The organism is Nonomuraea antri, from assembly GCF_013283785.1.
GTDB lineage: Bacteria > Actinomycetota > Actinomycetes > Streptosporangiales > Streptosporangiaceae > Nonomuraea > Nonomuraea antri.
Window position 1 is genome coordinate 1 of the sequence record NZ_JABCPZ010000024.1, and the last position, 57671, is coordinate 57671.

Below are 57671 nucleotides of genomic sequence, written 5' to 3' on the forward strand. Positions count from 1 at the left end.
ACCGAACCCTGACGCCGCCAGCCGCCCGCCCCCTCGACGACGAGCTGCCCGTCCTCCAGGAACGCGCACGACACGTCGGGCACGTCGTAGGTCCGGTGCAGCGCCTCGGACACCACGTGACAGGTGTGCTCGCGGAACAGGTAGACGTTGCCCCGGTCGGCGAAGGCCGCGTCGACCGCGTCCAGCTCCGCCGTCAGCCGGCCGAGCCGGGGCTCCTCGCGCAGGTCGGCCAGGGAACGCGGGTAGCCGAGGTCGGGCGCGGTGCCGGTGTAGCGGATGAACTGGTCACCGGAGAACAGGTAGGTGTGCCCATCCAGGTGCAGCGCGGCGTCCACCCGCCCGGTACGCAGCAGGTTGTTGCGCGTGCGGCCCCAGAAGGCGGCCACCGGCGCCGGGTAGCTGTCGTCGGCCCTGCTGTAATCGCCGTCGGAGTAACGCATGTACTTCTCGCCGGAGAAGACGTAGGTGCGGCCGTCGCGGCCCACGAATGCGGCGTCGACCGAGCCGAACGGCACGCTGTCCCAGTGCTCGGCCAGCTTCCGCGGCGCCGACCACCAGCGCCTTCGCGCGTCGAACTCGATGTATCTGTCGCCGCGGAACAGGTGGGTGCGCCCGTCCTGGGCGGTGAACACCGCGTCGACCTCCGTGCCGAACGAGTCGGGCAGGTTCCACCAGTCGCCGGGCAGCGGCTGCGGATAGCCCGCGTCCGGCTCGGTGTAGTCGCCGGTGGAGTAGCGCACGAACCGGCCGCCGCCGAACAGGTACGTCTCGCCGTCCAGCACGAACGCGGCGTTCACGCCGGTCAGCCCGCCCCAGTCGGGGGCGATCCGGCGCGGGTAGCCGAGGTCGACGCGCGAGTAGTCGGTGCCGGAGTAGCGCAGGTAGGTGTCGCCGCTGAACAGGTACGTGCGCCCGTCCAGGCCGACGAACGCGGCGTCGACCCGGCCGCTGGGGAACGCGGCGGGCATGTTCCCCCACCGCTGCACGGTCGGCACGATCCGGGTGTCACCGGTCAGCGAGACCGTGCGGCCGTCCTTGAACAGGTGCACCACGCCGTCGGCGGCGACGGCCGCCTCCAGGTCGCGCTCGAACTCCGCGGGCACGCCGGGGAACCTCGCCTCGATCGTCAGCGGGTAGCCGTCGTCGGCCTGCGCGTCCTCGTTCTCCAGCGACGCGGTGTGGCGGGCGACGCGGTCGCCGCGGAAGACGTACACGCCGGTGTCGTCGGCGTACGCGGCGTCGACCAGCCCGTCGAAGCCCTGCCCGTCGAAGCCGGGCGTGTCGTCGGGTCCGGGGGTCTCGTCGAGCTCGGGCTGCTCGTCCTGGGCGCCGCCGCGCCAGAAGCCCGCCTTGTCGGTGAAGGCGTGGTACTCGCCGTCCCTGCCGTAGAAGCCGGGGTCGCCGAACTCGGCCGCGGGCCGGGGGAAGCCCTCGTCCACCGCGCCGAAGTCCCCGGTGGAGTAACGCACGTACTGGTCGCCGCAGAACAGGTACGTCCGGCCGTCCTCGTCCACCAGCGCGGCGGTGATCTTCCCGCCGCCGGCGAAGTCGTCCCTGAACCGGCCCCACACCTGGTCGTGGGGCGCCCACCGGGAGCCGCCGGGCTCGCGCACGTACGCCCGCGGCCCGCTCACCAGCCAGTCGGTTCCCGCCGGGTGGCGGAAGGCGGCCTCCACCCTGGTCAGCCCCGGCGCGAGCGCGGACAGCGGCCCGTCGTGGGCGAGCCTGCCCTGGTGGAAGCGCCAGTAGCGCTCGCCGCGGAACACGTACACGTCGCCGTCCACGCTCTCCAGCACCGCGTCGATGCCGTCGGCCTGGGCCGGCAGCGCCAGCGGCTCGGGGTAGCGCGCGGCCAGCCGCAGGTCGCGGAAGGCCAGCGCGACGCGCCGCTCGTCCAGGCCCAGCTTCGCGGCGAGCCGGGCGAACGCCTTGATCCGCCGGTACGCCGTGGTCGGCGGCTCCAGCAACCCGGTCAGCGCCACGCCGGCCCCGGCGCAGATCGTGCTGACGACCGGGGCGGGCACGCCCAGCGCGTCCTGCGCCGCCGTCAGCAGCGCGGCCGTCCGCGCCTGCGCCCGCGCGGCGAGCGTCGCCTCGATCTCCGCGACCCCGGCCGCGGTCGCCGTCGCGACGGCGTTCAGCAGGCCGAAGACCTGCGCGCCGTAGTCCGCCGCGCCGTGCAGGTAGAACTCCACCACGCTGTTCGGCTCGGCGAAGAACGGCAGCCGGTCCTCCGGCACGGCCAGCGCCTCGTCCAGGTCACCGCCCTGGATCAGGGTGTCGAGCACGACCTGCGCGCCGTCCGGCCCCAGCCCGAGCGCGACCAGCGACTCCGGGTCGAGCCGGTACGGCCGCTGCTCCTCGGCGACGGCCCGCAGCCGCTCGTCGACGACCGGGTCGGACCACTCCAGCCCGCCGCCGTCGATGACCCGCCGCGCCACGGCCAGTTCGGCGATCTCGACGAACTCCTCGGGCGGGAAGACGCAGACCCGCGCCCACAGGTCGGCGACCTGCTGCCGCATGCTCGCCAGCACGTCCGCCTTGATCGGCTCGAACTCGGCGGCCAGCGCGAAGTCCGCCACGTCCAGCTCGGTGACCGCGTCCTTGTCGCGGTAGTGGCCGTCGCCGTCGATGTAGCCGTTGTACCTCAGGTTCTCCAGCAGCCCGGCCGGCGCGTCGTCCAGCTCGACGGGCAGGGGTTCCTTGAGATAGGCGTCGGCGGCGGCCTCGATCAGCGCGACGACGTCGGCGGCGACGTCGCCGAGATCGGCGTTGAGCTCGCCGATCGCCGCGTTCAGCACCACGCCCTCGGCGTCGATGTAGCCGTTGTAGACCAGGTTGTCGTACAGCTCGGCGCGCTGCGCGACCGTCAGCCCGGTCAGCCCCTCCAGGTGCGACGGGTAACACACCTCGCCCAGCCGGCCGAACAGGTCGGCCACCTGGTCGCGGTGCGGCGCGAAGTCCGTGGCCGTCTCCGACGGGACCTCGACCAGCTCGCCGTCCGCCGTGAGGTTGCCGCGCAGCACCAGGTTGGTGAAGATCTTGACGGCCAGCCGGTCGCCCAGGCCGAGCCCGGTGAAGTCGGCCGGGGTGATGCGGGCCATCCCGATCAGCGCGCCGTACGGCCCCGATTCGGCCAGCCCGTCCCAGATCGCCCGGGACGCGCGCTCGCCGAACCGGTCCGACACGAACATGTCAGGACCGTCCGCCGTCCGCGCCAGCGCCTCGCCCAGGGCGGCGGCTAACTCCGCCTCACCCTCGGCCGGCTCCGGCTCGCCCCCGGCCGGCGCACCCGGCGTCGCGTTGGGCATGGGGCCGCCGGCGAACGCGGCCAGGTCGGCGATCGACAGCCCGGCGTCGCGCAGCCACCGCACCACCAGCGGCAACGCCTGGGCCAGCCACAGCCCGGTGGCCACGTCGGGCGCGGCCAGGATCCGCCGGCAGTCGCCCATCGGGACCGGCGTCGACGGCACCGGGAAGGGCGCCGCGATCGAGCCGTCCAGCAGCCGCAGCAGGTCGAACAGCTCGTCCGCGGTGAGCCCGAGCACGCTCATCAGCCGCGCCGCCCGATGCAGCGCCGACGTCCCCGGCTCCCCGGGCACGACCTCGCCGAAGCGCACCCGCAGCCGCGCCAGCTCCGCCGCCCCGATCCCGAGGGCGTCGGCGAGCGTGACCCCGGCGAACGTGCCGACCTCCAGCGCGGCCGGCATCGGCGCGGCCAGGCTCACCGTGACGTCCATCGGCAGCCCGAGCGAGCGGCCGACGTGCACCGCCGCGGCCAGCACGGCCGGCGCCGCCGCGTCGAGCCGGTTGCCGCACAGGGTGCTCAGCACGAGGTCCAGGTCCGCGAACGACAGCCCGGCCCGCCTGGCGAGCCGGACGAACCGGTTGACCCGGTCCAGCCAGGCGAGCAGTTCCGCGCCGGCCGGCAGGCTCAGCCGCCCGCCGGCCACGGTGACGGCCGGGCCGCCCTGCCGCACGAACGCCGCGCCGAGCACCGCCGTCAGCTCGGCCTCCGACAACCCGGCCGCCAGGCACAGCCGCGCCGGGTCCGCCAGCACGTCCAGCTCCTCGCCGGGCTCGTGCCGTCCGACCTGGAAGGACGCCTTCAGCGCGGCCTCCTGCGCTCTGGCGGTCGTCACCGCGCCTGCCACCTCGGGGGACAGGCCCAGGAACAGCGCCGCCAGCTCGGCCGGGCGCGCCCCGAACAGCCGCGGGATCTCCTCCCTGCCGATGCCGTGCCGCTTCAGGAACGTTCCAAGCTCTTCGTAGGCGAGATCGAAGGGCTTGTCGAACGGGAAGGCCATGGTCTTCATGCGCTCGTACGGGTCGGGCCCCGCCAGCCGTTCGAGTATCTCCACCACGATGTCCAGGTAGGGCAGCTCGGTGGCGGTGTGCTCGGCGTCCAGCGGGATCTCCCTGATGTCGGGCCGCCGCTCGTGCAGCCGCGCGCCGCCCGCGTCCACCTCCTCGTCCAGCAGACGCAGCAGGTCGGCCAGGTACGCCGCCGGCGAGTTCACCGTCCTGGCCTCGTCTCCGGGCCGGAAGTCCAGTTCCCCGAACAGCAACTGGTAGTTGGGCAGGCTGTCGCCGACTCGCATGTGCGTGACCTCCGTATCGCGGGCGCACGCCATTCAGGGCAGGCGGAAACGCGCCGAATGGCGGGCGAAATCGTGGTGCGAGGTAAAGAAAAGGGTGAACCGTGCGAACGTCAGCAGCCAGGCCCCCCACAGCGCCGGCTCGAGCGCCACCCGGCCCCGCCACGGCAACGCACCCGGCGGGGACAGGCAGTAGCGCCAGAATGCATCGACTTCAAAGTCTGGTCAATGCGTGGCGGGCAGGTAACTTCGGGCGACGCGAGCCCGGCTCAGCCCGGCCCGCCAGGGCCGAGCTCGATCGGCCGTCCGCCCTGGATCCAGTACCAGGTCAGCGCTGCGGTCAGCCGGGCCGACAGCCCGGCGTCGCCCAGTCTCCTCGCCGCCTCCCACGCTCCGCGCAGGTTGGCCGTCTCGGCGTCGAGCCTTCTGATCCAGCCGTGGCGGGCCTGGCCGGTCCGGTAGTACTCGGCGCATTCGGCGAGCTGGGTGTAGAAGGTGACGTACCAGCGCAGGATCCGGTCGTGCTCGCCGGCTTCACGCAGGCGTTCGAGGCCGTAGGCGGCCACCGACTCCAGCAGCCGGTAACGATCACCCTGCCTGACCACCAGCGACCGGTCCACCAGGCGGGCCAGCAGGCCGGCGACGTCGGCCGGATCGAGGTCGGCGTCGGTGTCGTGGGCGGCGCCGACCAGCGTCTCCTCGCCGGGCGGCCCGCCGGGCAGCGGGGCGGGGTAGGCGCACACCCGCTCAGCGGCCAGGAGCGTGCAGCCGCCCGACTGCACGGCGAGACGGCGCAGCACGACGCGTTCGGCGTCGGTGAGCAGGCCCCAGCTCCAGTCGAGGGCCGAGCGCAGCGTCCGCTGCCGTTCCGGGCCGCTCCGCCGTCCCGTCGTCAGCAGCCGGAACCGGTCGTCGAGCCGGTCGGCGATGTCACGCAGGCTCATGGCGGCCGCCCTGGCTGCCGCCAGCTCCAGCGCGAGGGGGAGACCGTCGAGCCGGCGGCAGATCGACGCGACCGTCTCGCGCTGCCCGGCCTCCGGGGCGAAGTCGCCGCCGGCCGCCGTGGCCCGTTCGGTGAACAGCCGGATCGCCGCCTCCTCCGCGAGCGGCGGAACCTGGCGCACCACCTCGCCCGGTATGCCCAGCGGCTCTCTGCTGGTGGCCAGGATCCGCAGCTCGGCGCCGCCGCGCAGGAGCAGTTCGGCCTGCTTGGCCACCGGCTCGACGACGTGCTCGCAGCCGTCCAGGACGAGCAGCAGCCGGCGGTGGCCGAGCAGGGCGGCCAGCCGGTGGGCCGGGTCGTCCGGGTGGCCGCCGTCCCTGAGGTGGAGCGCGGCCGCGATGGCGTCGGTGACGGCCGACGGCGAATCGCCCACGCCGGACAGATCGACCAGTTGCGCGCCGTCGGGGAAGCCGGGGGCGAGCCGCCTGGCCACCTCCAGCGCCAGACGGGACTTGCCCACCCCGCCGGGCCCGGTGAGCGTGAGCAGCCGCGTCGCCGGCTGCAGCGCCGCGAGCTCCTCGACGGCGGATGACCGGCCGATGAGCGCGGTGAGCGGCTCGGGCAGGCGGGTGGCGCGCGGCGGCGGCGTGACCCGCACCTCACGCAGCTCCGGACGCTGTTCGAGTATCGCCTGGTGCAGCGCGGTCACCTCGGGGCCAGGGGTGAGGCCGAGCTCGTCGCGCATGCGCTCGCGCAGGCCGTGGTGCAGCGCCAGCGCCTCGGTCTGCCGCCCGCAGCGGTACAGCGCGCGCATCAGCGCGGCGTGGAAACGTTCCCTGGTCGGGTGCCGTTCCACCAGCTCGCTCAGCTCCGCGATCAGCGCGGCGTCCTCGCCGAGTTCCAGCCGGGCGAAGGCGAGATCCTCCAGCGCGGTCAGCCGCTGCTCCTCCAGCCGGGTGACCGCGCCGCGGGCGAACGGCTCGTCCGCCACGTCGGCGAAGGCCGGGCCGCGCCACAGGGCCAGGGCGTCGACCAGCAGCTCGGCCCGTTCCGCCGGGTCGTGGGCGCGGTGCGCCCGATCGGTCAGCGCGTGGAAGCGGCGCGCGTCGGTGTCGGCGTCGAGCGTGTAGCCGGGCGGGCGGGAGACGACCAGCTCGCGGCCGCCGGGCTCGCCGTCCTCCAGCGCCCTGCGCAACTGCGACACCTTCGCCCGCAACGCGCTGGTGGGACGGGCCGGCGACCGCGCGCCCCACAGGTCCTCGATCAGCCGCCCGGCCGAGACGACCTGCCCGGACGCGGCCAGCAGCCCGGCGAGGAGCACGCGCACCTTCAGCTCGGGCACCCGCACGTCGTGCCCGTCGTCGGTCCACACCGCGAGCGGCCCAAGAACGCCGAAGCGCATGTCTCCCACCCTAAACAGATCCGAAACAGACCAGAACACCGGCGCTCCACGCTGGTGCCCATGTCGACTCTTACCTCACCGCCTCGCGCCGGCGCCCGGGCGTGGCTCGGGTTGTCCGTGCTGGCGCTGGCCACGTTGCTGCTCGCCGTGGACAACACGGTGCTGGTGCTCGCGCTTCCCCATCTGGCCGCGGACCTGCGTCCCAGCGCGGTCGAACTGCTCTGGATCACCGACGCGTACGGCTTCATGATCGCCGGTTTCATGATCACCATGGGCTCGCTGGGCGACAGGATCGGCCGGCGCAGGCTGCTGCTGATCGGCTCGGCCGCGTTCGGCGTGGCCTCGGCCCTGGCCGCGTACTCGGTCACCACGGAGATGCTGATCGCCGCGCGCGTCCTGCTCGGCGTGGCCGGGGCCATGCTCGGGCCGTCCGCGCTGGCGCTGGTGACCACTTTGTTCACCGACGCCAGGCAGCGCGCCATGGCCATCGGCGTGTTCACCGCGTGCTTCATGGGCGGGGCCGCGCTCGGGCCGGTCATCGGCGGCATGCTGCTGGAGACGTTCTGGTGGGGCTCGGTGTTCCTGATGGGCGTGCCGGTCATGGCGCTGGTGCTGGCCGTCGGGGCGGTGCTGCCGGAGGAGCGGGTGCGCGAACCCGGCAGGATCGATCTCGTCAGTGTGCTCATGTCGCTGGCCACGGTGCTGCCCGTGGTGTACGGCTTGAAGGAACTCGCCAAGGACCCGGCGCGGCCGGTGGCCTACCTCGTCCTGGCGGCCGGGGTGGCGGTGGGGATCGCGTTCGTCCGGCGGCAGCGCCGGCTCACCCACCCGCTGCTCGATCTGAGCCTGTTCGCCGAGCGCTCGTTCACGGCCGCGCTGTCGGTGCTGCTGCTCACCATGCTCACCCAGGGCGGGCTGTACCTGTTCGTCGGCCAGTACCTGCAACTGGTCGAGTCCCTGACGCCGATGGCGGCCGGGCTGTGGATGGCGATCCCGGCCACCGCCCTGGTCGCCGGCTCGCTGATGGCTCCGGCGCTGGCCAGGCGCTACCGTCCGGCGAGTGTGGTCGGGCTCGGGCTGGCCGGGTCGGCGGCTGGGTTCGCGCTGGTCGTCGCGGGCGACGGGTTCGCGACGCTGCTGGCCGGGCTGACGATCGGCTTCCTCGGCACCGCTCCGGTGGGCGCGCTCGGGCTCGGCCTCATCGTCGGCGCCGCCCCGGCCAGGCAGGCGGGGTCGGCGTCGGCGCTGGCGGAGTCCGGCGGCGAGCTGGGGGTGGCGCTCGGCATCGCGTTGTTCGGCAGTGTGGGCACCGCCGTCTACGCGAGCCGTACCACCTCGCCGCAGGCCGGCGACTCGCTCAGCGACGCGGTCACGGCGGCCGCGACCATGCCCGCGGACGTCGCGGGCCCGCTGCTCGCGCAGGCGCGTGCGGCGTTCACCGGTTCGCTGGCCACCGTCGCGGGACTGAGCGCGGCGATCGCCCTCGGCCTCGCCGTCGTGTCGTTCGCGCTGCTCAGGCACCTGCGCCCGATCGGGCACGAGCCGGGCGGCGACGATCTGGGCTAGCGTGACGTCCCGTCATGACGGTGCGACCCTCTCCCCGGCCAGGACGCCCGCTGGTCTTCCTCGACGTCGACGGGCCGCTGCTCCCGTTCGGCGAGGACCCCCGTGGCGCGTCGCCGGCCACGCCGCCCACCCCTGAGGTGGGACGCCGGCTGGCGGCCCTGCCCGGCGCGCTGGTCTGGGCGACGACCTGGGAGGAACGGGCGAACACCGACCTGGCGCCCAGGCTCGGGCTGCCGCGCCTGCCGGTGGTGACCTGGCCGGAGCCCACCGGCCAGGACGAACGCGAGGACCGCTGGGTCGCCACCCACCACGCCGGCCCGGCGCTCCTGCATCGCGTCGAGCCGTACCGGGGGCTGGCCGACGAGGACTTCGCGGCGCTTGATCGGTGGCTGCGAGCCCGGTGAAATCGGGGTTTTTCCGTAAATTCGCGGCGGTGCAGGGGGAGACTGGAAGGGCTAGAGTGTGACATGTTACATGTCATGCGAACCTCCTTCTTAGCGGCGGCGGTCGCCCTCGTGGCGCTCGCCGCGTTCGGAACACCGCCCTCCTTCGCGACATCGACCACTTCCTCGTCCTCCGCCCAGGCGTCCGCGTCCTCCGCCCAGGCGCCCGGCCCCAAGGAGACGAGCAGGGAGGTCGCGCCGCTCAGCCCGCAGCAGCGCGAGCAGGCCGCGCTGCGCAGGCAGGCCGTCGAGGGCGCCGTGACGCAGGGGCCCGCGGCCATGGCGCGCGGCGGCCGCGCGGTGAAAGTCGGGCACCGCTACGTCGAACTCGGCCAGGAACGCAAGGACCAGGTCTTCGTCGTCCTCGCCGAGTTCGGCGACCAGGTCGACAACGAGACGATGATCGACGGCCAGATCAAGTACGGCGGGCAGCCCGGCCCCCGCCACAACGCGATCCCCGACCCGCGTGGCACCGACGACAACCACACGCTCTGGCGGCCCGACTTCAACCGGTCCTACTACCAGCAGTCCTACTTCTCCACCGGCGGCAACTCGCTGCGCGACTACTTCCGGCTGCAGTCCTCCGGCCGCTACGACCTGGACGGCTACGTCAGCGACTGGGTACGCGTCCCGTACAACGAGGCCAGGTACGGCAGCGACCGATGCGCGCCCGAGGAAGGCGGCATCTGCTGGAACAACTGGGACCTGGTGCGCGACTCGGCCAACGCCTGGTTCGAGGCGGAGAAGGCCAAGGGCAGGACGACCGAGCAGATCCGCGCCGACCTGCGCAGGTACGACGTCTGGGACCGCTACGACCACGACAACGACGGGAACTTCGACGAGCCCGACGGCTACCTGGACCACTACCAGGTCGTCCACGCCGGGATTGACGAGACGTGGGGCGGCGGCGCGCAGGGCGCGGACGCGGTCTGGGCGCACCGCTACTTCGCCTACTGGCCCCAGCGCGGCCAGGCCGGTCCCGAGGGCAACAGGAACGGCGGCACGCAGATCGGCGACACCGGCATCTGGGTCGGCGACTACCTGACGGTCGGCGAGAACAGCGGCGTCGGCCTGACCGCCCACGAGTACGGCCACGACCTGGGCCTGCCCGACCTGTACGCGGGGTCGGGGGAGAACGCGGTCAACTACTGGTCGCTGATGTCGTCCGGGTCCTACCTGAGCACCCGGCGCGGGCCGCTCGGCGAGTACGGCGGCGACCTGGACGCCTGGAGCAAGCTCCAGCTCGGCTGGCTGAACTACGAGCGGGCCAGGGCGGCCACGTCCTCCACGCACACGCTCGGCGTCGGCTCCTACAACACCCGCGACCCGCAGGCGCTGCTGGTCGACCTGCCGGCCCGCGAGATCAGCACCCCGCTCGGCAAGCCGTACGGCGGCGCGTGGCAGTGGTGGAGCGGCAAGGGCGACAACCTGGAGCAGACGCTCACCCGGCAGATCGACCTGACCGGGCTCACCCAGGCGACGCTCAAGGCCCGCGCGGCCTACGCGATCGAGCAGGACTACGACTTCCTGTACGCGGAGGTCTCGCGCGACAACGCCACCTGGACCCCGCTCGGGCAGCCGCTCACCGGCGCGTCGGACTGGCGGGAGATCGGCTACGACCTCACCCCGTACGCGGGCGGGAAGATCTGGTTCAGGTTCCGCTACTCGACCGACTCCAACACCACCGAGTCCGGCTTCCGGCTGGACGACGTCGAGGTGCCCGGGGTGTTCGCCGACGACGTCGAGCAGGGCGAGGGCGAGTGGACGGCGGTGGGCTTCACCCGCAGCGGCGAGGTCGGGGTGCAGCGGTTCCTGCGTGCCTACCTGGCCGAGAACCGCCGCTACACCGGCTACAACGCGTTCCTGCGCACCGGGCCGTACAACTTCGGCTGGACCGGGAGCCAGCGGATCGAGCACTACCCGTACCAGCAGGGGGTGCTCATCTGGCTCTGGGACGCCTGGTACGGCGACAACACCACCCGCGACCACCCGGGCGAGGGCATGATCCTGCCGGTCGACGCCCGTCCCGAACCGCTGCGCTGGACGAGCGGGGCGCTGGTCCGTGGCCGGCAGCAGGTGTTCGACGCGCCGTTCGGCGGCGAGCGGACGGACCGGCTCAGGCTGCACTCCGAGGGCGTGCCCACGGTGTTCCCCGCGCGTCCGGGGGTTCGCGTGTTCGACGACCGCAACGGCGTCTACTGGCACCCGGACCTGCCCGAACTGGGGGTGAAGGTGCCCGACACCGGCACCAGGATCTCCGTCCTGCGCGACGGCGACCGGGCGACGGTACGCGTCAGCGGCTCCTGACCGCGCGGCTCGCACGACCGGGGTCGTGCCACCTAGCAAACGCTTGGTACGATCCCGGTTGTGCTGCTGGAGGATGAGGTCGCGGTCGTCACCGGCGCCGGTCCCGGGCTGGGGCGGACCCTGGCCGGGCTGCTGAGCCAGGAGGGCGCGCACGTCGTCGTGGCCGCACGCACCGCGGCCGGCGTCGCCGAGATCGCCGCCGAGGTGCCCGGCGCGCTGGCCGTGCCCGCCGACGTGACCAGCGCCGACGACATGCGGCGGCTGGCCGGCACCGTGATCGACCGCTTCGGCCGGGTGGACGTGCTGGTCAACGCCGCCTTCCCCGGCTCGCACCGGAGGAACGTGCTGGACATGTCGGACGACGACCTGGCCGCGTGGCGCCGGGCCGTCGACACGGGCGGCTACGGCACGCTGCTGGCCTGCCGGTTCATCGCGCCGCACATGGTGGCGCGGGGTTCCGGCGCGATCGTCAACGTCACCTCCATGTCGTCGCGCACCGGCTACGCCGGCCGCAGCGACTACGCCGCCGGCAAGGCCGCCGCGCACCTGCTCTCCCACTGCCTCGCCGACGAGCTCGGGCCGTACGGGGTGCGGGTGAACTGCGTCGCGCCCGGCTGGATCGCGAGCGAGGCGCTCGACGACTGGATGCGCGCCAGAGCCGCGGCGGAAGGGGTGACGTTCGAGGAGATCCGGGCGCGTGACGTCGCGGCGATGGCGCTGCGCCGCATCGCCACCGAGGAGGACGTCGCCCGCGCCGTCGTCTACCTCGCCTCACGCCAGGCCGGGGCCGTCACCGGCGCCACCATCGACGTCAACGGCGGCCAGCTCTTCACCTGACCCTCGTTCAGGTCGACGAGCGCCGATACAGCCAGGTGAGACGCGGTTCGAGCAGCCACTTGAACACGGCCCTGGTCTGCGGCAGGCACAGGACGATGGTCAGCGCGAAACAGGCCGACGCGATGCTCAGCGCGCCGAGCGGGCCGAACAGCAGGGCGCCGCCAGCCAGCCCTGGTCCTTGGCGACCAGGACCACGACGCCGTGCAGCAGGTAGCAGTACAGGGTCCTGGTGCCCAGATCGGTGAACCAGGTCTCCCGCCTGGGCACCAGCGCCAGGACGGCCAGGCACATCGCCAGCGAGCAGACCAGCAGCCCGCCGCGCAGCAGCAGCCCCGCCCACCAGGACAACTCCAGATCCTGGTAGCTCTCCTTGAAGTAGAAGGGGCCGAGCGGCGCCCGGGGCGCCAGGTAGACGGCCACGGCGGCGGCGCCGAGCAGCGTCGCCACGCCGAGCAGCTTGGCCAGGCGCCGGTCGAGCAGGTCGAAGTGCTCGGGCCGCAGCATGAGCCCGATGACGAAGAACGGCATCAGGCCGAAGAAGCGGTCCATGCTGAAGTCGCCCGAGATCTGGGAGAACCCGGCGACCAGATAGATCGCGATCGCCACCGGCACCGGGTGTTTCATCCGCTTCCACACCGGCGCCGACAGCCGCCAGAACAGCAACGCCAGCAGGTACCAGTTCAGCCAGGCCGGGTCGATGATCGTCAGGCTCCACTTCTGCCCGAGTGCGAACCGCAGCGCCGCGTACCCGACCTCGACGATCACGTACGGCACGACGAACGTGTCGACCAGCTTGTTCGTCTTGGCGTTGGAGTTCCAGAAACTCCTGGACAGGTAGCCGCTGATCACCACGAACAGCGGCATGTGGAAGGTGTAGATGAAGAGGTACATCGCCCGGGCGGAGTCGGCGGCCAGGGTCGGCACCAGCGCGTGCCCGGTCGGCACCAGGGCGATCACCAGGAACTTGACGTTGTCGAGGTAGGAATCACGCTTGCGGCCGGGCCGGTCCGGGGGCGCCGTCCGTTCCACGGCCCGGGTCGCCGCCGAGGTCATGCGGACTGCTCGCCCCGGTCCGTCCGTTCGGCGGCGGCAGCGGCAGCGGCGCGTTGCCGCGCCCGCTCCTGGCTCTCGGCGGCCTTCGCCCGGTTCTCCGCGCGCACCAGGTGGACGACGCCGGCGACGAAGGCGCCACCGACCACCAGGGGAGGGACGAGGGCGGACACGATCTCGAACACGGCATCCCTTTCCCGACAGAAACTTCTACGACTCGTAGAACAACATACCGGCTCCGCCGACCGGCCCGGAGGTCACGGTTGCCCCCGGGTCACGGCTGCCGCTCGGACCGTTCGTTCAGCCTGGTGAGGTAGTCGTTGTAGGCGGCCAGCTCGGCGTCACCCCGCCGGTCGGCGTGCCGGTCCTGCCGCCGCGACTCGCGGTGGTCGCTGAGCGCCCACTGCGCGGCGATCGTGATCACCACGATCATGGTCGGGATCTCGCTGAACGCCCACGCCATGCCGCCCGCCACGCTCTGGTCCTGCAGGACGCTCGCTCCCCACGGCCGGTCCAGCTCGTCGTACCAGGACGAGGCGATCGACTTGCCCATCATCATCATCGAGATGCCGAAGAACGCGTGGAACGGCATGGTCAGCATCAGCGTGCCGAGCTTGGCCAGGTGGGGCAGGCGGCGCGGCGCCGGGTCGACCCCGATGATCACCCAGAAGAACAGCACCCCCGAGGCCAGGAAGTGCGCGTTCATCACGATGTGGCCGGCCGGCTGGCGCATCGCGCCCTCGAACAGCGAGGTGTAGTACAGCGCGTACGAGCCGCTGACGAAGATGACCATCGCGACCACCGGGTGCGAGACGATCTCGGCGACGCGGCTGTGCAGCACGGCCACGATCCACTCGCGCGGGCCGCGGTCACCGCGTCTGGCGGCCGGTCCGACCGCCCTGAGCGCCAGCGTCACGGGCGCGCCGAGCACCAGGAAGATCGGGGCCAGCATGGCCAGCCCCATGTGCTGGATCATGTGCATGCTGAACAGCACCGGCGCGTACGTGGCGATGCCGCTCTGCGTGAACACCACGACGAGGACCAGCCCCAGCGCCCACGAGACGGACCGGCCCACCGGCCAGGCGTCGCCACGGCGGCGCAGCCGCACCACCCCGGCCGCGTAGCCGACGGCGGCGACCAGCACCAGCAGGGCGAACAGCAGGTCCAGCCGCCACAGCGAGGCCAGGCGGGCCGCGGTGAGCTCCGGTGGCATCGCGTACCCCAGCAGGTCGCGTACCGGATCGACGGGCAGCGTGACCAGCGGGGGAGCGGTACGCGACAGCGCCACCGCCAGTCCCATGACGGCGGCCATGACCACGACCTCGCCGGCCGCCAGCCGCGCGAACGCCCGCGGCCGGCCCGCGCGCAGGGCGGCCAGCGTGCGGCGGCGGTGCAGCAGGCCGCACCCGCCCAGCACGATCACGGCGGCGGTCTTGGCCAGGACGAGCAGCCCGTAGGAGGAGGTGAGCAACTGCCCGGGCTCGGTCAGCCTGGCCGCGGCGCTCGCGACGCCGCTCACCGCCGTCCCCGCGAAGCACCATAGCGCCAGCCGCGAGAACCGCGACGCCGCGATCGCCAGGTCACGGCCGCCACGCAGCGCGTGCATGGTGACCGCCAGCAGGCCGCCGGCCCACAGGGTCACCGACACCAGGTGCAGCCCGAGCCCGGTGACGGCCAGCGAGTGGTTCGGTGAGCTGGCCGAATGACCGGTCAGCGCCGGGGGCAGCAGCGCGAGCACGGCGACGCCGAGCAGCCCGGCCGCGCCCTGCACGCCCACCACGTCCCTGGCGAAACCGGCGACGCCCGCGGCCGCGATCAGGACCAGCAGCAGCGTCGTCCCCTGCGGGAGATTCGCGACGAAGTCGAGCACCTGCGCGCCGGTCAGCCGCGCGACGGGGACCGCCATCAGGTCCGACGCGGTGAAGAGCGCGGTCAGCGCCGTCGCCGCGACCCAGCACAGCGCCGCCCATGCGGCGAGGCGCGCGTAGCGGCGCGACTCGGGCGCGAGCAGGCCCTTCTCGCCGGGCAGCAGGAAGGACGCCATGAGCAGCAGGCCCACGGTCGTCACCGCCGACAGTCCGGCGGCGAGCTCGGCGACGGGAAGTCCCCAGCGGGTGAGCGGGCCCGCGTCGGCCAGCCCGGCGATCGGCACGGTGCGGGCCGCGCCACCGGACACCAGCCCGACCGCCAGAGCCGCCGCTGCGACACCCGCCGCGACTGCGCCCGCCGCGACGGGCAGCACGTGGGCCAGGCGCGGCGCCGTCCGCGACTTCTCGCTCATCGACCACCCTCCGATCGGAGTTTCTACAGTACGTAGAACTTCTACATCATGTCGAATGTGGGTGTGGTTCCGCGCGGAAGGGCAGGCGGCCTGGGGCGCGATCGCGGGGGTGCTCTGGCAGGATGGCGGCGTGCAGGTTGGCCGACCAGTGGTTCGCGCGGTGCGTGCCGCGGCCTTCACCGCCGTGTGCGTGCTCGCCTCCGCGGCGCTGCACGTGCTGGTCGGCGGCGCCGCGATCAGCCTGCGCGCGCTGGCCTCCGCCGCCGTGGTGACCTGGCTGGGCGCGTACGCGATCGGGTATCGCCGGTGCGGCCGGCCCGTTCTGCTGGTCCTGTGCGGGCTCTCCCAGTACGGGCTGCATCAGCTGTTCGCCGGTGCGGAGCTGGGGTGGCCGGCCAGGGAACACCGGCCGACGTCCGCCATGGACGCCTGGGCCGGGCACGAGCACGGCGGCGGGACGGGGATGGTGATGATCCATCTCGCGGTGGCCCTGGGATCGAGCTGGTGGCTGGCGCGCGGGGAGAGCGCGCTGGCCGAGCTGCTGCGGCTGGCCGCCGTCGGGGTGAGCGGCCTGTGGGCGCTGCTGCTCGCCGCGCTCGCCGTCCTGGTCGACGGGCGGGTCGCCGAGCGTCCCCGCCGCCTGCCGGACCGGCCGGAGGCCGCGCACCGGGTGTCCGCCGTCCTGACCAGGGCACTGTCACGCCGCGGGCCGCCACCCGTCCGCCTGCCCTGCCGCTGACCGGCGGCGGCCCGCCACGACATTCCCCGCCCGGCCCCTTCGGCGTACGGGCGCGTTCCCGCCTGCCCCGGCGGCTCGCCGGGTGCCCTTCGTTCTCCGGAGTTTCCTTTGGCTCACCTGTCCACATTCGTACGGCGTGCCGCGGCCTCGGTGGCCGGCGCCGTCCTGCTGCTGACGCTCGGCGCTCCCGCCGCCCTCGCGCACGACCGGCTCAAGTCCAGCTCCCCGGCCGACAACGCCAAGCTGGACCGCGTCGAGACGATCGAGCTCGAATTCTCCTCGCGCATGACGATGCCCACGATTCTGCTCGAAGGCCCGGACGGCGACCGGGTCCCGCTCGCCAAGCCCCGCATGCAGGGCGTCAAGCTCCTCACCAGCCTGGAACGGGAGCTCCAGGCTGGCAGGCACCGGATCGCCTGGCGGGTGGTCTCCTCCGACGGGCACCCGATCCAGGGCGAGCTGCACTTCACGGTCACCGCCCGGCCCACCCCTGCGGCCACATCCAGCGCCGACGCGCCGACCACGCCGGCGGAGCCCAGCGCGTCGGGGGAGACCAGCGCTCCTGAGGGGACGTCCGCGCCTGGCTCCTCCCTGCCTGACATCTCCTCGCCTCCTTCTACGGCCGAGGCCGCGCCGGTCGCGGGGAGTGGCGATGGGATGCCCGCCTGGTTGTGGATCGCCGCCGGGGTGCTCGTACTCGCCGGGGTGGGGATCTTCCTCGGTGGCCGGCGTAAGAGCGGTTCCGGCGGCACCTGACTCCCGCTCAGCCGACGGCGGCCGCCGTCCGTCCGGCGCCGGACAACCGGGCGCCCCGGTCCAGGCGTCGGACCGCCGCTGCGGAGACCAGCCCGGCGACGGCGAGCAGCGTCCACGGCAGCGCGGCCAGACCGGCCGCGCGTGCGGTGTCGACCAGGCCGCCGGCCAGCAGGTTCCCGGCCAGGATGCCGACGCCGGACAGCAGGTGGTACAGGCCGTAGTAGGTGCCGGTCAGCCGGTCACCCGCCAGGTCCGCGATGACGGCCATCTCGAACGGGAAGGCCACCAGCGTGCCCGCGGTGAGCAGCAGTGCGCAGGCCAGCACCGGCGCCATCGCCCACGGCGGCGGCAGCGACACGTGCGCCGTCGCCGCGGGCGGCAGGAACGCGACGCTCATCAGCAGCAGCCCGCGGCTGATCGCCTGGCCGCGGGTCCACCGGGCCGCGCACCAGGCGGTCAGGCGTACCTGCCCGGCGATGCCGAGCAGCGCGGAGACGGCGTACAGCGCCGTAACCCCGGCCTGGCCGCCGCCGAGGCGCTGCACCTCCAGCGGCAGCGTGAGGTACATCTGGAACGACAACGCGCACGAGGCGATCATCGCGGCGGCGAAGGACAGGAACGCCCGGTCCCCGAACGCCTGCCGCCAGTCCCGCAACACCGACCCCCGCTCGACCCGCTCGGCCCGCACGGTCTGCTCGGCCCGCACGGTCTGCTCGACCCGCACGGCCCGCTCGACCCGCACGGGACGGGCCGCCTGCTCGGGACGGGCGTCATCAGGCTGGGCGGCATCAGGCTGGGCGGCGTCAGGCTGGGCGGCGTCAGGCTGGGCGGCGTCAGGCTGGGTGGGCAGGCACAGGCCCTGGAGCACGGTCAGCACTGCGAAGATCGCCGCCGCCGACAGGCACACGGCGGTGAAGCCCGCGTTCAGCAAGACGAGCCCGGCGACCGGGCCGAGCAGGATGCCGCCCTGGTAGAACACGTTGAACACGGCGAAGGCCGCCACCTTGCGCTCGCCGGCGGCGACGGCCAGGTAGGCGCGGGCCGCCGGGTTGAACAGCGCACCGGCGAACCCGGTTAGTACGGCGGCCACGACCAGCAGCGGCACCGAGGTGGTCAGCCCGAACATGGCGAACCCGATCGTCCGCAACGCGCATCCCGCCATGATCATCGGCTTGCCGCCGAGCCGGTCGGCCAGGGTGCCGCCGATCAGGAACATGCCCTGCTGGCTCAGGTTCCGCAGGCCCAGGACGAGCCCGATCGTCCAGGCCGCCAGCCCCGCGCCGGACGACAGATGCTGGGCCAGGTAGGGCATGAGCAGGTAGAAGCCGAGGTTGATGCCGGCCTGGTTGACCTGCAGCAGCTGGACCGGGCGGCCGAAGGAACGGAACTCACGCAACGTGCCGCTCATCGGGTCCCCGCCAGCGGGTCGGCGACGTTCGTGCAGCGGGTCCAGCGGTGGACCTCGCGCTCGCCCGGCGCGTCCAGCAGGTCGGGCTCGTCGGACGGGACGGCGCCGAGCAGGCCGTGCGCGCGGCAGTAGCCGTCGTCGTAGACGGTGTTCCAGTACCGCCACGGCCCGTCGGGGAAGATCGCCACGACGCTCCGCCCCGGCGAGGTACGGGCCAGCCAGTGCGCGACCAGCGCGACGGCCCCGGTGCTCCAGCCGCCGGAGACGTAGTGGCGGGCGGCCAGCGTCCGGCAGGCCCAGACCGCCTCGGCCGGGCTCACCCAGTGCACCTCGCCGAAGGAGTCGTAGGCGACGTTGCGCGGGTGGATGCTGGAGCCCAGGCCGCGCATCAGCCGTGGCCTGGCGGGCTGGCCGAAGATGGTGGAACCGACCGCGTCCACGCCGACCAGTCGCAGGCCGGGAAAGTGGTGGCGCAGCACCCGGTGGATGCCCGCGCTGTGCCCGCCGGTGCCGACCGAGCACACCAGGACGTCGACGTGCGCGACCTGGTTCAGCAGCTCGTGCGCGAGCCCGGCGTAGGCGTCCACGTTGTCCGGGTTGTTGTACTGGTCGGGGCAGTAGGAGCCGGGGATCTCGGCCAGCAGGCGTTGCACCCGGTCCCGGCGGGCCTGCTGCCAGCCGCCGGTCGGGTGCGGCTCGTCCACGATCTCCAGCCGGACCCCGTACGAGCTGAGCAGCCGGCACATCAGCGGCTCCATGCCGGGGTCGGTGACGAGCGTGACCGGGTGGCCGTGGACGATGCCGGCCAGGGCCAGGCCGAGCCCGAGCGTCCCGCTGGTTGACTCGACGACGGTAGCCCCAGGCGCGAGCTCGCCGCGGGCGCGGGCCTGGCGGATCATGTGCAGGGCGGGACGGTCCTTGATGCCGCCCGGATTGAAGCCTTCGAGCTTGGCCCAGAACCCGCCGTCCGCGACGCCGAACGGCTCGGGCAGATAGGCCAGCGGCGTGTTGCCGACGGTGAACGGGAGCGCGGAGTACGTGGAGTGTGCGGAGTGTCCGGTGGACGGCGCCTCGTGCGGGCGCGCGAAGGTCGCGTGCGATGACATGGTGAATCCCCGAGTGATGACGCGCGATCCGCGGGCATGACGAAAGACGCCGCGGACCGGAGAACTGACTGTGGACGGCGTGGGACGGGGCCGTCGTCCTATATGCGCATCACGCAGAGACTTTCCCTGGCCGGCCCGGCCGGGTGGACGGCGTCGGCCGCCGCGCCCGGGAACGTTCCGGCGAAGGCGGGGACCGGGTCGGGCGGCACGGCGGCCTGCATGGCCGGCGGCATGGGTGTTCCGGCGGGGGCGGTGGCCGAGCGGTCCTGCTCGGTCCCGTGCTGATGGCCGACCGGCAACCGCCGATGCGAGCACACCTCACCGACCGCCGCGACGGGCTCTGCGGCGGCGACGGATCGCGTCCCGGTACCGGGCAGCGGGGCCGCATCAGGCGGCGCGGCGACGCCGGATGGCATCGCGACACCGGGCGGCACGACGACACCGGGTGGCGTGGCTGTCTCCGGGTGGGCGCCGTGGGTCACCGGCTCGGCCAGTTCCACCGCCGCGCACGCCCCGCCGTGGGTGAAAACCACCCCGATGATCAGGGCGATCACGAGCACCACCCGCGTCACGATCCCGCCGGAGCCGGAGCCGGAGCCGGAGCCGGAGCCGGAGCCGGAGCCGGAGCCGGAGCCGGAGCCGGAGCCGGAGCCGCAGGCGGCCAGGCGGCGGGGACGGGCTGTCGGTGTCGTGAGCATCACCGGTGATGATGCCCGCGAGCGGCCCGGCCGCGCCCCTGAACGGCAAAGATTCGCGTAAAGCCATGCCGTCGTCCAGCCGATGAGCACCCGTTCGACGTCTTATGAGCTTGACATGGCGGCCACACTTCCGGCTATCTTGATCATATGAACAGTTCTTCAGATGAGCGAGTGTTGGCGTTGGACGGCTGCACCGTCCGGGTGGTCGATGCCGACCGGGTGGCCGCGGTGCACGAGCGGATGCCGTCCACCGAGGACGTGGCGGACACCGCCGACGTGTTCGGCCTGCTGTCGGACCCGAACCGGCTGCGCCTGCTGGTCGCCCTGCTGGACGGCGAACTGTGCGTGTGCGACCTGGCGGCGGTGACCGGCCAGAGCGAATCGGCCGTCTCGCACGCCCTGCGGCTGCTACGTGCCCACCGCATCGTGTCCGCCCGCCGCTCGGGCCGAATGGCGTACTACCGGCTTGAGGACCCGCACGTGCGGATGTTGCTGGACGTCGCGCTCGCGCACACCGAGCACACCGAGGCGCTGCACCCCGAACGCGAAGGGAGCAAGTGATGGGCGCGGGACACGGGCACGGGCACGCGGCCGGGCGGCATCGCTGGCGGCTGACGGTCTCCTTCGTCCTCATCGGCACGTTCTTCGTGGTCGAGCTGGCTTTCGGACTGTTGTCGGGCTCGCTGTCGCTGCTGTCGGACGCCGGGCACATGGCCGCCGACGTGGTCACGCTCGGCGCGGCGCTGGTCGCCACCAGGATCGCGACACGTCCTGACACCACCGGCCGCCGCAGTTACGGCTCCTACCGGGCCGAGGTGTTCGCGTCCCTGCTGGCCGTCGTGCTCATGCTCGGCGTCGCCGTCTACGTGGTGGCCGAGGCGATCGGCAGGATCGGCGGCTCTGCCGAGGTCTCGTCCGGGCCGATGATCATCGTTGGCGCCATCGGACTGGCCGTCAACCTGGTGGCGTTGTTCCTGCTGCGTTCCGGCGCGCGCGAGAGCCTGAACGTCAAGGGCGCCTACCTGGAGGTCGTGGCCGACACGGCGGGCTCGGTCGGCGTCATCGCGGCCGGCTGGCTGGTCGCCGCGACCGGTCAGGCGTTCTGGGACACCGCGGTCGCGCTGGCCATCGGCGTCTTCGTGGCCGTCCGCGGGGTCGCGCTGGGCCGCCAGGTGTTCGCCGTGCTGGGTCAGCACGTCCCGGAAGGCGTCGACGCCGCCGCGGTCGCCGCCGACCTGGCCGCCATCGACGGCGTGCGCGACGTGCACGACCTGCACCTGTGGACGCTCACCTCCGGCATGAACGTGGCCACCGCCCATCTCGTCACCGGCGACCAGGGCGACCACCACAGCGTCCTCGACCAGGCCCGCGACCTGCTGCGCGAACGCCACGGCGTGGCCCACGCCACCCTCCAGGTCGAGCCGGCCGACCACAACGGCTGCGACGAACTCGGCTGGTGATCCCGGGGGCGGAGGTCGCGCCCAGGCTGAACCACCGGGGTGCGTCGGCCGTCGTAGGGGGCATGACGCTACGACTGCTCGCGCTCCTGGCGCTCATCGCCGCCGCGCTGGCCGGCACCGCCACCGCCGCGCACGCCTGCGACTGCGCCACCCTTTCCCCGGCGAAGGCGGTGGGGCACGCGAAGACGGTGTTCACCGGCACGGTCGTCGCGATCCGCTCGGACAGCATGAACCCCCTGGGCCCGAGCGAGCCGAACGTCTACACCTTCCGCGCCGACACCGTGTACAAGGGCGCGCCGGCCGCCGAGTACACGGTCGCGACCAATGTCGGCGGCGCCGCCTGCGGGTACGCGTTCGAGCGGGGCGCCCGCTACCTGGTGTTCGCCGGCACGGACCCCTCGGTGCTGAACGAGACGGCGCCGAGGGCGGCCCTGTCGTCGTCGCTGTGCGCGGGCAACGTGCCGGTCGAGCCGGGTTCCGGGCCGCTGAGCCCCGGTGACGAACGCGCCGTACACCACGAGAGCTTCTCCGGTCCCATCACCGCCGAACTGATCGCAGCCCTCGGCCCCGCCAGGAACGCAACCCCGGCTCCGGCCTCGGCCCCGGTCACGACCCCGGCCCCGGTCGCTGCGGCCGACGAGAGCCGGGCCGGGGGGATCTGGCTGCTCATCGGCGCGGCGGCCGCGCTCGCCCTGACCCTCACCGCCGGCCTCACCCTGCTCATCAGACGCCGCCGCGCTTCCTGACAGACGGCGAGAACCGGCCACGGACGCCGGGTGACCGTCGATCCGGAGACCTCTCTGCGGGAAGCGTCCACGGCGCGGCGACGCGGGGCCGGAAACGCATCGGCCGGGCCGTCCGATCTCCTAGCTGTCGGGCGGACGCAGGCCGGCCGCGACGTTCATCGGTCCGGGAGCCGGAGGTGATGGGGTGCACGCCCCTGAGGAGAAGCTCCACACACACCAGGAACCCACGCCGCCCGGCGACGCCGACCGTAACAACGCCGGCCACCGCGACGTCGGCCGCTATGACGCCTTCCTGTCCTATGCCTGGGAACCGGACGCCCGTCTCGTGACGGCCGTGCGCGACGGGCTGCACCGGCTGGCGCGGCCCTGGTACCGGCTGCGGGCGTTGCGGGTCTTCCGCGACCAGTCCAGCCTGTCGGCGAACTCCGGGCTCGCCCCGGCGATCGAGAACGCGCTGGCCGACTCCCGCTTCCTCATCGTGTTCCTGTCGCCGCAGGCGGCCGCCTCGCGGTGGGTGGCCGAGGAGATCGGCTACTGGCTGACGCACAAGAGCGTGGAAACGCTGCGGCTGGTGTGGTCCGGCGGCACGCTCGTCTGGGACGACGCCGCCGGCGACTTCGACCTGGAACGGTCCTCGGCGCTGCCGTCCGCGCTGCTCGGCGTCTACGAGAACCAGCCGCTCCACGTCGACCTGCGCTGGGCGGCCGAGGACGACCGGCATGACCTGCGCGACGAACGCTTCCGCGGCTGCCTGGTGCAACTGGCCGCGCCCCTGCACGGCAGGGACACGGACGACCTGCACGGCGAGGACGTCCGGCAGCACCGCAAGACCCGCAGGGTGGCCGCCGCGGCGGTGACCGCGCTGGCGGTGCTGGCCGCGGCCACGGCGGTGGCGGCGGTGCTCGCCGTGCTGCGCGCCGAGGAGGCCCTGGCCAACCTGCGTCAGGCGACGTCCAGGTACCTGGCCGGCCAGGCGCTGGCCGACCGGGACACCAACCTGGACCGGGCGCTGCTGCTGGCCGTCCACGCCTGGCGGACGGCGGAGACCGCGGCCGCCCGCGACAGCCTCGTCACGACCGTGCACGAGGCGATGCGCGGGGTGTCGGCGTTCCCGCGCATCCGCGCCGGCGCCCCGATCCCCTTCGACCTGCAGGTACTCGCGATCAGCCCCGACGGACGCAGGATCGCGGCCACCAGGTACTCCGCAACGGGCGACGCGGGCGCCCCGGCCGACGGGCGGATCTACGTCTGGGATGTCACCGGCGGCCAGGCCCGCATCGTCCGCAGCCCCTTCGAGCAGGCGGTGAACGTGCGGCGGCTGGTCTTCGGCCCGGACGGCCGCCACCTGGCCGCCGAGGAGGCCGACGGCCAGGTCATGCTGTGGGACCTGGCCGCCGACCCGGCCCGCCTGGTGTGGACCGGCGACGCCCCGATGGACGTCACCGCCGATCACGGCCTGGCCGCCGCGGCCTCGGCGAGCGGCGTGGTCGCGTTCGTGGACCTGCGTTCCGGCCGGGTGCTGGACCGGCGGCCGGGCACGCTGTTCGAGGTGGACCGGCGCGGCGGGCGGGTGTTCGGCAAGGACCAGGCCGAGACGCCCGTCGTGTGGGACCCCCGCTCGTCCCGCGAGGTCAAACTACGGGTGTCCACCCGGTACGCCTTCGCCCACCTGCGCGGACGTCACGTCGTCATGGCGACGGGCGCGAAGCTGGACACCCTGGCCGGCTACGACGCGGCCGGCGGCGAACGCCGGTGGCGGCTGAAACTGCCCGGCACCCCGGTCGCGGTGGCCGTGTCGCCGACCGGGGATCGGGCCGCCGCCTGGACGTCCGACGGCACGCTGGTCATCGTCGCCACCGAAGACGGCCGGGTGATCGGCCGGGGCCGGCGCGTCCCCGGCCGCGAGCCCGCGCTCGCCTACAGCCCGTCCGGCGGTTTCCTGGTCGCCGCCGGCTCCGGCGACAAGAGCCGCCACCAGACGCTGCTCGACGCGCGCACCGGACGTGCCCGCTGGACGAAACGCGGACACGGCGTGGTCTTCGGCGCGGGTGACGGGTTCGCGGTGGTCAAGGGCGACCCGGTGCTGGTCGTCGACCTCGCGACCGGCGACGTCGTCGCGTCCGGCCCGGACAGCGCGGCGAGCATCGTGGCGGGCACCGCCGACAACGAGGCCGACAGCGGCGCGAACTCGGCCGTCTCACCGGACGGCGGCCTCGTCGCACTGCCGGGTGACGACGTGCGCCTGGTCGACCTGAACACGGCGGAACCACGGATGATCTCCCTGCCCGGGCAGCCTGGGCCGATCTCCGCGGTGTCGTTCGACCCCTCCGGCCGCCGGCTGGTGGGCGTCGGCTACGGCGGCGCGGCGGTCGTCTGGGACGTGGCGTCCGCGCTGCGGCCGGCCGACGTGCCGGCCGCGCCGCGAGCGCACGTCTCCACCCTGAGCGGCGACGGCGTCACCCTGTTCCACGCCGACGCGAGCCAGGCCCTGTGGCGGCGCGACCTGCGTGACGGCAGGGGCGTGCCGGTCCCCGGGCTGACCGGCGTGAGCGGCCTGTCCGTGTCACCGGGTGGCACCCACCTGCTGGCCTACCTGGGCGACGAGTACGTGTTGTGGTCCCTCGCCGCGGGCGCCGCGGTGTTGCGGTTCCCGTCCGAGATCGGCATGGCGGTGGCCTTCAGCGGGGACGGCCGCCGCCTGGCGCGGACGCGGTCCGACGCCTCGGGCCGCTTTACGGCGATCGTCCACGAGGTGGACACCGGCGGCGTCGTGGCCGGGATCCCGCTCCCCGACTTCGCCCAGCCGGTGGGCCTCACCTCCTCCCTCGCCTATCCGCGGCTCGCGCTCGACCACGAGGGGACGCGCCTGGCGGCGGGCCTCAGCGTCACCCAGATCCGCGTCTGGGACGTCGGCTCGGGAGCGTCCGGCGGAGGCTGCGACCAGCAGGCCGACACCTACACCCTGAGCCTGGAGGACCTGTGGTTCACCCCCGACGGAAAGGCGTTGCTGCTCAGCGACGGGGACCGGACGATCAGGTTCGCCGACCCGGCCTCCTGCGCGGTGCTGCGCAGCCTGCGCGTCGGCAACGGCACCGGCGAGAGCACCGTGACGCTCAACCGGGACGGCACGCTCATGGTCACCGACGATCCGCTGCGGCTGTGGGACACGCGGACCTTCGAACCCCTCGGCGAGCCCTTCCCCGGCGACGGGTTCCGCTTCCAGCAGGCCGTCTTCACCGCCGACGGCTCCAGCCTCATGACCCGCACCTTCGAGGGGGAGATCCGCCGCTGGCCGGTCGGCCCCGCGGAACTGATCCGCCGCGCCTGCGCCATCGCCGGACGCGAGCTCACCCCCGCGGAACAGGCCAGGTTCCTGCCCGCGGACGATCGGCGGCCGGCCTGCCGCCGAAGTGACTTACCTGGCTGAAATAATCATGGCACTGGCTGACCGATGACGCCGAATGTAGAGTCGCCCTCGTGGCGGTGAAGACCCGGATTCCTCCCGTGCCGCGAGGGCGGATCGCCCGCTGGTCAGCGGCTGCCGTCGTCGGCGCGCTGGCCGGTCTGGTGATCTTCGAGCTGACCCGCATCGGCGGGCGCGGCCTGTTCATCACCGCGGGCGCGGTGGCCGGGGTGGCCGGCGTGGTGCTGATCCAGATCTATCAGCGCTCGGCCCGGCTGACCGAGGTCAAGGTGTCGCTGCCGCAGGTCAGCCAGCTCACGTTCATGGTCAACAACGAGAGCCGCAACGTCGCGTGGAAACTGTTCGTGGAGGCCATGACCCGCGTGTCCACGCAGCCGCTCGACGACGAGGAAGGGCTCACGCGCGAGGCGCTCTCCTCGCTGTACGGGCTGTTCGCCACCGTCCGCGACACTCTGAAGTCGAGCCGGCCCTCGGTCCCCGCCCCGGGCGGGCAGACGGTCGAGCATCTGGCGATCAAGATGCTCAACCAGGAGCTGCGGCCCTTCCTGTCGAAGTGGCACCCCCGGCTGCGGGCGTTCGAGCAGGCGCGGCCCGACGCGCCCGAATCGGAGTGGCCGGAGAACGCCGCCTGCCGCGCCGAGCTGCGCGAGGTGCAGCAGCGCCTGCACGGCTACGCGATGGGGTTCGCCAAGCTGGCCGGCGTCAGCGACCCGGAGGCGATGGCCGGCACCAGCGCGTGAGCCGCCACGGCCCGCAAGCGGCGGCTGGAGCGGTTCGCCTGCCCGTGGTATCGCCGCCGCGTGTCGAGCGTCTTCCTCGACCAGGCGAACCTGAGCGCCGACCCGAACCTGTGGCCGGCGATCGAGCCGGCGCTGAGCCGGGCCCGCCGGCTGATCCCGATGGCCTCACCGCAGGCGGCCGGCTCGAAGTGGGTCCGCAGGGAGGACATGCTCGGCGACGGCCGCGCCGAGGGGGCGATCAAGGTTCGCTGCCACGCCGGCACCGCCGACGGTCAGCTCGTCCACGCCGCCGTCCTCCACACCGGCGAAGCGGGCCGGCTGGTCGCCGTCAGCCCACCCGGCCGCTCATGATGAGCGTCCAGCACAGCAGGCCGAAGGCCGCGGTGCTGGTGATCGTGCGTACCAGGTTGTAGGCGGCCCACCTGGCCTCGTCGAAGCGTTCGCGCACCGCGGCCAGGTCCGCGATGGCGTCCGGCTCGCCGGCGGCCTTGATGGCGTCGTTGAGCGGCACGTTCACGGCGATCGTCAGGACGAAGCCGATCAGGTAGAGCACGAACGCGACGAGCAGCCACGGCAGCAGCGCGCGCACGCCCTGCCCGAGATGGAGCACCGCCGCCAGGCCGGTGAAGAGCAGCGCGCCCACGAAGCCGGTCATGAACCAGGGGTTGATGATCGCCCGGTCGATGGCCTGGAACGCGCCCACGAAGGTGCGGTCGTCCGTGCGGGCCAGGCCGCGCATGACGGTGTGCGCGTAGAGCCCGAACACCCCTGCCACCAGCCCGGTCGTCATGGTCGCCGCGATGAGGACGGCGGCGCGCAGCACCAGCATGATCTCGGTCCCTCCAGGTCTCGCGCCCGTCGTCCCGAGCGCCTGGCACCAGTCAACGGGGTGCGGTGGGGTACCGGCCATGGCCGAGACTCTTGCGCGCATAAGCACGGCGCTCAGCGCCGCCACCGCCCCGGCGGCCCCGGCAGGCCCGGCGAGGGCGTCAGGGTTCGCGTTGCGGCGGGTTCCTGCGTGGTTCCCGGCTGCGGGGCAGCAGCAGGGTCGCGGTGTGCGCGTGGCCGCGGCTGCCGCCGACCCGAACCGTGACCGTCCGCTTGCGCAGGCTCACCGAACGGCTCCCGCGCTCGATCGAGCGCACCGGCCAGGGCAGGGTGAGCCGGACCTCGTCCGCGGTTCTCGACGGGTCGGCGACGGCCAGGCGGACGCGGCAGCCGTCCTGCCTGATCAGCACGGTGCAGGGGGCATCGGCGGAGAGGCCCGCCACCGAGCCGGCCCGCCAGAAGACCGCCCCGAGCACCTGCCCGGACCGGACGGCCTGCACCTTCGAGTTGTTGGCCAGCACCTCCGCCGCCGGGTCCGCGGCGTAGGCCGCGGTGGCGGCGGTGCCCGCGCCGGGCAGCACGGCGTAGGCGTAACGGGCGCGTTCCGGGTCCACGCCGTGGTCGAGCAGGATCGAGGTGTAGTGGCGGGTGTGACGCCGCCCGTCGCCGCCGGTGGTGGCGCCGCGGTCGATGTCGCGCCAGCGGCCGGTGCGCTTCTCGCGGACCACCTTCATCCTGGCGTCGTCGTCGAGCAGCACGTAGCCGGCCACGTCGTCCAGGTGCACCCAGTCGTCGCCGCGGGCCAGCTGCGGGTGCGCGGTGTGGGTGTTGCGGTTGTCCACCACGGTCTCGATCCTGCGGCCGTCGTCGGCGGTGATCCCGGCGCCCAGCGCGATCACCGCGTCGTCGAGCAGGAACCAGGCCTTCCGCGCGCGCAGCGAGGAGTTCTGGGCGCGCAGGCGCATGGCCGCCACGCCGTACCGCTCCTCCAGCGCGACGCCGCCCGCCCACGGCGTGGCGGGACGGTGGCGGGCGCCGTGCGGCAGCTCGGCCCGCCTGCGCCGGTCCACCGTCGTGCCCGGCAGCCGGTACGGGTCGATGGTCGGCCACAGCTCGTCGTTCCAGTGGGTCAGGTCCTCGGTGTAGAGGTAGGTCATGCCGTCGCCGGTGTACCAGCCGTGCAGGTTCTCCCGGTTCATGCCCTCGGCCGCGGCGATCCTGGAGGACGACATGGAGATCGCGTACGCCCAGGTGGGACGGCGGTGCACGACCCGGTCCATGTCGGCGAACACGTACGTGCCCACCGTACGCGGCCCGGCCGGCACCGCCGGATCCGCCAGGATCGGGATGGCGGACGGCGGCGGGACCAGCGCGGGATTGCGCGCGAACCAGCCCTTCACCAGCGCCCGCCACCGGTCGGCGTGCTCCTCGGGCGCGGCGGGCAGCAGGTTGAGCATGGCCTCGATGGCCCGCAAGCCGGAGGTGTGGTCGCGGTGGCCCTGCACGCTGATCTGACGGCCGCGCAGGGCGTCCATCATCAGCCCGTCGAAGATGACCGGGACGAAACCGCGGTCGACCAGGTCGAAGACGTTGTCCAGGTTCGGGTCGGTGATCTTCCAGGGGGAGCCGGCCAGCAGGACGACCAGTTTGGCGACGGCGTCCAGGTAGTCGACGCCGTAGCTGCCGGTGTACGGGAACACGTCGTGCTGGATGAAGGAGCCGTCGCGGTAGAACCCGTCGCCCGGGCCCTTGGTCGGGCGCAGCAGGCTCCACCGGCCGTGGCCGCGCTTGTCCGAGATGGCGTCCCTGGCCAGTTTGATCAGGCGCGGGTTGTGGGTGAGCACGCCGTGCATCGCCACCACCATGGCCTTGTTCGCCCGGTTCGCGCCGGTCTCGGTGACGCCGGGGTGGCTGATGCGGCGGCCGGGGTCGGGGCACCAGCGGCGTACCGGGCGCAGCCACCGCTTGACGCGGTCGTCGGGCAGCGCGTCGTACAGCATCGCGCAGATGTCGGTCAGCGCCCTGGGCACGCCGATCTCCCACCAGTACCAGTTGCTGCCCCGGCGCGGGCTGTGCTCGTTGTAGGCGTGCCGGTGCAGGAAGTCCAGGGCGTCGACCAGGACCTCGGTGACCTCCGCGTCTCTGTGCATGCGGGTGCCGGGGGTCGCCCAGCCCAGGGCCAGGGTGCGCAGGCGGTTGTAGGAGCGGTTGAAGTCGCCGGTGCCGGGGTTGCCCAGGGGGAGGTCAGGCCACAGGCTCGGCCGGCGGGAGCTGGGACGCAGCTTGCGCAGGACCGCGTTGGCCGAGCCCTCCACCCTCGACGGGCCGACGGCCATCATGGCCACCCAGCGTTCGCGTGCCGAGGTGAAGGCCGCCGCGGACGGCGCCGCCTCGGCGGGGCGTGCGGTCAGCGCGAGTCCGGTCACGGCCGCGCCGCCCAGCAGGGCCGATCGCCGGGAGACGGGCATGCTCAGGTGAGCCGGCATTCCCGTTCGGGTCGCGTTCCGTCCCACCGGTGGTTCCGTGCCGCCTGACGTACGTGTTCGACCGATGGGCTGTTCCCCCGAGAGTGGACACCGATATCACTGGTAATGCGCAGAGTGTGAGTTTAGCGGCGATCTCCGGGCGGTGGCTCGCGCCGTCACGACTCCCGCGCGGCGCGCCGCCTGGCGGTGTACGGCAGCACGAACAGGTACAGACCGGTGACCAGCTGGCCGATCAGCGGGAGCAGCGGCAGGTAGAACACCCAGTCCGGGGCCTGTTGCGCGAGCACGGCGACGATGCAGATCACGACCGTCACGGTGAAGACGATGGACAGCCAGCGGTGCGTCTGACGCACCCACGTGTTCCCCGACAAAGGGACCTCCTCGGAAAGTCGATGCCCGCCGCGGACGACGGCGGCGTTCCAGGACCTCGCCGGCCGATGCGCGGCCGGGGCCATGGCACCTCACGTTAGGTTCGGGCCGGGATCGGGCGCTTCTCGATTCCTGACCGGTTGTCCTCTGGAGACCCGGGTTTTGCGCGTGCGCGAATTCCGTCGATCCGGTAAAACCGGTACCGGTGTGATGTCGCGTGGGCTTGGCGCGGGAAATGAGGCCGTGATGTCGTCGCAGTCCCCGGACGAACCGTTACCGTTACCGTTACCGAGCCGCGGTCGCCGGCGAATTCTGCCGATCGTCCTCACCGTATTGCTGCTCATCACCGTGGCGGTGGCGGGATACGCGGTGAAGCGCGAACGCGACCGGGTCGAAGCCGTCGAGCGGATCGCGCTGGCCCGCAAGCTCGCGCTGGTGGGCGCGGAGTTCCGCGAGGACGACGGCGTCCGCGCGCGGAACATCGGCCTCGCCGCGGTCAAAATGCATTCCGACGAGTACACGCGGGCGGCGTTGATCGACACGCTCGTCGAATGGCGCAAGACCGACATGTACGCACTGAACCCGAACGCCGTCGCGGACGTGGCGATCTCGGGTGACGGCGGGACGGCGTTGTTCGCCGACATGGACGACGTATTCACCGTGAAACTCCGGACGTGGCTCGACGAAGAGGTCGGGATCATGGAGAAGGCGTCACCGGTGAAATTGGCGGCGGGCGCGGACGTGATGGCGGTGGCGCTGTCCGCCGACGGCCGCATCGCGCTCACCGGCGACTCCGACGGCACCACCGGCGTGTGGGACCTGTCCGGCGCGGGCCGACCGGCCCGCCGCGCCACCCTGCCCACGACGGCGAAGGACGAGTACCGCGACGTCGAGTCGGTGGCGCTGTCCCGCGACGGCCGTATCGGGATCGTCGGCGACTTCCCCGGCGACCTGACCGTCTGGGACCTGACCGACCCGGCCCGTCCGCGACGCCTGTCGTCGACCCGCGCGCACGACTCCACCCGCGACGTGGAGCTGAGCGGTGACGGCAGGACCGCGCTCACCAGCTCGGAGAAGAGCGTCACGATCTGGGACCTGACCGATCCGGCGAAGCCGGTCAAGACGGCGGACCTGGCCCTTCCCGAGGACTTCGCGGAGACGACGGCCATGAGCGAGGACGGGCGCACCATCCTCGTCGCGAACGCGGAACGGGCCGACATCTGGAAGCTCGACGACCGCGCCCGCCCGGTCCACACGGCCATGCTCGACACGGCGCTGCCCGGCGGCACCTACGACGTCGCCCTGACCCCGGACGGGAAGACGGCCCTGCTGGCCGGGGCCGGCGGCGCCGGATCCGTGTGGAACCTCGCCCAGCCCTACCGGCCGGTCCGGCTGGCCTCGCTGCGCGGATACTCCCAGGAGGTCGGTTACGTGGCGCTCAGCTCCGACGGCGCGATCGCCCTGATGGCGAGCCCCGACCGGGGGCTCTCGATCTGGGACCTGCGCGAACTGGCGGCGATCGTGGCCGACCCCGCCTGGTTCGTCTGCTCCCGGTCCGACTGGCCCATCAGCAACGCGGACTGGATCCGCTACACGGGGACGGCCGCGCCCCCCGGCTTCGAGGACGGCGACGAGGTCTCGCTCTGCTCCATCCGCTAGCGGGCTCGGACGTCCTGTCCGGTGCGCCGATCGTCCGGTGTCACGGATCCGGGTGACCGGGTGGTCCAAGTAGTCGAACCCGCCGGATCGCCGGCGCGCGTTCGAGACCCACCCCGATCCACGGAAGGGCACGCTCATGACCTCCACCGCACAGCCCGTCGTCGTCCTGGTCCACGGCGCGTTCGCGGAGTCGGCCAGCTGGAACCGGGTGATCCAGCGCCTGCACGACCACCGCTTCACCGCGGTCGCCGTGGCCAACCCGCTGCGCGGCGTCGAGGGTGACGCCGCGTACGTGCGCGACGTGATCGCGGGGCTCGGCCGCCCGGTCGTCCTGGTCGGACACTCCTACGGCGGCATGGTGATCAGCCAGGCCGCGGCCGGCGACCCGGCCGTCCGCGCCCTGGTCTACGTCGGGGCCTTCGTCCCCGAGCCGGGCGAGAACGCGTTGCTGCTGGCGGCCAAGTTCGAGGGCAGCACGCTCGGCGGCGCCCTGACCGCCTACCCGGTCTCCTCCGGCGGCAACGAGTTCCGCATCGACGAGGCGAAGTTCCACCACCAGTTCTGCGCCGACGTGGACCCCGGCGAGGCCGCGCTGATGGCGGCCACCCAGCGGCCGGTGACCGAGCGGGCGCTCACGGACGTGCTGACGGTGAGCGAGCCCGCCTGGCGGACCACGCCGTCCTGGTTCGTCCACGGTGAGCGCGATCTCAACATCCCGGCCGCGGCGTTGCGGTTCATGGCCGAGCGGGCCGGCTCACGCGGCACCCGCGAGATCGCCGGCGCCTCGCACGCCGTCGCGGTCTCGCAGCCCGACGCCGTGACCGCGGCCATCCTCGACGCCGCCGTCCACGCCCAGGGCTGACCGGCCACTCGGCGCGACAGGCGATGATCATGACTCTCGATCCCCGGCCGCCCGTGCACTGGAGCACCCGCGCCGCCTGCCAGGACGCGGACCCGGCCCTGTTCTTCCCGCTCACCTGGGACGACCGGCTCGCCCCGCGCAACGATCAGGCGCGGCGCATCTGCCGGGGCTGCCCCGTCCAGCGGGCCTGCCTCGACTGGGCGCTGCGCACCGGCGAGCCGGACGGCATCTGGGGCGGCACCACCCCGGCGGAACGCCGCCTGCTGCGCGCCCGCCAGTACCAGGCCACGGCCTGACCCGCACCCGCGCGGAGTCGGCCTGGTGCCGGCCCGGAGTGACCGAGGACACCCGGCGCGGATGTCACAGATCACCGCGCCGTTCTGTCCTAGTTCATGTACGGCTTTCTACGCACGGGGTCAAGGAGTGCTGCCATGCATGCGCCGGAGCATCGAGTCGCCACGTCCGTCCTGGTCATCGGCACGGGAGGAGCCGGGCTCCGGGCCGCCATCGAGCTGGCCGAGCTCGGCGTCGACGTTCTCGCCGTGGGCAAACGGCCGAAGGCGGACGCGCACACCTCGCTCGCCGCGGGCGGCATCAACGCGGCACTGGCCACCATGGATCCCGAGGACACCTGGCAGCAGCACGCCGCGGACACGCTCAAGGAGAGCTACCTGCTCGCCGACCCGCGTACCGTGCGCATCGTCACAGAAGGGGCCGCGCGCGGCATCGAAGACCTCCAGCGTTACGGCATGCCGTTCGCGCGCGAACAGGACGGACGCATCTCGCAACGGTTCTTCGGCGCCCACACCTACCGGCGCACCGCCTACGCCGGCGACTACACCGGGCTGGAGATCCAGCGCACCCTGATCAACCGGGCGGCCCAGCTCGACATCCCCGTGCTCGACAGCGTCTACGTCACGCGCATCCTCGTCCGTGACAACGCGGTCTTCGGCGCGTACGGGTTCGACCTGAACGACGGCACCCGCTACGTCATCCACGCCGACGCGGTGATCCTGGCCGCCGGCGGCCACACCAGGATCTGGCGGCGCACCTCCTCCCGGCGGGACGAGAACACCGGCGACTCCTTCCGCCTGGCCGTCCTGGCCGGATGCCGCATCAGGGACCCCGAACTGGTGCAGTTCCATCCGTCCGGGCTCATCTCGCCGGAGAACGCGGCGGGCACGCTCGTCTCGGAGGCGGCGCGCGGCGAGGGCGGGATCCTGCGCAACCACCTCGGCGAACGCTTCATGTCCCGCTACGACCCGGACCGGATGGAACTGTCCACCCGCGACCGCGTCGCACTGGCCGCCTACACCGAGATCAAGCAGGGCCGCGGCACCCCGGACGGCGGCGTCTGGCTCGACGTCTCGCACCTGCCCCGCGAGACGATCATGACCAGGTTGCCGCGCGTCTACCAGACGCTGCTGGAACTGCAGATGCTCGACATCACCAAGCAGCCGATCGAGATCGCGCCGACCGCGCACTACTCGATGGGCGGCGTGTGGGTGCGGCACGAGGACCACGGCACGGACGTCGACGGCCTGTACGCGATCGGCGAGGCGGCCAGCGGCCTGCACGGCGCCAACCGGCTGGGCGGCAACTCGCTCATCGAACTCCTCGTCTTCGGCCGCATCACCGCGCGGGCGGCGGCCGAGTACTCGGCCGGGCTCGCGGCCCAGAACCGCTCGGCCGAGGCGCTCGGCGAGGCGCGGGCGGAGGTGGACGCGCTGCTGGCCGCCGACGGCCAGGAGAACGTCCGGGCGCTGCAGCGGAACCTGCGCGACATCATGACCGAGCACGCCGGCGTGGTACGCGACGAGGACGGACTGCGCCAGGGCCTGGCCGAACTCGCCGCGGTGGAGACGCGCATGGCGGACCTGGGCGTGCACCCGGACATCGCCGGGTTCCAGGACCTGGCGCACGCCTTCGACCTGAAGTCCGCGGCGCTCGCCGCCCGCGCGACCATCGACGCCGCGATCGAACGCCGCGAGACCCGCGGCTGCCACAACCGCTCCGACTACCCGGAGCTCGACCCCGCGCTGCAGGTCAACCTCGTCTGGTCGGGGCCGGGAGCGGTCGAGCGGGAGCCGATCGCGCCGATCCCGGCCGAGATCGCGGCCCTCATGCGCGAGGTCTCGACCGCCGGAAAACTCGTCGAATGACCAGAGAAGCACGACGATGACGAATACCCCGGACGACCAGACGGGCGGCCATATGGAGGCCCAGAAGGGCGACCCCGCAGACGCCCAGACGGGCGGTCGCGCGGGCGGCCAGGCGGGCGGCCCGTGGGGTGTGGTCGTGGGTGTGGACGACTCCGAGGAAGGCATGCGGGCCGTGGAGTGGGCGGCGGGCGAGGCGGAACGTCGCCGGCGGCCGCTGGAGATCGTGCACGCCTTCGTCTGGCCGCTGCTCGGCGTCCCGCTCGGCGTGGCGCCGGACGGGCCGCCGGAGGGAGGGCTCAGGCACGACGCCGAGCGCGTCCTGGCCGCCGGGCTGGCCAGGGCCCGGGCGGTGGCGCCCGACGTCGAGGTGACCACGAGCATGCCGGAGGGCGCGTCCGTGCCCGTGCTGCTCCACCGATCCCAGTACGCCGAACTCCTCGTCGTGGGCAGCCGCGGGCTCGGCGAGTTCGGCGGCCTGGTGCTGGGCTCGGTGGGCGCGCGGCTGGCCACCGAGTCCGCCTGCCCGGTCGTGGTGGTGCGCGGGCCGGGCGATCCGCGCGGACCCGTCGTGGTGGGCCTGGCCGGGCCCGACGACGCCGAGGCCCTGCCCAACCTCGCCCTGCCCAACCTCACCCTGCTCGACTTCGCCTTCGCGCACGCCGCCAGGACCACGAACGCCCTGACACTCGCACACGCCGTACGTCCCGCGCGCTCCCCGCTGTTCGAGGATGACAAGGACGACGGGGACGAGGGGGACCAGGTGCCGGTGCCGACGGATGACCTGGCCCGCCGAAAGGAACGCTTCCCAGCGGTCGCGGTCAGCAGTCAGACGCTGACCGGCCATCCGGGAAAGGCGCTGATGCACGCCGCGTCCGGGGCGTCGCTGCTGGTCGTCGGCTCGCACCACGACCACGAACTCGGCGCGCTGCTGCACGGCTCGGTCAGCCAGGCCGTCCTGCACCACGCGCACTGCCCGGTGGCGATCATCAAGCTCGGTTCGTAGCCGCGAACTTTTCCCCGCCGGTCTGTCACGAGCGCCGAGGGCCGTCCGGTCATAGCGGGTGACCGGACGGCGTCGGGGCCGCCGGACGGTGGATCGGCCGGAGCCCCGTACACGTCGCGCATGGAGGAGACATGAGTACGCCGAGCGGCGAGAACGAGTTCCTGTACGAGCTCCACGTCGAGGTCGAGGCGGAACTGACCGCCGTGGCGGCCAGCCACCCGGAGGAGGAGCTGAGCCTGCCGGTCACCGAATGGCTCTACGACCCGGCCGACGCCGAACGCGACGAGATCGGCCTGCGCGGCATCCTCGACGCGATCGAGGTGCTGGAGGACGACTCCCGCCGCGGCGGCGACGGTGCCTGAGCCCGGGATCGACACCCTCGACGGCCTGCGCGAGCACCTGCAGTGGGCGATCGAGCTGGAGCACGCGACGCTGCCGCCGTACCTGACCGCGCTGTACTCGCTGGACGCCGCGCGCAACCCCGAGGCGGCCCAGGTCGTGGGCAGCGTCTTCGTCGAGGAGATGCTGCACCTGGCGCTGGCCGCCAACCTGCTCAACGCCGTCGGCGGCCGGCCGGTGCTCGACCATCCCGGGATGCTCCCGCCGCATCCCCGTACCCTGCCGCACGGCGACCGCTCGCTGGAGCTGTCCCTGGCGCCCTTCGGCCCGCGGGCGCTGGAGATGTTCCTGCGCATCGAACGTCCCGCGCCGCCTGCCGCGCCCCCGGAAGGCGACCACTACGAGACGATCGGCCAGTTCTACGCCGCCATCGAGCAGGGCCTGCGCCACCTGTGCAAAGAGCTCGGCGAGCAGGCCGTCTTCAGCGGCGACCCGGCCAGCCAGGTGACCGCCGCGCACTTCAGGCACACCACTGGACGGCTGATCGCCGTGGACGGCCTGACCTCCGCGCTGACGGCGCTGGCGGAGATCGTGGAACAGGGCGAGGGCACCGCCAGAGGCGAGGTCTGGGACGGCGACCAGGACGTCTTCCACCCGGAACGGGACGAGGTCGCCCACTACTACCGCTTCCAGGAGCTCCGACTCGGCCGCCGCTACCAGCGCGGCGACACCCCGCAGTCCGGGCCGACCGACGAGCCGATCAGCGTGGATCCCGGCGGGGTGCGTCCGATGCGGCCCGATCCGCGCCCCGCCGCCCCCGGCAGCGCGATCCGCGCCGCGCAGGACGAGTTCGACCACACCTACTGCGCCGTCCTGCACCTGCTCGAACGGGCGTTCAACGGCAGCCCGCGGCTGCTCGCCGTCGCCACCGGCACCATGTACGCGCTCAAGGCCCAGGCCCAGGCCCTGATGGCCATGCCGGACGGCACGGACACGACGGCCGGCCCGACCTTCACGTACGTGCCGAAGGAACGACGCCGCTGGAGCGTCGGCGAGCACCGGCGGATCGTGGTGCTGCGCGACGGGCCGTACGTCGTCTACGGCGGCGTGCCGCTGCGGCGCAAACACAAGATCGTCTCAGCCGAGAACGACGCGCTGACCTGGCAGACCGGCGAACCCCTGGAGACCGAGGACACCTACGCGCTGTGCCGCTGCGGCCACTCGGGCGCCAAGCCCTTCTGCGACGGCACCCACGCCCTGATCGGGTTCGACGGCACGGAGAGCCCGGAGATGCGGCCGTACCGGGAGTTGCAGCACGTGCACGACGGCGTGGGCATCTCCGCCCAGCGGGTGGGGGAGCTGTGCGTCCACGCCGCCTTCTGCATCGGACGCACCAGGCCGATCGCCGCGATGCTCGCCGACAGCGCAGACAGCGACGTGCGCGCCGCCATCATGGGACGCATCGACCACTGCCCGTCCGGCTCGTACAGTTACGCGCTCGAACGCGGCGGCGAGACCATCGAGGCCGACCTGCCGCCGGCCGTCTCGGTACTGACCGAGGAGGACGGGCTGGCCGGCGCCCTGTGGGTGACCGGCGGCGTGCCGGTCATCCGCTCCGACGGCCGGCCGCTGGAGACCCGCAGCCGGGTGACGCTGTGCCGCTGCGGCCACTCGGGCAACAAGCCGCTCTGCGACGGCACCCACCGGGAGATCGGCTTCCACGAGTGACTCGCGCAACGTCCCTTGCCCGAAGCCGCAAGCGGGAGGTCAGCGCCACGCAACAGTGATCCTCTTTGCTGAGCCTGTCCGACATCAGTCTCACAGGGGGAACCAGTGACCAGACCAGTGACCAGAACGGTTCGGGCGGCCGGCGCGGCCGCCGTCGCGAGCGCTCTCCTGCTCGCGCCGGCCCCGCCGGCCCAGGCCACCACCACGACCACGATCAAGGTCGACTGCCACACCTACGCCGGCCTCGCGACCCGGTACGAACTCGACGCGACCGCCACCTTCCAGGACCTGCCCGACGGGGGCCGCGCCTGGCAGAAGCTCACGTTCCGGGTCAACCGCGGCGGACCCGAGACCCGGGTGCGGATGCGCATCAGGGACGGCGCCAAGAACGCCTGGGCCTTCGAACGCGTCGTCGAGGCCGGGCACACGTACACGGCGCTGCCGCTGGTCGACGGCGGGCGGCTGCTCGTCACGAAGACCCACAGCGTGGACGACATAGTCGTCTTCGCCGCGATCTTCGCCACCGTCCAGGACCCCGACCCCAGGTGCGGCGTCCGCACGGCACCCGTGTAACCCGCCTGGCCGCCATCTCCGGGACCACGTCGGCTCGCTACGTGGTCCTGGGGATGCCCGGCCGCGTACGATCCGCGCGCCCCGGAGCGTCGTCCCCGCTGGGGGGCGGGGCAGCAGCGGTGCAACATTCCGGCAAGGGGATTCGCGTAGGTCTGGTGGCCCTCAGGACGGGTCGGGCGGGAGTTAGGAGGCGCTGAGGTGGGACTGCCTGCTGTGTTGCGGACGCGCCCAGCGAAGGACATCCGCGCAGGCCGCGACGTCCGCGACGGCGAAGCCGCCCACGGCGACCGCCGCGCCCACGGCGACCGCCGCGCCCACGGCGACCGCCGCGCCGACGGCGACTGCCAGGCCCACGGCGATCGCGAAGTGCGAGCTGACCGCATCGCCCAGGGCGCTCGGAGCGCTGAGCCGACCGCGCCGACACCGGACGTCACCGAGCCGGAAACGCCCGACGCCCCCGGCCGTGAAGCGCCGCACGTTCCCGGTCCTGAAGCGCCGGGAGTCAGTGAGCGGGAAACGCCCGAGACCCCTCGCAAGCAAGCGCCCGGCGTTCCCGAACGGGAGGCGCCCGGGTCGCCGGACGAGGGAGCACCGACGGCACCCGACAAGGGAACGCCAGCGGTCCCCGACGAGGGAGCACCGGCGGTACCCAACAAGGCAGGACCGGCGGCACCCGACAAGGGAGCGCCGACGGCACCCGACAAGGCAGGACCGGCGGCACCCGACAGGGAAGCGCCGACGGCACCCGACAGGGGAGTACCGGCGGCACCCGACAGGGAAGCGCCGACGGCACCTGACAGGGGAGCGCCAGCGGCACCCGGTGAGGATGTGCCGGGAGCCGGTGAGGGGCCGGTGCGGGTCAGGCCGCCCGGGCGGCGGTTCCTGGCCGCCGTCCCCGCCGCGACGCATGCGCGCCGGTGACGTGGGCACGGCGCGGCGTCACCGGTCACAGCGGCGTCACCGGTCACAGCGGCCAAAGCCGGCGACCCGCGACCGGGCCCAGCCCGTCATCGCCGCCTACGAGAGCGGCCCGCGACCCCTCAGGGCACCGGCGCGTGCGTGGCGATGGCTTCGGCTGACGTGATGGCCGTGGTCACGATCTCGGTGATCGTGTTGCGGCGTCCGGCCGCGTGTTGGGCCTGGTAGGGGTCGGGGCCGAGGGCGGTGCGCAGGGCGTTCTCCAGGGCGTCGAGGTCGGCCGCCTCGCACGGGGGCACCGGGGCCGAGATCGCCGCCCGGATCGCCGAAGCGCCGCCGAGCAGCCCCGCAGCGGTGGCGTGCGCGCCGGCCAGGTGCAGGGTCCTGGCGATGGCCTCCACCACGCTCGACGACCGGCACAGGTCGCCCAGGCGGTGCTGGATGTCGAGCGCGCCGGCCAGCCGCCCGGCCGCCGTTGCGAGGTGGTCCGGGCCGCCGGTCAGGTCGGTGAGCGCCAGGAGGTTGTCGGCCCAGCCGAGTCCTTCGGGGAAGCCGACCTCCTCGAACAGCACCCGGGCCTCCAGCAGCAGGCCACGAGCGCGGGCCGGGTCCCCTTCGTACAGGTCGCAGGCCGCCAGGTCGAGCAGCGTCCAGCCGATGCGTTCCTTGTCGCCCAGCCGGACGAAGTCGTCGTGCGCCTCGCGCGCCCACGCCCGGGCCTCGGGGAAGCGTCCGGCCAGCCAGGAGGTCAGGGCGAGCATCTCGACCTGGAAGGCCTCGCCCCAGGCGTCCCTGGCGGCTCGGTACTCGTACCTGGCCTGGTCGTGGGTGCCGAGGGCGCGGCCGAAGTCGCCGGTCTCGCGGGCGATCTCGCCGAGCATGCCCAGCGCCCGGGCGACCCCGGCCGCGTCGCCGAGCCGCCGGTGCACGGCCAGCGCGCGCTCGGCGTAACCGGTGGCCCGCGCGTAGTCGCACTCGTAGGCGGTCAGCGTCGCGGCGCCGCCCAGCGCCTTGGCCACATACAGCTCCGCCGCGCCCTCGGGCGGGTGCGAGGCGGCCGACGCGAGGTCGGCGCGGTGCAGGGCGGTCTCCAGCCAGTGCCGCCCTTCCGAGTAGTGGCCGCGCAGGTAGTAGTAGCGCCAGACGGCGCCCGCGATGCGCAGCGCCACCTCGTCCGCGGCGCCGAAGGTGCAGGCGGCGCGCAGGTTGTCGTGTTCGGCGGCGATCCGGTCCAGTGCCGCGCCGAGCCCCGGCCCCTTCAGCTCGCCCTCCATCTTCTCGGCGAAGGCCAGGTAGTAGTCCGCGTGCCGCCTGGCGATGAGTTCGCGGCGCTGCGGGGCGAGCGATTCCGCGGCGAACTGGCGGATCGTCTGCGACATGCGGTACCTGGCCCCGGCCGGCGTCGGGTCGACGATCAGCAGGGACTTGTCGACCAGCCGTCCCAGCAGGTCGAGGACGTCCGGCTCGGCGGAGACCGCCGCGGCCGCCGTCAGGTCGCAGCCGCCGAGGAACACCGACAGGGCGCGGAACAGCTCGCGTTCCTCCGCGTCGAGCAGGGCGTCGCTCCACTCGATGACGGCGCGCATCGTCCGGTGCTGCGGCGGCGCGGTACGCGGGCCGCCGGTCAGCAACGCGAAGTGGTCGTGCAGCCGTTCGGCGATCTGGGGCAGCGTCAGCACCCTGGCCCGGGCCGCGGCCAGCTCCAAGGCCAGCGGCAGCCCGTCCAGCTCGGTGCAGATCAGCGACAACGCGTCCCGCTGGTCGTCGGCCAGGGCGTCGGCGGGGCCGAGCCCGGCACGTTCCAGGAACAGCTCGGCCGACGGCGGCCCGTCCAGCGGCGGCACCCGCCACACCAGCTCGCCGCCCACCCGCAGGGTCTCCCTGCTGGTGGCCAGGACGTGCACCGACGGGCAGCTCGTCAGCAGGGAGTGCGCCACGCCGGCGCAGGCGTCGGCCAGGTGCTCGCAGTTGTCGAGCACGAACAGCACGCGGCGCGTCCCCAGGTGCTCGGCGAGCGCGTGCAACGTGGTGTGCCCGCCCGTGGCGTGCACACCGAGCAGGTCGGCGATCGCCGGCGCGACCAGGTCCGGGTCCTCGACCTGGGCCAGCGCGACGAAGTGCACCTCGTCGAAGCCGTCCGCCTGGCCGGTCGCGGCGACGGCGGTGGCCAGGCGGGTCTTGCCGACGCCGCCCATGCCGGTCAGCGTCACCAGCCGGTGGCCGGCGACGAGGCCGCGCAGCTCGTCCATGGCCGTCTCGCGGCCGATGAGCCGGGTGATCGCGGCGGGGACGCCGGTGCGGACGCCCGCCGTGGCCCGCGGCGCGGCCGCCGTCCGGTGCACGACCGGGGCGGCGCTGGGCGGCAGCAGATCCTCGGCGGTGAGCCTGCCGTGCAGCACGTTCGCCTCGATCTCGCGCAGCGCCGGGCCGGGGTCGACGCCGAGCTCGTCGTCGAGCACCCGGCGGGCGCGCTGGAACGAGGCCAGCGCGTCGGCCTGCCGTCCGGCCAGGGCGTGGGCGATCATGAGCAGCTCCCACAGCCGTTCGCGCAGCGGATGCTCCACGACCAGGTGTTCGAGCTGTTCGGCGGCGGCCCGGTGCTGTTCCAGGCGTAATCGCGCGGTCAGGACGTCCTCCGTGGCCGACAGCCGCATCTCCCTGAGCCGTTCGATCTCCCCGTGCGCCCAGCCGTGCACCCGGCAGTCGGCGAGCACGTCGCCCCGCCACAACGTCAGCGCGCCGGCGAGCGTGTCGACCGCTCTGGCCGAGACCTCCTCGGTCAGCAGGCCCCGGCCGAGTGTCACGCCGGATTCGAAGACGGCCGCGTCGACCTCGCCCGCGTCCAGAGCCAGCCGGTAGCCGGGCGCGCGGGTCTCCAGGATCTCGGGCAGTCCGGCGTCACGCAGCATCCGGCGCAGGTGGGAGATGTAGGTGTGCAGGGTGCGGACGGCCTCCGCCGGCGGCTGCTCGCCGTAGAGCCCGTCCACCAGCCGTTCCACGGACACCACCCGGCCGGGCGTGAGCGCCAGCAGGCCCAGCACCGCGCGCAGGCGTGATCGTGGCAGCCCGGTACGCCGGTGACCGGCCACGAGCTCGACAGGTCCGAGTACGGCCACGCGTACGTTAGCGGCCACCAGTTGCTACCTCCGGGGCAGGGGAGTGACAGGGGAGTGACATCGTGTGCGACGAGTAAAGAGGTTCGGGTTCGTCACGTCCTCAGGGAAACCCCTGAACCCGCGAGATTTGTTACGCTCCACGAGCCGTGGCGGATCGATGCCCCGCCGTCCCGGCCGCGCGGGGGGCGCTTGCACGGCGGGAGAAGATGGGCGAGCTGCGCGGGCCGGAACCGTTGCACGGGAGAAGTGCCGAGCTGGGCTCGGTGTACGCATGGCTCGACCTCCGTCACCCCGGCCCTCGCATGCTCATGATCAGCGGTGAGGCCGGTCTGGGCAAGACGTCGTTGTGGACGGCCGCCCTGTCCACCGCCAGGGCGGCCGAGGCCCGAGTGCTCGCCTGCCGGCCGGGCGAGGCGGAGACCGGCCTGATCTACTCCGGCCTCGGCGACCTGCTCGACGGGCAGGAGGACGCGCCGGCGGTCCGCGCGTTGCCCGCGCCGCTGCGTGACGCGCTCGGCGTCGCCCTGCTCTGGCGGGAGCCCGGCGCGACGCCGCCGGACCAGCGGGCGGTCGCGCTGGCCGTGCTGCACCTGCTCAGACGCTGGGTGGCCGAGCGCCCGCTGATCGTCGCCGTGGACGACCTGCAGTGGCTCGACCCGTCCACCGAGGCGGTGCTCGGCTTCGCGTTGCGCCGGCTCGACCAGCCCGCCGGCCTGCTGGCCACGTTACGCACCGGCACGGGCGACTCCTCCTGGCCCGCGCTCGCCCGTGCCGTGCCCGCCGACCGGGTGGCCCGATGCGAGATCGGCCCCATGGACCGGGACTCCATCGGCGCCGTCGTCGCCCAGCGCTACGGCCGGCCACTGCGTCCCGGCCCGCTACGGGTCGTGCACGAGGCCAGCGGCGGCAACCCGCTGTTCGCCCTGGAGCTGGCCAGGAACCTGGACGAGCGCCACCCGCCCGCGGCCGAGCTGCCCGTCCCGGAGAGCCTGCGGCACCTGCTGCGCACCATGATCGACGGGCTGTCGGACGCCGCGGCCGAGGTGGCGCTGATGCTCGCCTCCGCCTCCCGAGCCCGGGCCGGGCTGCTCGACGGGGCGCCCGAGCGGCACGAGGGCCTGGCCGAGCTGGTCGCCAGGCACGTCGTCGTCACCGACGGACGGGTCCCGCGCTTCACCAACCCGCTGTACGGGGCGGCCGTCCTGGAGTCGGCCGGCGCGGTCAGGCGGCGCGAGATGCACGCCAGGCTCGCCCGGTCGGCGGCCGGGCCTGAGGAGCGGGCCAGGCACCTGGCGCTCGCCGCGACCGGCCCCGACCCGGTCGCCGCCGACGCCCTGCACGAGGCGGCCCGGCTGGCGGTGGCGCGCGGGGCCCCGTACACGGCGGGCGAGCTGGCCGAATGGGCGGCCGGGCTCACGCCGTCCGAGCAGGCGGAGCTGGCCACCAGGCGGCGCGTCGAGGCCGCCGCGAACCTGCTGACCAGCGGCGGCGCGTCCCGGGCCAGGGCGTTGCTGGAGGACGTCGCGCGGCGGTGCCCGTCCGGCCCGGTCAAGGCGGAGGTGCTCTTCCTGCTCGGCCGGGCGATCTTCGCCGAGGGCGACGTGGCCGGCTCGCTCCCGCCGAACCAGCAGGCCAGGCTGGAGGCGGGGGAGGTGACCGAGCTGCTCGTGCCGATCCTGGCCGACCTGGCGTACACGCGCATGCACATCGGCCACCTCGCCGGAGCCGCCGGGCACGCCCGCGAGCTGCTGGCCGTGGCCGCCCGCACCGGCGACGCGGCCCTGCGCGACGAGGCCACGATCGCGTCGATCACCATCGAGTTCATGCGTTCCGCCCGGCCGCCTGCCGAGGTGCCCGAGCTCGGCTACGACAATCCGCTGGAGCGCTCGCCGTTCGCCGCCCTGCACGTGGTCGGGTACCTGTACCGCTCGCTGGGCGACCTGGCCGCGGCGCGGGCCGCGCTCGACACCGTCCGTACGGCGGCGGTGGCGGCCGGCATCGAGGCCTACATCCCGTCCGCGCTCATGTGGGCCACCGAGGTGGAGTGCCTGGCCGGTGACTTCGCCGCGGCCGGGGAACGCGCCGCGCTGGCGCGCCGGGCCGGGCAGGAGGCAGGGACGCCGTCCACCTCGGCGCTGTTCACCGAGGCGCTGGTGCTGACCCACCGGGGCGAGCTGGACCGGGCGCGGCCGATCGCCGAGGAAGGGCTCGCCCTGGCGGTGCGCACCGGGCTGGGCACGGGCGCGCTGGGCCTGCGGGCGCTGCTCGGGCTCATCGAGCTGGCCGCGGGCGACCCGGCCGAGGCGGTACGGCACCTGGAGCTCACGGAGCAGGCGGCCGCCTCGCTCGGCGCGGCCATCGACGTGGTGTGCCCGACCGCGGTGGCCGACCACGTGGCCGCGCTGGTGGCGCTCGGCCGGCTGGACCGGGCCGCCGAGCTGGCCGAGCGGGCCGCCAGGTCGGCGCGTCTCATCGACCGGCCGCTGGCCAGGGGCGTCGCGGGCCGGGCGCGCGGACTGCTGCTCACCGCCACGGGCGCGCCCAAGCGGGCGGTCGCGGAACTGGGCGCGGCCGTCGCGGAGTTCACCGCCGGCGGGATGCCGTTCGAGCTCGGCCGTACGCTGCTGGCGCTCGCCCAGGCGCAGGGACGGCTGCGGCAGCGGGCCGCGGCCAGGCAGAGCGCCGAGCGGGCCGCCGCGCTGTTCGCCGAGCTCGGCGCGCACCGCTGGGCGGAGTCGGCGGCGCAGCCGGCCCGGGCGGCGGAACCGTACGGGCTGACGCCGTCGGAGGCGCGGGTGGCCATGCTCGCCGCGCGCGGCCGCTCCAACAGGGAGATCGCCGAGGAGCTGGTGATCGAGGTGAAGACCGTGGAGACGCACCTGTCCAGCGCCTACCGCAAGCTGGGCGTGCGCGGCAGGACGCAGCTCGCGGTCCGCCTCAACGAGGCCGCGGCCTCCCGCCAGGCCTGAGCCGGCTCAAGGTTCAGGGTTCAGGTCTGCCTGGCCGCCGCGGTCAGGTCGCGCAGCCGGGCCAGGAACGCCTGCCCGTCCGGGCCGGCGTCGAGCGGCAGCAGGTACGTGCTCGCGTCGGACGAGCCGAACCAGCGCGCCTGGACGTCCACCCCCGTGGCCTGCCCGTACAACGCCGGGTCCACGACGCGCAGCGACACGTCCGCCAGCCTGGCGCCCAGCCGCACCTCCGTGCCGCGATCGGTGACGGTGGCGATCACGATCACGCTCGGCGTGACGACGGCCGCGCTCGTGAACGGCCCGATCTCCAGCCCGACCAGCCGGAACGAGCTGAACAGGCCGCGTAGCAGGCCGCGCCGCCAGCCGTGCGGCGGCATGATCGGGACGCTGCGGGTCTCGCAGCACATCTCGGCCGTCTCCTCCAGGTCGCCGAGCAGCTGCTGCCCGGCGTACGCCGTGACCGCCGTACGCAGCCGGTCGTCCAGGCCGCGGACCGGGCACAGCCGGGTGGCCCTGGTGTAGTCCAGGCTCATGACGTCCCCCTGATGAGGTCGGGCAGGTGGGCGCCCAGCGGCGTCCCGGCCAGCAGCCTGGCGGTGAGGTCGGTGTCGAAGCCGCTGAAGTAGCCCAGCAGCCAGGAGGCGTAGAGCCCGTAGGCGTCGAAGTAGCGGACCTCGCCCCCGTCGCTGGTCACGTACCGGTAGGCGGGCGCCTGGCCGGCCGCGACGGCGGCCGCGTCGACGGCGCAGGCCGGGACCTGGCGGGGCCGGCCGTGCTCGCCCGGCCGCCATTCGACCGTCGTGCTGGACGGGCCGTGCGCCGGGTCGAACAGGCACGGCGGGTTCGTGCCGCCGCCCCGCGCGAGCTCCCGCCCGGCCTTGGCCAGCGCCTCCGTGCACGCCGACACCTCGCGCCAGTACGTCGTGCCGTCCGCGGCCCAGGCACGCAACGCGTGGCTCTCGGCCAGCCGCCGGTACTCGCGAGCCGTCTCCGCCCCCGGCGGCCCGTACCCGGCCTCCGCCCCCGGCGCCGGAAGTCTCGCGTCCAGCAGGCGCAGATCCTGCTCCAGGCAGGCGCCGATCCACTTCTTCAGCTCGGCGAAATCACGTTCCGCCCGGGCGGCGAACGCCTTCGGCCCGTTGCGTACGAACACCAGCGCCGCGATCAGCCCGGCGACCACCGTGATCGACAGTGCGACGATGACCAACATCCCCGTTCTCCTTCCAGATTCCAGCTTTCATCGGGTGGCGGCGGGCCAGAGGTATTCCTGCCGCCAGTCCGGGATCGGCTCGTCGGCCACGTGCCCGGTGCCCAGCAGCAGGTAGACGCAGGCCGAGACCAGCGCGGACAGCAGGTAGCCGACGTCCAGGCCGCCGGTCAGCGCGACCAGCGGGCCGGTGTAGAGCGGGCTGTCGGCGTCCAGGAGCCCGACGGCGGCCCCGGCCAGCCAGGCGGCGCACGCCCGCGTGTTCCAGCCGCCGGTGTACCAGTAGCGGCCGCCCGACAGGCTCTTGTTGTGCACCTGCAGATCCCGTACGTCGTATACGCGCCCGCAGCGCAGGTGCCCGATCATTGCTATGACCGCCCACGGCGTGGCCACCACGGTCAGCACCACGACGAACCCGGTCACGGCCTGCTCCACCCCCACCGTGGCGCGGCCGAGGAACACCAGCCCGATCGTGATCGCCGTCGCGGCCGCCGCCCCCGCCGTCCTGGACGTGCGCGGGAACAGCCCGTGCAGCTCCAGCCCCAGGTTGTAGAGCGGCACCCCGGCCGCGCCCAGGCAGCCGGCCACCCCGGCGAACAGCAGCAGCGGCACATACCAGGCGGGCGCCGCCCGCACCACGCTCTCCAGGTACGAGCCCTCCGCCCGCGTCGAGATCGCCGCGAAGGCGCCGAACAACGTGGGCACCAGCAGCCCGCAGAACAGCCCCGCCGCCGACGACCACACCACCCCGGCCGCGCTGTGCCGCCGCGGCGACAGGTAACGCGTGTAGTCGCCGATGATCGTGGCGTAGGCGATGGGGCCGCTGATCCCGGCCGTGATGAGGGCGAGTATCCAGGCCGACGCGCCGTTCATCGGCGAAGCGGCCGACCAGGAGGCGTCGAAGCCCGGCGCGTACGCCACCACCCCGGCGGCCAGCACCAGCGCCATCGGCGCCACCAGCAGCGCGCTGATGCGGGAGATCAGCTCGAACCCGCACACCGCCAGCGCCGCCACCAGCACCGCGATCCCCGCGTACGCCAGTCCCCGCGCCCACTCACCCGGTACGGCCCCGCTCACCCGGCCGAGCACGACCACGACCGCCTCGCCGCCCGTCCAGATGGCCACCGCCGTGTACCCGAGCGACAACAGCAGCCCGATCAGCGAGCCCACCAGCCGGCCGCGCACCCCGAAGTGCGCGCCCGCGGCCACCGTGTTGCTCGTCCCGGCCCGGAACCCCAGCAACGCCAGCGGCGCGGCCAGCAGCAGCCCGAGCGCGGTGCCCACGGTCGCCGCCGCGACGATCTGCCACCAGCTCAGCCCGTACGTGACGGGCAACCAGCCGAACACCGACGCGCTCAACGACAGGTTCGAGCCCACGAGCACCCACATCACGCGCGCGGGGCGGGCGGTGCGGCGATGCTCGGGCATGGCGGAGACACCGTGCTGTTCGATGCCCATGCGCTGCTCCATGGCGGCGTCCCTTCCGATCGTGGTCACGACCACGATCGGCGGCGCCGGTTGCGCGCGCGTGCACACGGCGCTTGCCGGTGCCGGGCAAGCGAGCGGCAACAGTACGGCAAGCCTGCCGCCATGAGGGTTCCTCGGCTCGGCCGGACGGTCGGGACGGTCATCGCGACACGGCCGGCATCGCCGCCGTCTCCCTGTGGTTCGCCGCCGAACGGCAGCGGGAATCCGGCGGTTGATCATTCTCGCGTCCCGAGCGGCAAACTGCGCGGCCTGGGCTCGGCTCCGCAATGTTTCGAGAAGGAAATCGGGCGACAGTGAATCCGCATCTAGGGTCGAAAGTCCATCAGCGCGCTCACGCCAAGGCGATTTCGGACGCGCAGCGTTATCTGTTCTCGCGCGACGGCGAGAACATCGTTTACGTCGGCACGACCAACCAGCTCAAGCCACTGATCGATCTCGTCGTCATCACGAATTTCCGGCTGATGGGCGTGCTGCTTTCGCACCCCCACGAAAGCCCCAAGATTCAGGCCTGGTGGCCGCAGGTGCGGTCTTTCTCGTTCGGTGAGAGGTGGAACACGCTCAACCGCCTGACCGTCGTCACCCAGGACGGCCGCCAACTCCATTTCGGCACGATTCCCGAGCAGGACGTGCCGCACGTCCATGCCCATGCCGAGCGGTTCATGTCCGCAGAGGCGCCGGGCGCCACCCACCTCCTCCCCACGCCCCCACCCGTTTCGCCGGTTCCGGCACCCCTGCCTGTCATGGCGCCCAAGCCCGCAGTGACGACGCAGCCTGAGCCGGTGGCCGAAACGCCTGATCCGCCGGTGGCGGCGACACCCATGGAGGACAGACGCTTCCTGGCGGAGATCGATGCCGCGCAACGAGTGTCGAGGAAATGGCCGTTCGCGCTCCTCGTCACCGAGGGCGCGGCCATAGCCATGCGCGGCAACGGCTGGCCGGTGGCCGTCGCTGGGCTGCTCCTGGCCCTCGCGATCGCCTCTGTGGAACGCTCCCGTCGGCGTCCGCGCGTTGAGTACGCGGACTCCGAGCCCCATGTCGTGGTTTTCGCGCGGCTGGAGGCGGCCTTTCAGCAGGCGTGTTCCACGGACATGCTGTGGCAGATCCCTGGCGAGGCGAAGATCGGCGAGACCGAACGCCGGGCCAACGGCGGCGCCGGCTTCAGCGTGAGACGAGAAAACGCTTCGGCGTCGTTCGGCGGAGTTCCGGGAATCGTCATCGACCTCGACGTGCCGCGACTGGAGTCACCGGCGTGGACCCTGTATTTCTGCCCCGATCGCATCTTGAGCAGGAGCCGCGGAGGCGTTTGGGCGGAACGCCGATATCGCGAATTACGGGTGGCACATGGCACAGTACGGATGATCGAAGACATGACACCCCCGCAGGACGCCCGGATCGTCGGCCGGACCTGGGAACACGTCACCGTCCGTGGCGGTCCCGACCGTCGGTTCAAGAGCAATCGGGAGCTGCCCATCGTCGAGTACGGCGAACTGGTCATCACGGCGGGTGGTGCCAGGACGGCCTGGATGACCTCCCGTCCCGAGACAGTGGAGACCCTGGCTCTCGCCCTGGCCGCCGCGGGCGCCCGCTGACACTTCTCATCCGCGCGGGCAGCCGTGCACGCCCCGCTCGTCCGCACGGGCCGCGTCCTCGTACGCCTGGAACCGTGCTCGCATCGACCTGCCCACCTCAACGGTGAAGGCCCTGGCGGCGCCATCCTTGAGTACCAGGGCATTGATGAGTTCGCCGTCGGAGTTCCACAGGTAGACCGCCGACGGAGAGGAAGCGCGCGTCAGGACCCAGACCAGACCGCCCGACGAGAGCCGCGAGGCCAGACGGCGCTTGGCCCACGCCGCGCCGCATGCCGACCCATGCGGGGCACGCAGGCCGAGCAGTCGGGCGACGGCCGCCTTCGAGGCGCCGTCGGCCGTCGCCGGCCCGATTCGTACCTGGTCACCGCTCAGGATGTCCGTGACGACCGCTCGCCGTGCGGCTTGCGGCACCTGGGTAGGGCGTTCACGTCCGGTGTTCGCGGGCGCGGGACTGGCAGCAGGAGCAGGGGGTGACACGCCGCCCCCCGGCTCGGGCGCCAGCGCCATCCCGATGGTGGCGAACATCACCACCGGGAACAGGAGCACCGACCAGAAACGCCAAAACCTCGACGAGCCCTTCATGCCCGACGGCCCCAGATACAGACGCGCCACACCCCTGCCGTTGAGCGAGGCCGCGGCCAACAGCAGGAGCGTCTCGACCCATAGGCCTTCGGCCGCCCAAGTCACGGCGGCCCGTGCCACCGCGTCCAGCCCCCAACTGCGCGTCTCCGGCTCCATCAGGCGGATCGGCCAGGCGAAGAACCACGAGACCAGGTTCGCCACCAGGCGCACGACATAGATGACCGCGCCGAGGGCGAGCATCCCGACGATCAGGGTGGAGCATCCTCTGCTGCTGATTCCGCCCGACACTCTGACGGGACCAAAGCCCACCCCGACTCCGAAACCCATCACGACTCCCCGCCGGATCCGCCCGCCGGACGATGGGGGAGAGGCCGGCGGGCTCTCAGTGGGTGGGGCTGCGCTCGCCGCTGAGAGGAGCGGCCGGAGGGTTGAGCGAGATCTGGGCCACTCCGACTTCAGCGACTCCGTCGGCCCGCCCCTCCGCCCAACTCGCTGCCCGGCCTCGACCCGGCGGTAGCCGTCGGCGGTTCTGCCCGGGTTAGCTCGTCGCCGGTGTTCCCGCCAGGTCGGTCAGGGTGCGGCGCAGGTCGGTGAGGTCCGTGCCGGCCCAGCCGACGTACCCGTCGGGGCGGACGAGGAGCAGCGGGCCGCCCGGCGTCGCGGGGGCCGCCACGTGGACGCGGTCGTCCCAGCCCCAGCCGGTGAGGTCGGCCGCGCCGATGAGGACGAATCGTCCGCCGCGCAGGGCCTCGTACAGCCGGCCGCCATCGGCGAGCGGGACGTCGGCGGCGCGGGTGCCGACCAGCTCGTGGGCGCCGTCCGGTGTGGGGTAGGTGTAGCCGATGCCGCTGAGCTGGCCGGTCACCTTCGCCAGCACCTTGGGGATGGACAGCGCGCCGCGGGCGGCGAAGCCGCGCAGCGCCCGTCCGGCGGCCGACTCGATCATGGCGGCCCTGATGAGGGCGCCGCTGCTGCGCAGGACCGCATGGCCGACCGGGTGGCGCTCGCCGTGGTAGGTGTCGAGCAGCGCGTCGGGCGCGCCGCGCAGCACCGCGGCGAGCTTCCAGCCCAGGTTGGCGGCGTCCTGCAGGCCGGTGTTCATGCCCTGGCCGCCGGCCGGGGAGTGCACGTGGGCGGCGTCGCCGGCGAGGAAGACCCGGCCGACCCGGTAGTCCGGCACCTGACGCTCGTCGCTGTGGAAGCGCGACAGCCAGCGGGCGTCGTGCATGCCGAAGTCGCTGCCCAGGGCGCGCCTGGTGACGTCGCGGACCTCGTCCAGGTCGAGGGGGGTGTCGTCGGGCACGGCGTGCCTGCGGTCCCAGGCGAAGATCCGGTAGTAGCCGTCGCCGAACGGCGCGAGGAACGCGAACGCGTCGCCGACGCCGTTGACGGTCAGCAGGTCGGCGGGCGGCTCGGCGACCCGCACGTCGGCGAGCATGATGGACTTCAGCACCGACTTGCCGGGGAAGGGCTGGCCGAGCGCGCGCCGCACCGCGCTGTGGAAGCCGTCGGCGCCGACGACGTAGGCGGCGCGATGCGCGCCGCTCGCGGTGGTGACGGTGACGCCGGTGGCGTCCTGGGTCAGCTCCCGCACCTCCGCGTCGTACACGATCTCGGCCCCCGCCTTGAGCGCCCGCTCCAGGAGCAGGTGCTCCACGTTGTACTGCGGGGTGATCAGCAGGTACGGGAACCGGCTGGGCAGCCCGCCCAGGTCCACTTCCACCCGCTCGAACAACTGCAGCCGGCTGAGCGTCGCGCCCATGGACACGAGCTGGTCGGCCAGGCCGCGCGCGTCCAGTTCCTCCAGGGTGCGGGCGTGGACGCCGAACGCCCGCGACAGGTTGGAGATCCCGCCGTCACGCCGCTCCAGGACCGTGACCGCGACACCCGCCTCCGCCAGGTCTCCCGCGAGCAGCAGCCCGGTCGGGCCCGCCCCTACGACGATCACCTCGGTCATGTCACGACCCCTTTCTGGTCAACGCTTGTTGGCAACTACAGTTCAGCATTTCGGTGGCAGGCATGTCAACGGGTGTTGGCCAACAATTGTTGACCAACCTGGCGTTGGCTTGGCTCAGTAGTACGCGCGCATCAGTTCGCTCGCCCACGCGGGCTGGGTGGTCTCGCCCTGCGGGCCGAACTCGGCCATGTACGGCTTGACGTCCAGCACCGGGGTGCCTTCGATGGCGTCCAGGCCGCGTACGTGCAGGTCGAGACCGTCCACGGCGAGCAGCCTGCAGCGCGAGACACCCAGCCGGTTCGGACGGTTCTTGGCCCGCTGGGCGAAGATGCCCACCGGCGGCCACTCCGGGTTCCCCCGGGGACGGCGGGCCGAGGTGTGCACCTCGGCCGGGTCCACGAGGTGGAACAGGTACACCACCTCCAGGTGCGAGAAGGCGTCCAGCCCGGCCAGGGAGTCCGGGCCGAAGCGGCTCCCGTCGATGCGGATCACCGCCTGCTCGGTGTTCCAGTCGTCGTCGAACGGCTCCGCGCGTCCGCCGACGACCGTCGCCACGGGCTCCAGGCGGATGCTCTCGTCGTGCTCCACGGCTCTCCTCCGGTGATCGTTTCGCTGCTCGACGACCGTAGGACGCGGCGGGGTCCGTCCGCATCAGTCAGGTGACCGGAGCCGCGCGGTCCGGCGGCCGGGCGGTTAGGTAGGGTCGGTGCATCATGATCGGGCGGAACGCGGAGATCGCCCTGCTCAGCGGGATGATCGCCGAGTCCCGCGCCGGGCGGGGGAACGCCGTCGCCGTGTTCGGCGAGGCCGGCATCGGCAAGTCGGCGCTGCTGGCGGAGGTCGTCCGGACGTCGGCGGACGACGACCTGCTCGTCCTGCGCGCCACCGGCATCGAGGCCGAGGCCGAACTGCCCTTCGCGGCGCTCCACCTGCTGCTGCGTCCCGCCCGTCATCTCGTCGACCGGCTGCCGGGCGCGCAACGTACGGCGCTGCGCGGCGCGTTCGGCGAGGGCGCGCCGCCGGCCGCCGGGCAGGAGGACGGCCCGGACCGGTTCCTCGTCGGACTCGCGGTGCTGACCCTGCTCGCCGACCTCGCGGAGGAACGCCCGCTGCTGTGCCTGGTCGACGACGTGCAGTGGCTGGACCAGGCGTCCGTGGACGCGCTGCTGTTCGCCGCCCGCAGGCTGGCGGCCGAACGGATCACCATGTTCTTCGCCGGCCGTCAGGGCCCGGAACCAGCCGTGCACGGGCTGCCTGAGGTGCGACCGTCCGGCCAGGCGGAGGTGCGGCTGTCCGGGCTGCCTGAGGTGCGGTTGTCCGGTCTGACCAAGGACGACTGCGAGCGGCTGCTGGCCGAACGCGCGACCGATCTCGCGCCCCAGGCCCGCGACCGGGTGATCGAGGAGGCCGAGGGCAACCCGCTGGCGCTGCTGCAGTTCGCCGGGCTGCTGACCCCCGAGCAGCGCGCCGGGCACCTGGCGCCGCTCCCGCCGCTGCCACCGGGATCGTCCCTGGCCGGGCGGCTGGAACAGTCGTTGCGTGCGGCGATCAGACGGCTGCCGGAACGTACCCGGCTGCTGCTCCTGGTCGCCGCCGCCGACGGGTCGGGCAGCCTGCGGCTCGTGCTGACGGCGGCTCGCGCGCTCGGCGCCGGGCCCGAGGACCTGGAGCCCGGCGAGCACGCCGCCCTGGTGGAGGTCTCCGACGGGTGGCTGCGCTTCGCCCATCCGCTGATCAAGGCCGCCGCCTACCACGAGGCGCCGCTCGTCCGGCGGGTGGCCGCGCACCGGGCGCTGGCCGGCGTCCTGGACGGCGACGAGCACGCCGACCGCAGGGCCTGGCACCTGTCGGCCGCCGCGCTCGAACCCGACGAGGACCTGTCGCTCGTCATGGCCGCGACGGGCGAGCGCGCCAGATCTCGTGGCAGCAACTCCGCGGCCGCCACCGCCTACGAGCGGGCGGCGCAGCTCACCGTGGCGCGGGAACGGCGCGCCCACTGGCTGGCGGCGGCGGCCGAGACGGCGCTCGGGGCGGGGCAGCTTCCCCGCGCGGGCCGGGCGGCCGAACGCGGCCGCCGGCTCACCGCCGATCCGGCGTTACAGGCCCGGCTGGCCGGCGTGTACGCCGCGGTCCAGGCGGAACAGGGCGACCCGGCCCTGGCCGCGCACACGCTGATCGCCGCCGCCACGGCCGTCACGGAGATCGCCCCAGCCGACGCCGTGTCCCTGCTCGCCAGCGCCGCCGCGGCGGCCTGGTTCGCCGGGGACCTCGCCGCGCTCGACCGGTCCGCCGACCTCATGGAGCCGCTCGACGCCGACGTCGCGCCGCACCTGGCCCCGCTCGTCTCGGCGGTACGAGGCATGCGACACGTAGCGGCCGGCGACCCGGCCACCGGCCTACCCCTCCTACACGCCGCCTTGCCCCCGCCTGATACCGCCGAACCCGCCTGGCTCGCGCCCGAAGCGGGTGCGCCCGCCTCGCCCACACCTGGTGCAGGCGAGTCCGTCCTACCCGCGCCCGGTGCGGCTGAATTCGGGTGGGGCAATGGTGTTGCCGGCGTGTACGCCGTGTTCAGCGCGTTGATGACCGGTGCCGACGACGCGGCCTGTGCGCTGGCCGCGGCCCGGGTGGACGCCTGCCGCCGCCAGGGACTCGTCGGCGCGCTCCCGCACGCGCTGCAACTGCTCACCCAGGCCCAGATCCTGCACGGCAGGCACGCCGAGGCCGCGGAATCGGGCGCCGAGGCCTGGCGCATCGCGCGCGACACCGGTCAGGCGGGACGCCTGCGCCACCTGAACGGCATCCTGGCGTTCCTGGCCGCCATCCGTGGCGAGGACGACGAATGCCGCCGCCTGGCCCACGACGCCGAGGGCGGCGCCGGGGAACGCAACGGCTCCGGCTGGGGCGGCGTCGCGCTGACCCTGCTCGACCTGGTACGCGGGCGCTACGACGCGGTGGCGGAGCGGATGGCGCACATCCTCGACGGTCCGCTCGGCCACACGGTGATCGTCACCTTCGCCATCCCCGACTACGTGGAGGCGTGCGTCAGGATGAACGAGCCCGCCCGCGCGGCCGCCGCGTTCGCCCGTTTCGACGCCTGGGCTGCGGCCAGCGGCCGACCATGGGCGATGGCGGTCGCGCACCGGTGCCGGGCCCTGCTCGCCGGCCGCGCCGACGCCACCAGCAACGCCGCCACCCACGCCGCCACCAACGCCACGACCAACGCCGCCACCGATGCCACCAGCAACGCCACAGCCGACGCCAACGCCGCCACCCACGCCGCCACCAACGCCGACGCCAACGCCGCCACCCACGCCGCCACCAACGCCGACGTCGCTGCCGACGCCGAGGCGTACTACGTCGCGGCGCTCGGCCTGCACTCCCGGCCCTCGGCCTCGCCGTCCGGCTCGACCGCGCCGCGCAGCACGTTCGGCGAGCCTCACGACAGGCCGGAGGCGGACCGGCAGGGGCGGCCATTCGAGCAGGCCAGGACCCACCTGGCCTACGGCGAATGGCTGCGCCGGGCCCGCCGCCGCGCCGACGCCGGCGTGCAGTTGCGCGCAGCCGTGGCCGGGTTCGCCGCGCTCGGGGCGACGCCCTGGGCCGAGCGGGCCCGCGCGGAGCTGGCCGCGACCGGCGCCAGGACCCCCGCGTCGGCCCCGCGCGGTGCGACGCCGGCGCTCGACACGCTGACCCCGCAGGAGCTCCAGGTGGTCCGGCTCGCCGCGACCGGCGCGACGAACCGGCAGATCGGCGCCCGGCTCTTCCTCAGCCCCAGGACGGTCGGCTTCCACCTGTACAAGGCCTATCCCAAGCTGGGCGTCTCCTCGCGCGCCGACCTGGCCGGCCTCGACCTCGACCTCGGCCCGCCCGCCTGAACCGCGGCGAGGCCACGCACCCGGTTCGGACGCCGCGCGATCCGGCGACAAGCCGACCGGCGGGCAGATGCCCGGCCGCGGCGGCCGGTCGTCGTACCTTGAGTGCGTCACCGCCTCGCCGGACTCATCGTCCCCCCGCATGGTCGCCGGAGGTGAGATCGAGATCCCTGGAGGACCATGCGGAAGCCGATGAAGCCGGACGACGGCGTGCGCGAAGTGCGGGTGCTGCTCTCGCCGGCCAACGTCTGGCGGGCCGGGCTCGTCATCGCGGCCGTCGTCGCCGTGGTGCTCTTCCTGCGGTTCGTGGTCACCGACGCGGGTTCGCTGATCGCCATGCTGGTGATGGCGTGGTTCCTCTCGCTGGCCATGGAACCCGCCGTGCGCCGCCTGTCGCGGTACGTGTCCAGGGGACGGGCCACGCTGCTGGTGATGGCGCTGGCCATCGTCGCCTTCGTGATCTTCCTCGTCCTGTTCGGCAGCATGTTCGTGCAGCAGGTGGCGGTGCTGCTGAAGGCGCTGCCCGGGGCGGTGAGCGGCGCGGTCGACTGGCTCAACGCCAGGCTCGGCACCCGCTACGAGGTCTCCGGCATCCTCAAGTCCATCAACCTGACCCCGCAGCAGGCGGCGACGTACGCGCAAGAAGCGCTCGACGGCGTGCTCGGCCTGCTGGGCACGGTGACAGGAACGGTGTTCAACCTGTTCACCCTGATGCTGCTGGCGTTCTACTTCTCGGCCGACGGGCCGCGGCTGCGGCGGTGGATCGCGCGGCTGCTGCCCGGCCGGTTCCAGGAGGTCTTCATCAGAGTCTGGGACGTGTCCGCGATCAAGACCGGCGGCTACGTCTCCTCGCGGCTCATCCTGGCCGCCATCAACGGCACCGCCTCGGCCCTGGTGTTCTGGGTGCTGGACATGCCGTCCTGGCTGGCGCTCGGCGCCTGGACCGGGCTGGTCGCCCAGCTCGTGCCCACCATCGGCACCTACATCTCGATCGCGCTGCCGGTGGTGGTGGGGCTGGCCTCGTCCAGGCCCTGGATCGGGCTGGCGGCGCTCGGCTGGGGCGTGCTGTACCAGCAGGTGGAGAACCTGACCCTGGAGCCGAAGATCAGCTCGCGGGCGGTGGACATCCATCCCGGGGTGTCCTTCGCCGGGGTGATCCTGGGCGCGTCGCTGTTCGGGCCGCTGGGCGCGCTGCTGGCCGTCCCGGTGGTGGCCATGCTGCTCTCGCTGATCGAGACGTTCGCCACCCCGCAGGAACTGGGAGAGGCCATGACCGACGAACCGCCGCCGCGGTGACGTACGGGACGCAGGGGAATCCTTTGCCTGCCCGCGGTGGCCGCGCGATGGAGAAGGGGGGATCACCAGGTGCATGAAGGACGACCTGGCGGGAGGGGAGCCCGATCCGGCCGGCGGCCACGCGCCGCCGGCGCACGGCGCCGCCAGGGACTACACCGGCG

Annotated in this window: 44 protein-coding genes (1 of these 44 running past the window's edge); 25 read left to right on the forward strand and 19 right to left on the reverse strand. The window is 73.3% G+C overall.

What is annotated here, in order from left to right:
* Both HII36_RS10900 and HII36_RS10905 read right to left on the reverse strand, forming a co-directional pair.
* Positions 1–4601, reverse strand: a 4601-nt coding sequence (locus tag HII36_RS10900) for a hemopexin repeat-containing protein (RefSeq protein ID WP_217369385.1), incomplete at its 3' end; no start/stop codon positions are given.
* Positions 4602–4867: 266 nt separating this feature from the next.
* A complete protein-coding gene (locus HII36_RS10905) occupies positions 4868–6943 on the reverse strand; it encodes a BTAD domain-containing putative transcriptional regulator (protein WP_173522995.1) in 2076 nt (691 codons plus the stop codon).
* Positions 6944–7003: 60 nt separating this feature from the next.
* On the opposite strand from HII36_RS10905, the gene HII36_RS10910 reads away from it, so the two are divergent.
* From HII36_RS10910 to HII36_RS10925, 4 genes are all read left to right on the forward strand, one after another.
* On the forward strand, positions 7004–8509 hold the full coding sequence (locus HII36_RS10910) for an MFS transporter (RefSeq protein WP_173522996.1): 1506 nt from the start codon (positions 7004–7006) through the stop codon (positions 8507–8509).
* Between the two features lie 14 nt (positions 8510–8523).
* Positions 8524–8913, forward strand: coding sequence for a trehalose-phosphatase (locus HII36_RS10915; RefSeq protein ID WP_173522997.1), 390 nt, complete (start codon positions 8524–8526; stop codon positions 8911–8913).
* A gap of 75 nt (positions 8914–8988) precedes the next feature.
* Entirely contained in the window at positions 8989–11259 is a 2271-nt protein-coding gene (locus HII36_RS10920) for an immune inhibitor A domain-containing protein (RefSeq protein ID WP_173522998.1), read from the forward strand.
* Between the two features lie 60 nt (positions 11260–11319).
* Positions 11320–12096, forward strand: a complete 777-nt coding sequence (locus HII36_RS10925) for an SDR family oxidoreductase (protein ID WP_173522999.1) — start codon at positions 11320–11322, stop codon at positions 12094–12096.
* 126 nt (positions 12097–12222) lie between these two features.
* On the opposite strand, the gene HII36_RS10930 is transcribed toward HII36_RS10925, so the two are convergent.
* The 3 genes from HII36_RS10930 to HII36_RS10940 form a co-directional block, all read right to left on the reverse strand.
* Positions 12223–13149 (reverse strand): acyltransferase family protein, encoded by a 927-nt coding sequence (locus tag HII36_RS10930; RefSeq protein WP_173523000.1) that lies wholly within the window; start codon positions 13147–13149, stop codon positions 12223–12225.
* The gene (locus HII36_RS10935) at positions 13146–13331 is read right to left on the reverse strand and encodes a hypothetical protein (protein WP_173523001.1); all 186 of its coding nucleotides are present in this window, start codon (positions 13329–13331) and stop codon (positions 13146–13148) included. The genes HII36_RS10930 and HII36_RS10935 overlap by 4 nt, the downstream gene beginning before the upstream one ends.
* An 89-nt stretch (positions 13332–13420) precedes the next feature.
* Entirely contained in the window at positions 13421–15427 is a 2007-nt protein-coding gene (locus HII36_RS10940; protein ID WP_173523002.1) for a cytochrome c oxidase assembly protein, read from the reverse strand.
* Positions 15428–15482: 55 nt separating this feature from the next.
* Here HII36_RS10940 and HII36_RS10945 point away from each other — a divergent pair, with 55 nt between their 5' ends.
* Entirely contained in the window at positions 15483–16166 is a 684-nt protein-coding gene (locus tag HII36_RS10945) for a hypothetical protein (RefSeq protein ID WP_173523003.1), read from the forward strand.
* Positions 16167–16274: 108 nt separating this feature from the next.
* Entirely contained in the window at positions 16275–16922 is a 648-nt protein-coding gene (locus HII36_RS10950; protein ID WP_173523004.1) for a copper resistance CopC family protein, read from the forward strand.
* Positions 16923–16929: 7 nt separating this feature from the next.
* Here the strand turns inward: HII36_RS10950 and HII36_RS10955 are convergent, their stop codons facing one another.
* The 3 genes from HII36_RS10955 to HII36_RS10965 form a co-directional block, all read right to left on the reverse strand.
* Positions 16930–18330: an MFS transporter gene (locus HII36_RS10955; protein WP_173523005.1), complete on the reverse strand. Its 1401-nt coding sequence runs from the start codon at positions 18328–18330 to the stop codon at positions 16930–16932.
* Positions 18327–19436, reverse strand: coding sequence for a PLP-dependent cysteine synthase family protein (locus HII36_RS10960; protein WP_173523006.1), 1110 nt, complete (start codon positions 19434–19436; stop codon positions 18327–18329). The genes HII36_RS10955 and HII36_RS10960 overlap by 4 nt, the downstream gene beginning before the upstream one ends.
* A 98-nt stretch (positions 19437–19534) precedes the next feature.
* Positions 19535–20134 carry a hypothetical protein gene (locus tag HII36_RS10965; protein WP_173523007.1) on the reverse strand — a complete coding sequence of 200 codons (600 nt, stop codon included), beginning with the start codon at positions 20132–20134 and terminating at the stop codon, positions 19535–19537.
* A 171-nt stretch (positions 20135–20305) separates the two neighbouring features.
* On the opposite strand from HII36_RS10965, the gene HII36_RS10970 reads away from it, so the two are divergent.
* From HII36_RS10970 to HII36_RS10995, 6 genes are all read left to right on the forward strand, one after another.
* Positions 20306–20695 (forward strand): ArsR/SmtB family transcription factor, encoded by a 390-nt coding sequence (locus HII36_RS10970; RefSeq protein WP_328807678.1) that lies wholly within the window; start codon positions 20306–20308, stop codon positions 20693–20695.
* The gene (locus tag HII36_RS10975) at positions 20695–21594 is read left to right on the forward strand and encodes a cation diffusion facilitator family transporter (protein WP_173523009.1); all 900 of its coding nucleotides are present in this window, start codon (positions 20695–20697) and stop codon (positions 21592–21594) included. Before HII36_RS10970 ends, HII36_RS10975 begins: the two co-directional genes overlap by 1 nt.
* 62 nt (positions 21595–21656) lie before the next feature.
* Positions 21657–22340 (forward strand): hypothetical protein, encoded by a 684-nt coding sequence (locus tag HII36_RS10980; protein ID WP_173523010.1) that lies wholly within the window; start codon positions 21657–21659, stop codon positions 22338–22340.
* A 184-nt stretch (positions 22341–22524) separates the two neighbouring features.
* Positions 22525–25767 (forward strand): toll/interleukin-1 receptor domain-containing protein, encoded by a 3243-nt coding sequence (locus HII36_RS10985; RefSeq protein ID WP_173523011.1) that lies wholly within the window; start codon positions 22525–22527, stop codon positions 25765–25767.
* Positions 25768–25817: 50 nt separating this feature from the next.
* Complete coding sequence (locus HII36_RS10990; protein ID WP_173523012.1) at positions 25818–26504, forward strand: hypothetical protein; 687 nt, start codon at positions 25818–25820, stop codon at positions 26502–26504.
* Between the two features lie 60 nt (positions 26505–26564).
* Complete coding sequence (locus HII36_RS10995) at positions 26565–26855, forward strand: TIR domain-containing protein (RefSeq protein ID WP_173523013.1); 291 nt, start codon at positions 26565–26567, stop codon at positions 26853–26855.
* Here HII36_RS10995 and HII36_RS11000 read toward each other — a convergent pair.
* From HII36_RS11000 to HII36_RS11010, 3 genes are all read right to left on the reverse strand, one after another.
* Positions 26833–27333 carry an anthrone oxygenase family protein gene (locus tag HII36_RS11000; protein WP_173523014.1) on the reverse strand — a complete coding sequence of 167 codons (501 nt, stop codon included), beginning with the start codon at positions 27331–27333 and terminating at the stop codon, positions 26833–26835. The two genes, HII36_RS10995 and HII36_RS11000, sit on opposite strands and share 23 nt — an antisense overlap.
* Positions 27334–27493: 160 nt before the next feature.
* Positions 27494–29818, reverse strand: coding sequence for a polysaccharide lyase 8 family protein (locus HII36_RS11005; protein ID WP_173523015.1), 2325 nt, complete (start codon positions 29816–29818; stop codon positions 27494–27496).
* A gap of 155 nt (positions 29819–29973) precedes the next feature.
* The gene (locus tag HII36_RS11010; RefSeq protein ID WP_217369387.1) at positions 29974–30171 is read right to left on the reverse strand and encodes a hypothetical protein; all 198 of its coding nucleotides are present in this window, start codon (positions 30169–30171) and stop codon (positions 29974–29976) included.
* Between the two features lie 349 nt (positions 30172–30520).
* Between HII36_RS11010 and HII36_RS11015 the strand changes: the two genes are divergently transcribed.
* The 8 genes from HII36_RS11015 (at position 30521) to HII36_RS11050 (ending at position 38513) form a co-directional block, all read left to right on the forward strand.
* Positions 30521–31846, forward strand: coding sequence for a WD40 repeat domain-containing protein (locus HII36_RS11015; protein ID WP_173523017.1), 1326 nt, complete (start codon positions 30521–30523; stop codon positions 31844–31846).
* A gap of 136 nt (positions 31847–31982) precedes the next feature.
* Complete coding sequence (locus HII36_RS11020) at positions 31983–32708, forward strand: alpha/beta fold hydrolase (protein ID WP_173523018.1); 726 nt, start codon at positions 31983–31985, stop codon at positions 32706–32708.
* A gap of 29 nt (positions 32709–32737) precedes the next feature.
* Positions 32738–33004 carry a WhiB family transcriptional regulator gene (locus tag HII36_RS11025; protein ID WP_173523019.1) on the forward strand — a complete coding sequence of 89 codons (267 nt, stop codon included), beginning with the start codon at positions 32738–32740 and terminating at the stop codon, positions 33002–33004.
* A gap of 135 nt (positions 33005–33139) precedes the next feature.
* Positions 33140–34870, forward strand: coding sequence for an L-aspartate oxidase (locus HII36_RS11030; RefSeq protein ID WP_173523020.1), 1731 nt, complete (start codon positions 33140–33142; stop codon positions 34868–34870).
* 16 nt (positions 34871–34886) lie between these two features.
* Entirely contained in the window at positions 34887–35873 is a 987-nt protein-coding gene (locus HII36_RS11035; protein ID WP_173523021.1) for a universal stress protein, read from the forward strand.
* 131 nt (positions 35874–36004) lie between these two features.
* Entirely contained in the window at positions 36005–36235 is a 231-nt protein-coding gene (locus HII36_RS11040) for a hypothetical protein (RefSeq protein ID WP_173523022.1), read from the forward strand.
* Positions 36228–37940 carry a ferritin-like domain-containing protein gene (locus HII36_RS11045; protein WP_173523023.1) on the forward strand — a complete coding sequence of 571 codons (1713 nt, stop codon included), beginning with the start codon at positions 36228–36230 and terminating at the stop codon, positions 37938–37940. The genes HII36_RS11040 and HII36_RS11045 overlap by 8 nt, the downstream gene beginning before the upstream one ends.
* 117 nt (positions 37941–38057) lie before the next feature.
* The gene (locus HII36_RS11050; protein ID WP_173523024.1) at positions 38058–38513 is read left to right on the forward strand and encodes a hypothetical protein; all 456 of its coding nucleotides are present in this window, start codon (positions 38058–38060) and stop codon (positions 38511–38513) included.
* 183 nt (positions 38514–38696) lie between these two features.
* Here the strand turns inward: HII36_RS11050 and HII36_RS11055 are convergent, their stop codons facing one another.
* The gene (locus HII36_RS11055; RefSeq protein ID WP_173523025.1) at positions 38697–38990 is read right to left on the reverse strand and encodes a hypothetical protein; all 294 of its coding nucleotides are present in this window, start codon (positions 38988–38990) and stop codon (positions 38697–38699) included.
* Positions 38991–39553: 563 nt separating this feature from the next.
* Entirely contained in the window at positions 39554–42565 is a 3012-nt protein-coding gene (locus HII36_RS11060; protein WP_173523026.1) for a BTAD domain-containing putative transcriptional regulator, read from the reverse strand.
* A 188-nt stretch (positions 42566–42753) separates the two neighbouring features.
* Between HII36_RS11060 and HII36_RS11065 the strand changes: the two genes are divergently transcribed.
* A complete protein-coding gene (locus HII36_RS11065) occupies positions 42754–45516 on the forward strand; it encodes an ATP-binding protein (RefSeq protein WP_173523027.1) in 2763 nt (920 codons plus the stop codon).
* 20 nt (positions 45517–45536) lie between these two features.
* Here HII36_RS11065 and HII36_RS11070 read toward each other — a convergent pair whose 3' ends face one another.
* The 3 genes from HII36_RS11070 to HII36_RS11080 are packed head-to-tail and all read right to left on the reverse strand — an operon-like array spanning position 45537 to position 48220.
* The gene (locus tag HII36_RS11070; protein ID WP_173523028.1) at positions 45537–46049 is read right to left on the reverse strand and encodes a hypothetical protein; all 513 of its coding nucleotides are present in this window, start codon (positions 46047–46049) and stop codon (positions 45537–45539) included.
* Positions 46046–46726 carry a hypothetical protein gene (locus tag HII36_RS11075; protein WP_173523029.1) on the reverse strand — a complete coding sequence of 227 codons (681 nt, stop codon included), beginning with the start codon at positions 46724–46726 and terminating at the stop codon, positions 46046–46048. The genes HII36_RS11070 and HII36_RS11075 overlap by 4 nt, the downstream gene beginning before the upstream one ends.
* Positions 46727–46753: 27 nt before the next feature.
* Complete coding sequence (locus tag HII36_RS11080; RefSeq protein ID WP_173523030.1) at positions 46754–48220, reverse strand: purine-cytosine permease family protein; 1467 nt, start codon at positions 48218–48220, stop codon at positions 46754–46756.
* A 284-nt stretch (positions 48221–48504) separates the two neighbouring features.
* Between HII36_RS11080 and HII36_RS11085 the strand changes: the two genes are divergently transcribed.
* On the forward strand, positions 48505–49800 hold the full coding sequence (locus HII36_RS11085; protein ID WP_173523031.1) for a hypothetical protein: 1296 nt from the start codon (positions 48505–48507) through the stop codon (positions 49798–49800).
* Positions 49801–49806: 6 nt separating this feature from the next.
* Here the strand turns inward: HII36_RS11085 and HII36_RS11090 are convergent, their stop codons facing one another.
* The 3 genes from HII36_RS11090 to HII36_RS11100 all read right to left on the reverse strand — a co-directional run bounded on the left by HII36_RS11090 (position 49807) and on the right by HII36_RS11100 (position 52927).
* Positions 49807–50709: a thermonuclease family protein gene (locus tag HII36_RS11090; RefSeq protein ID WP_173523032.1), complete on the reverse strand. Its 903-nt coding sequence runs from the start codon at positions 50707–50709 to the stop codon at positions 49807–49809.
* A 211-nt stretch (positions 50710–50920) separates the two neighbouring features.
* Positions 50921–52339: an FAD-dependent monooxygenase gene (locus HII36_RS11095; RefSeq protein WP_173523033.1), complete on the reverse strand. Its 1419-nt coding sequence runs from the start codon at positions 52337–52339 to the stop codon at positions 50921–50923.
* A gap of 114 nt (positions 52340–52453) precedes the next feature.
* On the reverse strand, positions 52454–52927 hold the full coding sequence (locus HII36_RS11100; RefSeq protein WP_328807679.1) for an SAM-dependent methyltransferase: 474 nt from the start codon (positions 52925–52927) through the stop codon (positions 52454–52456).
* A gap of 125 nt (positions 52928–53052) precedes the next feature.
* Between HII36_RS11100 and HII36_RS55620 the strand changes: the two genes are divergently transcribed.
* From HII36_RS55620 to HII36_RS11125, 3 genes are all read left to right on the forward strand, one after another.
* On the forward strand, positions 53053–56217 hold the full coding sequence (locus tag HII36_RS55620) for a helix-turn-helix transcriptional regulator (protein ID WP_217369388.1): 3165 nt from the start codon (positions 53053–53055) through the stop codon (positions 56215–56217).
* Between the two features lie 177 nt (positions 56218–56394).
* Positions 56395–57510, forward strand: a complete 1116-nt coding sequence (locus HII36_RS11120; RefSeq protein WP_236003375.1) for an AI-2E family transporter — start codon at positions 56395–56397, stop codon at positions 57508–57510.
* 73 nt (positions 57511–57583) lie between these two features.
* A protein-coding gene (locus tag HII36_RS11125; RefSeq protein ID WP_217369389.1) for a hypothetical protein crosses the window boundary here: on the forward strand, positions 57584–57671 show its beginning. It continues 446 nt past the right edge of the window; 88 of the gene's 534 nt are visible here — the first part of the coding sequence; the start codon lies at positions 57584–57586; its stop codon lies beyond the right edge, outside the window.

What these genes read in the sequence shown, in the direction of transcription:
- HII36_RS10945 (WP_173523003.1), top strand. Translation starts at nt 15,483, where the DNA reads ATGTGGGTGTGGTTCCGCGCGGAAGGGCAGGCGGCCTGGGGCGCGATC.
- HII36_RS10930 (WP_173523000.1), bottom strand. Translation starts at nt 13,149, where the DNA reads ATGACCTCGGCGGCGACCCGGGCCGTGGAACGGACGGCGCCCCCGGAC.
- HII36_RS10960 (WP_173523006.1), bottom strand. Translation starts at nt 19,436, where the DNA reads ATGTCATCGCACGCGACCTTCGCGCGCCCGCACGAGGCGCCGTCCACC.
- HII36_RS11030 (WP_173523020.1), top strand. Translation starts at nt 33,140, where the DNA reads ATGCATGCGCCGGAGCATCGAGTCGCCACGTCCGTCCTGGTCATCGGC.
- HII36_RS11005 (WP_173523015.1), bottom strand. Translation starts at nt 29,818, where the DNA reads ATGCCGGCTCACCTGAGCATGCCCGTCTCCCGGCGATCGGCCCTGCTG.
- HII36_RS10915 (WP_173522997.1), top strand. Translation starts at nt 8,524, where the DNA reads ATGACGGTGCGACCCTCTCCCCGGCCAGGACGCCCGCTGGTCTTCCTC.
- HII36_RS11075 (WP_173523029.1), bottom strand. Translation starts at nt 46,726, where the DNA reads ATGTTGGTCATCGTCGCACTGTCGATCACGGTGGTCGCCGGGCTGATC.
- HII36_RS10965 (WP_173523007.1), bottom strand. Translation starts at nt 20,134, where the DNA reads ATGCTCACGACACCGACAGCCCGTCCCCGCCGCCTGGCCGCCTGCGGC.
- HII36_RS11065 (WP_173523027.1), top strand. Translation starts at nt 42,754, where the DNA reads ATGGGCGAGCTGCGCGGGCCGGAACCGTTGCACGGGAGAAGTGCCGAG.
- HII36_RS11090 (WP_173523032.1), bottom strand. Translation starts at nt 50,709, where the DNA reads ATGGGTTTCGGAGTCGGGGTGGGCTTTGGTCCCGTCAGAGTGTCGGGC.
- HII36_RS11040 (WP_173523022.1), top strand. Translation starts at nt 36,005, where the DNA reads ATGAGTACGCCGAGCGGCGAGAACGAGTTCCTGTACGAGCTCCACGTC.
- HII36_RS10905 (WP_173522995.1), bottom strand. Translation starts at nt 6,943, where the DNA reads ATGCGCTTCGGCGTTCTTGGGCCGCTCGCGGTGTGGACCGACGACGGG.
- HII36_RS10920 (WP_173522998.1), top strand. Translation starts at nt 8,989, where the DNA reads ATGCGAACCTCCTTCTTAGCGGCGGCGGTCGCCCTCGTGGCGCTCGCC.
- HII36_RS10955 (WP_173523005.1), bottom strand. Translation starts at nt 18,330, where the DNA reads ATGAGCGGCACGTTGCGTGAGTTCCGTTCCTTCGGCCGCCCGGTCCAG.
- HII36_RS11120 (WP_236003375.1), top strand. Translation starts at nt 56,395, where the DNA reads ATGCGGAAGCCGATGAAGCCGGACGACGGCGTGCGCGAAGTGCGGGTG.
- HII36_RS10980 (WP_173523010.1), top strand. Translation starts at nt 21,657, where the DNA reads ATGACGCTACGACTGCTCGCGCTCCTGGCGCTCATCGCCGCCGCGCTG.
- HII36_RS10940 (WP_173523002.1), bottom strand. Translation starts at nt 15,427, where the DNA reads ATGAGCGAGAAGTCGCGGACGGCGCCGCGCCTGGCCCACGTGCTGCCC.
- HII36_RS11025 (WP_173523019.1), top strand. Translation starts at nt 32,738, where the DNA reads ATGACTCTCGATCCCCGGCCGCCCGTGCACTGGAGCACCCGCGCCGCC.
- HII36_RS11000 (WP_173523014.1), bottom strand. Translation starts at nt 27,333, where the DNA reads ATGCTGGTGCTGCGCGCCGCCGTCCTCATCGCGGCGACCATGACGACC.
- HII36_RS10975 (WP_173523009.1), top strand. Translation starts at nt 20,695, where the DNA reads ATGGGCGCGGGACACGGGCACGGGCACGCGGCCGGGCGGCATCGCTGG.
- HII36_RS10910 (WP_173522996.1), top strand. Translation starts at nt 7,004, where the DNA reads ATGTCGACTCTTACCTCACCGCCTCGCGCCGGCGCCCGGGCGTGGCTC.
- HII36_RS11070 (WP_173523028.1), bottom strand. Translation starts at nt 46,049, where the DNA reads ATGAGCCTGGACTACACCAGGGCCACCCGGCTGTGCCCGGTCCGCGGC.
- HII36_RS55620 (WP_217369388.1), top strand. Translation starts at nt 53,053, where the DNA reads ATGATCGGGCGGAACGCGGAGATCGCCCTGCTCAGCGGGATGATCGCC.
- HII36_RS11095 (WP_173523033.1), bottom strand. Translation starts at nt 52,339, where the DNA reads ATGACCGAGGTGATCGTCGTAGGGGCGGGCCCGACCGGGCTGCTGCTC.
- HII36_RS11035 (WP_173523021.1), top strand. Translation starts at nt 34,887, where the DNA reads ATGACGAATACCCCGGACGACCAGACGGGCGGCCATATGGAGGCCCAG.
- HII36_RS11020 (WP_173523018.1), top strand. Translation starts at nt 31,983, where the DNA reads ATGACCTCCACCGCACAGCCCGTCGTCGTCCTGGTCCACGGCGCGTTC.